Genomic DNA, 57,671 nt, shown 5'->3' with positions numbered 1-57,671 from the left:
CGGCAAGGTCGTGACTGACGAAGACAAGGGTCAGGCCCCGTTCCCTTCTGATCTCGTCTATGAGGTCAAGGACCTGGGCCTGAACCGAGACGTCCAGGGCGCTCGTGGACTCGTCGAGCACCAGGACCCCCGGGGCGGCCGCTAGGGCCCTGGCGATCGCGACCCGTTGCCTTTGCCCCCCGGACAGGGTCCGGGGTTTGGACTGGGAGTGCTTTTCAGTCAGCCCGACCCTGTCTAGGAGCGTCAGCACCCGCGCCCTGGCCTCGACACCGCGCAAAGTCGAATGAAGCCGGAGCGCGTCTTCGATTGCTGCCCCCGCAGGGATCCGGGGGTCCAGGGAAAGATAGGGGTCCTGAAAAACGATCTGCACTGCCCGGGCTCGCTTCAAACGTTCCGCCCGGCTTCGGGGACGAGTGGAACGGCTCACTCCGTCGACAAGAATGTCACCGCTGTCGGGGCGTTCAAGTCCGACCAGCATCCGCGCGAGCGTCGACTTGCCGGACCCCGATTCCCCGACAAGGGCCAGTGCTCCGCCCGGCGGGACCCGGAACGACACGTCGTCGACGGCGCGAATATCCGCTCCCCCCCGAATCGCGTAACACTTGCTGACCCCCCGGGCCTCAAGAGCAGGCTCAGCGGATCCTGCCGACGGCGCGCGGCCATGGCTGGCGGCCGCGGAGCTTCGGCGACCGGAAACGGAGGGGATGGTCGGCGTTGCCGCGACCAGGCGTTTGGTGTAATCGGCCCGGGGGCTGGTGAAGATGGATAGTGCGCTCCCGTACTCGACGATGCGACCCGAATGGATGACGTAGACCCTGTCACACAGGGCAGCGGCGAGGTTCAGGTCGTGCGTGATGAACAGCATGCCCATGCCGCGGGTCTCTTGTTGTTTCCGGAGCACGTTGATGATTTCCGCCTGGGTGGTCACATCCAGTGCGGCCGTTGGCTCGTCGCAGACGAGCAAGGCCGGTGCGGCAGTAAGGGCGCCTGCGATCATGACGCGCTGCAGCATCCCGCCGGAGAGCTCATGCGGGTATTGCGAGAGATGGGACTCCGGCCGTGGCAGGCCCACGGAACGAAGCAGCTCAAGCGCGCGCTCATCAGCGTCTGCCTTGGACCACCCCTCGCACAGCCGCAACGACTCCGTGAGGAAATCGCCGATTCGGCGGACCGGGTTCATTCCTGAGCGCGGATCCTGGAAGATCATCGAGACTGTGTCACGCCTCCGGTCAAGAGCTACCGACGGAGGACAGCGGAGCATGTCCGTTCCGTCGAGCAGCACGGACCCGCTTGTCCGGGCGCCCCCGGGCAGGAGACCGAGTACAGTCCGGGCGGTCAGTGACTTTCCGGAACCGGACTCGCCGACAATCCCCACAGTTTCCCCCGCGCCGACATTCAACGAGATCCCATCCAACAAGCGGCAGGACGGTTCCGACGGCAAGTCAAGGGTCAGGCCGGAAATTTCAAGCAGGCTCATGGCTGACGCCTTCCACCGATTCGGTCGGAGAGGTTTTCTCCGATGATGTTCATGGCAATCACGACCAGCACGACGGCGATTGCCGGGACCAGGGCCGGCAACGACTGGCCGCTCATCAATGCGCCGCGGCTGTCGTTGATCATGGCGCCCCAGTCCGCGGCCGGCGGCTGCACGCCCAGGCCAAGGAACGACAGGGAGGCGAGGTCGGCGAGGACGTATCCGAAGTTCAGTGTTGACTGGGCGCCGACAGTCGGCATCACGTTGGGCAACACCCGTTTGACGGCGATCCAGCAGCCGGCGAATCCCTGGACCCGGTAGGCCGTCACGTACGGCCTGCCGCGTTCAGAGACGACAAGCGATCGGACAAGCCTGGCAACGTAGGGAATGTAGGCGATGGTCATGGCTGCCACCGGCGCCGTGAGCCCCTTGCCGAAGATCGCGACCGCAAGAATGGCCAGCAGCAGTGCCGGGAACGCGAACAGCAGGTCGAAAACCCTGCAGAGAACAGCGTCGATCCAGCCTCCGAACCACCCGGCAAGGAGCCCGAACCCGATACCCAGTGCCGTCGAGAGGAGGACAACGAGAAGCGGTCCCAGCAGGGCGGTCCGTGCCCCGAACATCATCCGGGAAAGCGTGTCACGGCCGACGGCGTCCGTCCCCAACCAGTGCGCGGGCGAGGGTGCGGAAAGGACGTTGCCAAGATCGACGAAGTCGGGATCGTAGGGGGCGATGAGCGTGGCAGCAGCGGCGGCGATGACCATGACCATCGCGAGGATGATGGCCGCGGTGAAGAGGGGGTTGCCGCTTCTCGGACGGAAGTGGCGCGGGACGGCACGGGTGAGCGGGAAGGTGGTCATCGGGCTGCTGCACCTGCCATGCTGCGGGGGTCGATCACGGGCGCTAACAGGTCCACGACCGTGTTCATCGTCACGAAGATCACCACGATGAGGAGCACGATGGCCTGCACGACCGGGAAGTCGAGCCGGTCGACGGACTGGACGAGCAGGGAGCCGATGCCGGAGAGTCCGAAGGACTGCTCCACGATCGAGCTCGCCACGAGCAGTCCGGCGACGAGGACACCGCTGACAGTGAGAATGGGACCCAGCGCGTTCCGCAGCACGTGGCGGCGGATGACGTGTCCTCTGCCTATCCCGCGGCTCACAGCCACCTCGACGTGTTCCCGGCCGAGCTGTTCCAGCATCGAGGTCCGTGTCACCCTGGCCACGAGCGCCACGAAGGTGGCGGCGAGGGCGAGGGCCGGGAGCACGAGGTGATAAAGGGCATCCAGGAACCCGTTCCCGCTGCCGAAGGACGGGAACCAGCCAAGCTGAACGGCGAAGAACGCGATGAGCACGATGGCGCCGACGAAAGACGGAATGGCGGCTAGCCCGGTCGATGCCAAGAGTATTGCCTGGTCCGCGGCCCTCCCCTGGTTCAGGGCCGCGGTGATGCCGGCGGCCAGGCCGAGGATCCCGATGATCAGTCCGGCCAGAGCGACGAGTCCGATCGTAGCCGGTGCCCGGGAAGCGATCAGGGTGCTGACGTCTTCGCGGTATTGGAAGGACCGGCCGAAGTCCCCGTGAAGAACATTGGCAAGCCAGTCGACGTATTGCTCCGGGACGGGCTTGTCGAGCCCGTATTGGGCGGTCACGGCGGCAACAGCCTCCGCGCTCGGGCTGCGTCCGCGCAGTAAGAAGCTGACCGGGTTCCCGGGGACAAAGTACATGGAGCAGAAGACCAGGATGGACGCCGCAAACAAGGTCAGGGCAAGGGATCCCAGCTTTTTCAGGATAGGCAGGATGGTCATTTCAGGGCTTTCGCTGTCCGGTCCGGCTAATTGGCGCCGATGGCGGCAGCCCAAGGGGAGTACAGGTAGCTGATCGACGGCGACACTCCCGTGATGCGGGAGCCGAGCCACACGGTGGTCGGTACCTCGTAGAGCGGCAGCCACGGCAACTCCGTATTGGCGATGTGCTGGGCCTTTGTCGATTCACGGGCACGGTCGGTGGGATCGGAGATTCCGATCGCCTTGTTGACGGTCGCGTCGAAGTCCGGGTTCGACCATCCGCCGTAGTTGCTGGCCTCGCCGGTGCGCAGGACGGCGTACATTTCGAGGGGATCGGCTATGGAGTTGTTCCACATTGTGAAGAACAGATCGATGCCTTTGCGAGCGGCCGGGTCGGTGAACAGGGTGGTGTATTTGGCCGGCGGAATCGTGTCGATGCGCGGTTTGAGGCCGATCGAGGTCGCAGCGGCCGCAACCGCCTGGGCGACGACGTCGGCTCCGGCGTAGATCGGTGAGGTGGCGATGACGATTTCCTTGTCGGTCGCACCGGCGTCGGCGACAAGTTTTTTGGCGGCGGCGATATCGACCGGGTAACTCTCCAGACCGTTGAACGCGTTGTCCGCGACCCCGCCCTGGGCTCCGTTCCAGACGGAACGAGTGGTGAGGGCGTCAGTCACTTTCGCATAGCCTTGCTCTCCGGCCGCTACCAGGCCGCGGCGGTCGATCGCCATCATGAGGGCTTTGCGGACACGCTGATCCCCGAGAGGGCCGCTCATGTTGCTGACGACTTCGTCGGCGACGGTGGTGTTCAGACCGAAATAGAGTTTGCCGTTGGGGGATGCCTTCAGTTGGTCGATGGCATTCGACGGGATGAGCCAGCCGCCGTCGACTTCTCCTGACTTAAAGGCATTGATGCGGGTGTTCGGATCGGACAGGAACACAAATTTCACCTGTTTGGACTTGGCCAGCAGTGTCTTGTCCCAGTAGGCGTCATAGCGTTTGAGCGTGATGCTCGACCCTGAGTCCCACTTCTCGAGCGAGAACGGGCCGGTACAGTTCACGCCTGTGCCCGCGTTTCCGTAGTTGGCGCCGTCCTTGGCGAGGGTCGCGGCGGACTCCACTTCACCGGGGATGGACGCCATGGCGAGGTTGAACTGGGAATCCGGGGTGCTTGTGGTCACGGTGACTTCCATGCCGGACGTCTGTTCGATGGAGGACACGTTGGCGAAGGCGACGGCCCACGGTGAGCCGACGGCGGGGTCGACGTGGCGTTTGAGCGATGCCACGACGTCAGCCGCCGTGAGAGGCGTGCCGTCGTGGAAGGTGACTCCGGATCGGATGGTGTAAACCCAGGTTGTCGGGGTCGGGTTCTCCCACTTCGCTGCGAGTCCCGGGGAGATGCTGAGGTCGGGGTTGGTGCGCAGCAGGGACTCGCAGACGTTGCTGAGGACCTGGTCGTCCGGGAAATCGTAGGCGTGGGCGTAGTCGAGGGATGATGGTTCCGCGTAGATCGACCAAGTGAAGGAGTCCAGTTGTCCTGACGGTGCAGGGGTGGTACCGGTCAGTTCGTATGCCGCGGTTTTGCCGGTAGTGGTCACGGCCGGGGCGCAGGCGGTGAGGGCCAGTGAACCGGCGGCGAGCAGAGCCGTGATGGTAAGAGTGCGGCGGCGCGGGGGACGCCGCGTGCTGCGGGTGCCGGGGGCGTGCGGGAATATCTGTGGTGTTGTAAGCATCATGTTCTCCGGGAGGGTCAGTGGGTGCCGGGGGCGGCATAGACTTGTTCGCCGCGCACCCAGGTCGAGACGACGGCGGCGGTGTGGATGTCCGTAGGGGCGAGCTCGAACGGGTTGGGGCGGAGCACTGCGAGGTCTGCGAAATAGCCTTGGGCTATAGCTCCCGTGTTGTGGTCACGGTGGTTCGCGTAGGCGGTGCCGGCCGTATACGCGGTCAGCGCGGTTGCAAGGTCAAGCCGTTGAAGCGCATCGCCGAGCACCTCGTCCGAAGAACCCGGCGCCACACGATTGACGGCGACGTGGATGGCCCAGACAGGGTTTGCGCTTGATACCGGCCAGTCGCTGCCTGCCGCCAGGCGCGCTCCGCTGGCCAGCAGCTCACCGAAGGGATAGTGGCGCGCTTCCGCGCCGGCCGGCAGGAACGGCAAGGTGAGCTCGTCCAGGTGGGTTTCGTGGCAGGCCCACAGCGCCTGCATGTTGACGACGACATCGAGTTCAGCAAACCGGGGGGCGTCCACCTCGCTGACGAGCTGCAGATGGGCGATCTGATGCCGGTTTCCCTTGGGGCCGTTGGCCAGCCTGGCGGCCTCCACGGCGTCGAGCGCCTCGCGGACGGCACGGTCGCCGAGCGCATGGAAGTGCACTTGGAATCCGGCCGCATCGAGAGCTGTCACGTACTCCTTCAGCCGCTCCGGGTCAATGAAGGACAGCCCTGCGTTGTCCGTGCTGTGGCCGTGATTGTCCAGATAAGGAGCGGTCATGGCGGCCGTGAAGTTTTCCGCGACCCCGTCCACCATGATCTTGACCGTTCCGGCCGAGAAGAGTTCCCCCGGCAGTTCGGCGGCAACGCTGGAACGGCGTTCGATCAGACGGGGTATCTGCTCGAGACCGGGTTCACGCTCCCACCACAGCGCCCCGACGACGTGTGCTTCGAGTGTTCCCTCCGCGATGGCCCTGCGGTATGTGTCGAGCGTGTCCGGCGCGCCGAACAAGGCTCCCACGGCGGCGTCCTGCCAGCCCGTGATGCCAAGGCTGAAGAGTTCTTCCTGGGCGCGGAGCAGCCCCGCGTAGAGGAGATCGCCGTGCACCGCCGGGCGAACCTTGTCGAAGAGGTTCATTGCCCCCTCGTGCACTGTGCCGGCGGGGTAACCGTCAGGCTCCCGCTCAAGACGGCCGTCAACCGGGTCCTGTGTCAACGCGTTGATGCCGGCTAGTTCGAATGCGCGGGTGTTGGCCCAGACGCCGTGGTGGTCACGGTTGGCGAGCAGCACGGGACGGTCCGGCACGATGGCATCGAGTGCCTGCCGGGTCGGGGTGCCGCCCGGAAAATGCTCCATGGACCAGCCGCCTCCGAGGATCCATTCGGCCTCCGGGTTCTCTGCTGCGTACCCGTCGATCCTGGCGAGGGAATCGGCCGCGCTCTGGGCTTCGGTGAGGTTGCACTGCAGCAGTTCCATGCCGCCGGACACCGGGTGGACGTGAGCGTCCTGGAAACCGGGAATCAGGAGCCCGCCGTCGAGGTCCACGATCTCAGTCCCGTCCGTTGCCGTCGTGAGGACGTCGACGTCGGGTCCGACCGCGGTGATGCGTCCTTCCGACACAGCCACAGCCAGTCGCGCCGGTGCGTTCGATCGGGCGGTGAAGATCCATCCGCCTGTGAAGATTAGGTCTGGTTTTGGCGCCACTTGAGCCTCCTGGTGTTGCATGCCTTGTCGCATGGCCGGTCGTCAGATGTGACATTAGCCACAACACAACCCTCATGTCAACACTGTTGACTTTGCCGTTGACATCTAGATTGACCATGCAATACTGGTGACTAGGGACGGAACATCGTGCTTGCCCGCGCCGAGGATCCTCCGCCGCGGGCGATTGTGTGTACTGCTGTCAGTCGAAGCTAGAAGGAGTGGTCAAGTGGTGGGTTCTCTCGTGGAACAACAGGGGACGGCGAGGGCAAAACAGCGCCTGGACCCCGAGTCGATCGTCGCCGCGGGACTGCAGATCGCAGCGAAACCCGGAACGACAACGGTCACCGTCCGGGAATTGGGGACGCTGCTCGGCGTTGACCCGACGGCGATCTATCGGCATTTCCGCAACAAAGAGGACCTCATGGGGGCACTTCTCGACCGGTTGTTCTCGATGGGGCTTGACCGGGTGACGGCTCCGCGCGAACAGTGGCGGACCCGCCTGACCCAAATGGCCTCGGCCATGGTTGACCTGTTCACCGAGTTTCCGGCGATCGGCGCCGAATCGATTCTGATCAACGCCCAGGGCCCGGCAGAGCTGGACACCATCGAATTCATCCTGGACGCCCTCAACGTCGCCGGACTGGAAGGGCAAGACGCCGTACGCCACTACGCTTCCCTGTCGACTTATGTTCTGTCTGTTGGTGCCGGAATCGCCCGGGCGCAGAGTTCACGCAACGGGACCGCCAACGATGAACAACAATCCTCGTGGCTGGGCCGCTCACTTCCGGTGACGGCCGCCTCGCATCCATACATCAATGCGGTGCGCGATCAGCTGCTGGGGTTGAGCGACCGCGAGGTCTTCTTCCTTGGCGTGGACGCCCTGCTCGATGCGGCTGAAGCGTCTGCCATGCCCCGTAGCCGGTAGGGCGGCCGTTTCGCACACGATCCCGTCAACCGGGTCCTCAGGCTGGCCTTACCGGCTGGCACTATCCCCCGCCCGAAGCCAGACCGCACCGCCAGCCCGAAAGGCACCCGAATGAGCTCTCACCGCAACATCGCCGTCATCATCGGCGGCGCCCGCACCCCGTTCGGCCGCTTCCGCGGCGGCCTCGCGTCCCTTTCCGCCAGCGAGCTGGGAGCCCACGCGATCCGCGCCGCCCTGGAACGGACCGGTGTCAGCCCGGAACAGATCGACGCAGTGATCGTCGGCCAGGTCATCCAGGCAGGCACCGGCCAGGGCCCGGCCCGGCAATCCAGCCTCGGCGCAGGCATCGGCTGGGACGTTCCCACCGTGACAGTGAACAAATTATGCCTCTCGGGCCTCACGGCCGTGATCGATGCGGCACGCATGATCCGTGCCGGAGAAGCCGATTTCGTGGTCGCCGCCGGCCAGGAATCCATGACCAACGCCCCTCATCTGGTCCAAGGCCTGCGCCGCGGCCTCACCGTCGGAGACACCCCCATGGTGGACTCCCTGAACCACGACGGCCTCCAGGACCCCATCAGCGGTGAGCTCATGGGCAGCGCCACCGACGCCGGAAACACCGCCCGCGGGATCGGCCGCGAAGAACAGGACAAGGTGGCCGCCCGCTCGCACCAACGCGCGGAAGCAGCCCGGTCCGCCGGCATCCTGGCTGAGGAAATCGCCCCCGTGGAGATCCGGCAACGGAAGGGGCCCGCCCTGGTCTTCTCCGACGACGAGGGCATCCGCCCAGGCACGACGACGGAAGCACTGTCCCAGCTCAAGCCCGCGTTTGCCAAAGGCGAGAATGCGACGATCACCGCCGGGTCCTCGTCACCGCTTTCGGACGGCGCCGCCGCGCTGATCATCGCCAGCAAGGCCGCCGCCGAAGCGCTTGGCTTGGCATGGATCGCCGAGATCGGCGCCCACGGCCAAACGGCAGGGCCTGACGGATCCCTTCACTCCCAGCCATCACGGGCCATCGAATCGGCGCTCAAGCGTGAAGGGTTGACTGCCGCCGAACTGGACCTGATCGAAATCAACGAGGCGTTCGCCTCCGTCCTCATCCAATCCGCCAAAGACCTCGGCATCGACACGGACCGCATCAACGCCGAAGGCGGTGCAATCGCGCTCGGCCACCCCGTCGGCGCCTCCGGGGCTCGCTTGGTACTGCACCAGGCCCTGGCTCTCCAACGCCGGGGCGGCGGAACCGGCGTCGTCGCCCTCTGCGGCGGGGGCGGACAAGGCGATGCCTTGCTCCTCAAGGCGTAGCCCCACCCGACCGAATCTCCAGACTAAGGAATCCCCATGCAAACACCCACACCCGAAGATAGCTTCGGCACCATCTCCGTGGCGGCTATCCTTGCAGAGTCAGCCGCCCGCACTCCGGATGCCACGGCCATCGTCGTCGGAGCCGAAGAAACCACCTACCGCGCGCTCTGGGAACAAACCCGCGCCTACGCAGGCGCCTTGAGAGCCCGAGGAATCGGTCCCGGGGACCCCGTGGCCCTTCTCATTCCGAACGTGGCCGACTTCGCCCGCGCCTACTACGCGGTCCTTGCCCTTGGCGGAATCGTTGTTCCGGTCCATGCGCTGCTGAAAGCCCGCGAGATCGACTTCATGCTCCAAGACAGCGGCGCCAAGTTACTCATCTGCGCCGCCCCGCTGCTCGGTGAGGGAGCGAAAGGCGCCGCGCTGGCCCGCGTGGGGATACTGACCGTTATGGCGCCGGAGGACCCTCAAGGCCTGCCCCGACTTGAGGCGGAAGCCGCCGAATCAACGCCGATTCAGCATTTCGTTCCGCGCAAACCCGAAGACACCGCCACCATCCTCTACACCTCCGGAACCACCGGCAAACCCAAAGGCGCGCTCGGTACACACTTCGCCCTCGTGGAACAAGTCAACGTACTGCTTACCAGCACCTTCGACATCCGACCCGGCGACAGGGTCTTCGGAGGCCTGCCCCTGTTCCACACCTTCGGCCAGACCTGCGTGCTCAACACAAGCCTCCGGCGGGGTGCCACGGTAGTCATGTGTGAGAAATTCAGCGGAAACACGGCGCTGGAACTAATGCAGAAACACAAGATCAACATCTTCTTCGGTGTGCCCACCATGTACGTGGCACTTCTCGAAGCAGCCAGGACGAACCCCATCCGCCCCGACACGCTGCGCTGGGGCGCCTCCGGCGGCGCCGCCCTGCCGCTGGCCGTGATGGGCAAGTTCCGTGAGGTATTCAACGCGGACATCCACGAAGGCTACGGCCTCACCGAAACCTCCCCCGTGGCCAGCTTCAACCATGTAGGCACCACACCGCGGCCCGGCACCGTCGGAACCCCTCTCTGGGGGGTCGACATCGAAATCGCCCGGCCTGAAATCACCGACACCATCGAACTGCTGCCCCGCGGCGAACTCGGCGAACTGGTGGTGCGCGGACACAACCTGTTCAAGGGTTACCTGAACCAGCCGTCATCCACCGCCGAGTCAATGGTGGACGGCTGGTTCCGCACGGGAGACCTGGGCACCAAAGACGAAGACGGCTACCTGCGGATCCTCGACCGCAAAAAGGAAATGATCATCCGCAACGGCTACAACGTCTATCCGCGCGAAGTCGAAGAAGTCCTCAATCAACACCCGGACGTGATCAGCGCAGCTGTCTTCGGGGTCCCCCACGAGACGCACGGACAAGAAGTCGCCGCCGCCGTCGTCCTCGCTCCCGGCAGCACCATTACCACGGAACAACTGACCAAACACGCAAGCGCCCAGCTGGCGGCCTACAAGTACCCTCGGATCATCAAGATCCTGACGGAACTCCCACTGGGGCCAAGCGGAAAAATCCTCAAACGCGAGCTCGCCGCACAGTACACAGAAAACCCCGTCCGTCCCGTTCCCTCTTAGCAGGTTGGCTGACCGGGTGGCAGGGTCGAACTTCGGGAGAATGACGTCATGTTCCCGTGGTTGCGGACACAAGGTCCGTGGCGGTGTTCCCGCTGTGAACACCCGGCGGCCGAGGCCGCACCATTTTCCAAGGAGGAATCCAGTGTTGTCGTTGAATGAGATGAATGCCCGGATCCGGAGTGGACACCTTCTTGTTCGCCCGGCACAGGAGTGGGACGATCTTTCGGCGGCGCTGACGCTCGCCCGCAAGAGCAAAGACACGGATCTCGTGGAGCGCATGCAGGACGCGCTCCTGCATTCTTGGCAGAGCGTTGCAACCAAAGTCCTGGCCGATACATTCGACGCTGCCGGGATCGCTGTGACATCCGCAACCCATCCATGGGGCATCGCAACGTTCTCCGCATCAGGGAACAGTTGTGAACCTCTGCTTTGCGAGGAAGATTCCGGCGATGGGCTCTCGGCAACTACTATCCAACCGCAGTTGCTTGACTTCGAATCGGTAATGAACGGCTACGTTCGGTGTTTAAACAAACTGCAGGCAGTTTGATCTCCAGCGGCTGCGAACCTTGTTCGCAGCCGCCTTCGTTGACCTTGCAGTCAGTGCCCCGGCAGTGACGGCGTGGACGGATAGTGGGCTGGTTAGCCTTTGAAGATCTGGCCCACGGAATAGACGGAGTCGCCGGCGATCAGGCCCGCTCCGATGAGGGAGACTTCGGTTTCCCCGTTTTGCGGCCGGTATTTGGTCCAGATGAAGCGGAAGAGCAGGGCTGTGAGGACGAGCCAGCCGGCGTTGGGGGTTCCGATGAGCAGTCCTGTTGCGAGCAAGACGCCCATTTGGCGTTTGGCGCCGCCGATGATCTGGATGATGGCTCCGGGGATGGCCCAGAGGATGAGGTTGCGGATGACGTCAGGGTTTGTCAGGCCGGCTTTGATGGTGTCCGCGTAGACCATGGCGGCGGGCGGGAGGTGTCCGGCGGTGAAGTAGGTGTTCCAGAGCAAGGCGACGAGGCCGATGGCGACGGTGAAGCCGATCATGGCGGAGAGCAGTTGCTGCCGGCGACCTTCGATTTCGAAGGCCGTATACGGCCGGTTTTCTCGGCGGAGGATCCAGCCTGCTTTGAGGTCGTAGCCCATGTCGGCGAACGCCGGGCCGGTGGCGGCGCAGTATCCGACCAGGAGGGCCAGGGGCACGGCGGGGATCTGGAGCAGCAGGCCGGCGACGAGGAAGATCAGTGTCACGGCGAAGGCGGGGAACCAGCCGGCGTGCATGGCGGCGAGGCCGACGATGAGTTCGTGGATGATCGCGGCGACGGCGGCGAAGAGGATCCAGGCGATCACTGCGGGGACGGACATCTGGGTCCAGATGCCACCGAGGGTGGCTAGGATCAGGGCGCCGGCGACGTAGAGGAAGTAGCCGGAGGTGAAGGTGCGGCGCAGCTTGCCAGCGCTGACAGTGGTGACAAGGGAGGGGTCTTCCGGTGCTTCCGCTCGGGCCTGGGCCAGGATCTGGTCTTTCTGCCGGTCTTTGGCGGATTTTTTGTCCAGGAGGATCCTTACTGCCTGGACCAGGGCGACGATTCCGGCGCCGATCATTACTCCGTGCGGGACATATATGGAAGAGAGGGTGAAGTGCAGGATCGCCGGAGCGTATTGGCTCACCAGGAGCCCGGCGGCGAACATTCCCAGTGCCCAGACGTTGCCGATCAGCGCGACTCCGGCCGCGGACATGGGCAGTCCGAATAAGGATGCTCCGACGCCGATGGCGCCTCCGGCGGCCATGAGGAGCGCCCGTTTACCTCCTTTGTCGCCGGCGAGAATGGTTTCGGCGGCGGCCACTCCCGGAGGCCAGGCTGCGTCGGCGGGGAGGAATCTGGACCCGAAGCTCTTGTACAGGATCCACGCGTCAATCAGCAGGCCCATTGACGCGCCAACGAGCATGGGACCGACCAGGTCGGTACGGCCGAACGCGAAGGGGACCGCGATGGGTGTGAGCAGTGAATTTGCGGCGGCGAAGGTGGCACCGGAAATGGCACTTTGCGCGAGGTTTTGCCGGTTGATGTCGCGCATCTTGGCCAGTCCGAAAAAAGAGATCCGGCCGATGATCATGGCGATGAGCGCGCCGATGACGGAGGTGTTGGCGGAGATGCCGATGGTGGTGATCATGTGCAGGCCGATAACGGCGCCCAGGATGCTCAGGAGAACGGTGACCACCAGGGTCACGGGCTCAAAGGCTCTGGGGTGGCGTGCTGTGGTGTCGTCTTTGACATTGAGAGGTTGTGCCATGGGAGGACTGATTTCTGTGGGAGGGATCGTTGGGGGTGGGGCGGTTCCTGCTCAGGCCGGGGTTGTGGCTGCGGCGAGTGTTTGATAGAGGTGCTGGAGCCTGGACATGGACCCGTAGCGGGTGGTCAGCTGTGCGTAGTCTTCGTCGTCGAAGAACGCCAGCTTGTCGCGTCCGAAGTCTTTGGCCGTTTCGATGACGAACCTGACGGCTGATTCGACGCTGCCCAGGTCGGTCGCTCCGGTGGCTGATCCGGGAACGGCCGAGATGGTGGTGATGGCCAGCCCGACGACGGGAGCGGTGGTCGCGGTGCAAGGCTGGACAATGGAGTTCATGTGGTAGACGTCGTTGCCGTAGGGGGTGATGTCCTGCATGGTGATCGGCAGGACCACCGGCGCCATCCCGGAGGTTTGTTCGGCGATGTCGAGCAGCGGCTCGGCCACGCGCAGGATCCACCCTTCTTTGATGGTGGGGGTGATGGCGAATCCGCGGTGGTTGCAGATGCGGTTGCCCTTCGTGGTGTCCACCGAGATGATTGCGTCCATGTCCGGGGTGACTTCGTACTTGTTGTTGATCGACATGTCGATCGAGGAACCCATGAACGGGACGGGGTCGTGGGGTTGCGTCGGGGCGTCGGGGTCGATGTGAGTGCTGACGATGACGTCGCCCTCGAGCTGGTCTCCGCGGGAGGCCATTTCCAGGAGTTTGGCCGCGGCGGCCACGACTGTCAGGGCACCGTCGCCGTCGGAGACGAAACCGATCTTTTCCGGCCTGGCTCCCAGTCCCCCGAGCCGGCCGATGATGCCGAGGGTCGGCGCCGTGCCGCCAGCGCTCTTGCCTCTGGTTCCCGGGATGAGAACGCGGACGAAGTCCGTGGCTCCGGCGTGGCCGGCGACGGTTTCCACGAAGACATCATCGGCTCCGTAGTTCTGCCATAGATTCCTTACCGCCTCACCGTTGACTGCCGGGCTGTCCAGCAGGTCGAAGGATTCCAGCACGTGCTTCCAAGACATTAGTTTTTGCTCCTTTTTTATGGGTCAATGCAAGTTTCATTGCGGCGCCGGGGTCTCCGGTGCCGTTTTTTGTTCTTTGGGATGGGTTAGCCGAGCAGCTCGGCGGCGATGCGCGCGGCGACTGATCGTGCCAGCAGGACCGGCAAACCGCTGGCTTCGATAACCTCGGAGCGCATCCGCGCCGTGTAGCCGATGCAGTCCAGAACGATGATCTCCGCGCCGTCGGCTCTGAGTTGTTCCGCGGCTGCGCCCAGGGATGCCAGGTCCGTGGAATAAGGGGTGGCTGCCGCCGTTGAGAGGGCCACCGTCCGGGGCAGGAGGGCCCGGTATTTGGCCTTCGCGTCCTCCTGCTGTTCGGCCAGGGGACAGATGATGCCGACATGAGGGCTCCGCGAGGCGACGGCGGCCACCACGTGGGCCAGTACGTGGTCCGGTTCAATCAGTGGTTTGATGTGGATGAACTCCGGGAATGTCCCTGTGCAGGCCAACAGGAGCACGTCGGTTTCGCCCTGCAGGTCCAGGATGGCGGCCTGGACCCGTCTCACCAGAGCTTCCTGGCCGACGACGGCGGCCGTCCCGTCCCGCAGACGCGTCGTCATGACATGGTCTCCGGGTACCGGAGCAAGTTCGGCGATTTCCGACGCCGAGAGCCCGTCCAAGGCGCCTCGTTCGGCGATGCGCACACCAGGAAGAAGGTCCGCGAGCTCCGGGGTGAGGTCCGTCCGCGGCGTCTGCCCGATGGTGATGACGCCCAGGGTCCGTGCGGTGCGGGCCAGGGCCGCAGGTGGTGGCATGTCGTTCATCTGAATCCTTCCCGGCGTCCCGCCGCAGCTTGCTGCCGGATGTGATCTGCCCGACATTTTGGAGTGCCTCAATTAGCCCACGGGATGCTCACCACAAACAATCAATTCCCACTATTTGGGAGGTGGAATCTATTTTTGGGACGGAAATTCGGGAATTTGCGGTTTCCGACTCCGGTGGCCCCTATGCTTTTCCCATGACGTTGTCCCCGCAGCCCCTTCCAGGCGCCGATGCGCAGTCCCCGCTCCAGACTGTTGACCGCGCCCTGGGGATCCTCCTGTCCTTCAACGAGTTCCGCACGGACTGGGGAGTTCTTGAACTGGCCGAGACCTTCGGACTGACCAAGTCCTCCGCCCAGCGACTCCTGGCCTCCCTCGCGGCCCAAGGGTTTCTCCGGGCCGACCCGTGGACCCGCCGTTACAGTCTGGGACCTGCCATGTGGAGGATGGCTTCCCTGTGGGAACGCACCGGGGGCCTGGCACGGCTTGCCGACACCGTCCTCACCAGGCTTTCGCAGGAAACCACCAAGACCACGTTGTTCGCCATCCCCGACGGGGCCTACGTCCGGTGCATCGCGGCCATCGACGGCCTCCACGGACCCCTCCGGTCCCATCCCCTGATCGGAGACCTGTACCCGGCCCATGCCGGGGCTACCTCGAGGTCATATTTCGCGTTCCTCAGTCCCGCCGAGCGCCGGAACCTGCTCCAGGGCAGGCCGCATCCAAGGTACTCCGAACACACCGAAGTCGATGAGCAGCGCCTCGAGGCGCTGTTTGATCAAACAGTCACCGACGGCTACGCCTTCTCCGAAGGAGAATATGACCCCTCCACCAGGGCGCTGGCCGTTCCGGTGCTTCTGGGACATCGCCCGGTGGGTTCCTTGTCCATCTCCGAAAGCAAGGTCCAACAGGACGGCACAGACCTGATGGACTTCCTGGCCCAACTTCTGGCAGCAGCCCAGGAACTCTCCGATTTATTGTCCAACAAGACAGCCGCACCCCAACGGAACTGGCGCCACGGCAAGAGCCTGTCCAACCAAACCCGGCCACGAACGAAAGCCTGAACACATGCTCGATCTTCTGCTGTTTTCCAACTCGACCAACGCCAACAGCGGCTACCTTGACCACGCCCGCGATGAGGTCGCACAATTCCTGGACGCGGTCAACGAAGTCATCTTCGTGCCCTACGCGCTGCAGGATCACGACGCCTACACCGCGAAAGTAGCTAAAGCGCTGGCTGCCCACAGCATCATTACCCGCGGGCTGCACACATTTGGCTCGCCCCAGGATGCGTTGGCCAAGGCCGATGCTGTCTTTGTGGGAGGCGGCAACACCTTCCGGCTCGTCTCACAGCTGCACCGCCAGGGACTCATGGATCCCCTGCGCGAGGCGGCTCAGTCCGGGACCAGGTATATGGGAGCAAGCGCCGGAACGAACATCGCTTCCCCGACGCTGCGCACCACCAACGACATGCCCATCGTCGAACCCCCGAGCTTCTCGACCCTGGGCCTGGTACCGTTCCAGATCAACCCGCACTATCTGGACGCGGACCCCGGCAGCACCCATGCCGGGGAAACACGCGAAACCAGGCTGAGCGAGTTCCTCGAAGAAAACGATGTCCCTGTCCTGGGCCTCAGAGAGGGAGCGCACCTGCGGGTCACCGGCACGGCAGGAGAACCCAACCTCACAGCCATGGTCGGCGGCACCGCCGTCACCCCGGGCCTCGGCCCGGCCATCACCTTCCGCAAAGGCACGCTGCCCCGGGAAACAACCGGCGACGTGAGCGCGCTCTTCGAAGCGCCCACACTATTCGACACGCCCTAACCCGCCGGACATCGCCACTCCGGAGCGCGTTGCGCCGTTAGTGGGCCCTACGGCGTCGGGAAATGAGCAGCGCAGCCCCGGCTCCCGCGAGCAGCGTGGCTGCGCCGGCAATCCAACCGACCCCACCGGACCCGGTATAGGCCAGCCTGTTCTCAGTTGTGCCTGATGCCGGGGTTGCGGAAGCGGCCACGACCACGGCTGTTCCGGTCTCGGTTGGCAAGGTTACCGACGGTGAACTGGTCGGTGTCGGAACCACGGTGGGTGTGGGAATGGCAGTGCTCGTGGGCGTCGGTGTCGGTGTCGGTGTGGCAGTGCTCGTGGGTGTCGGCGTCGGTGTCGGTGTGGCAGTGCTCGTGGGCGTCGGTGTCGGTGTCGGTGTGGCAGTGCTCGTGGGTGTCGGCGTCGGTGTCGGTGTGGCAGTGCTCGTGGGCGTCGGTGTCGGTGTCGGGAATGTGCATTCGGCCGTGTTCGTCACCGTGACGGTGTACTGCAAGGGGCCTTGAATGTGAAGCTCGGACGGGCCGAACCACTGCAGATCGTGCAGACGTCCGTGGTGAAGGCTTCGGGTCCCATCCGTGAAGGAACTGTTCACCGTGCAGTTGGGTAGGTTGATCTGCTCTTCGATGCTCACGGGCCTGCCGTGGTGGACGTAGTAGCCCTCCCCCCACGCAGCAGGATCGGCTACCTGTGGCACCGAGTTGGGGCCGTTGTCGTGGCTGAACGTCAGTTTGAGGGCTGCATTGAAGGTGACGCCGTCGAGGACGTCACCATTTTTGATGGTCTGGCCATTGACTATCCACACTTTGTTGACCGTGAGCAAGGCACAGTTGGGCATGGTGTTGGGCTTCGCAGGATCACAGGTTGAAAAGCCCGGAGTGGTGGGATCCGTCGGTGCAGTGGACGGTGAAACGGAGCTGGACGAAGCTGCGCTTCGCTGTGCCGCCGTCGCGGGGACCCCAGGAACTGGAACGGCTGGTTTTCCGGCAGTCTCCCCAACTGCCGGTGACCCCGAAGCTGCGGCTCGTGGCGGGACCGTGGTGGGTTGGGCCGCCGTGGCGGGCGCCGCCGGCGCCGGAACCGCTGGCTTTCCAGCGGTCTCCGAAACTGCCGGAGACCTGGAAATCACGGGAGCGAGCGGTGCTTTGGCAGCACTGACGCTGTTCTGTGTCCCGGTAGCCGTGGCCGGCTTGGCCGAACCATCGGCCAACGCTGCCCCTGCCGCAGTCAACAATAGTAACGGGATGCCGGCAAACACCGCTGCCCTCGTTGCCGGTTTGGAAATCTTGATCATGACTGTCTCCTCCAAAGATGCGCGTAAGTTCACGCCAGCCAGTCGCCTAATTCGGGCGGCTTTTAATTCATCGATTCGATGTTTAAAAAACGACTTCGAAGCCCCCAAAAAAGACGCGAGACGGGGAGCCTGGAGTTGCGAAGGCCCCTCCCAGGGTCCAGGAGGCACGAAGAGCGAGGATCGGGCTATTCCGGTAAGAGTGCCGACGACCGCTCTCGTCGTGCGCGAGCCTTCACTGTTAAAGAGGAAACACCGGCGGATTCTCGCCGCCGGTTCGCAAAGAATCTTTCCAATCGCGCTCTGCTGTGACTCCCCCGCTGGCCGAAACGCGTCGGCGACATGAGAACGGAGGACTGAATGGTTTTAGCACCCGAACCAAACGGAAGCTCGCAGGGCCCGACGGATCCACAGACATCAAAGCCCAGGCGTAGCCAAGAGCTCGGTCTCCGTCGGGCGCTTATACCGGCGCGTGACCCGACTCAAAGTGTGTCCCAGGCAGTTCGGCCGTCTGGGTAACCGTCAACTGCCTGGGACACGGCCTGACTCGCATTCCGAAGTGACCTCTCGCGTCGTCCCCACAAATCCGTCGAGAAGTCCGTCTCTCACGCGCCAAGCACCCTTTAAGTGTCCCGGGGGCGCAGATCGTGCCGTAATATCGGCGGTTTAATTCCTACTATCGGCTCCTACGGGCTTCCGGAATTTGCCTTACCAGATTGGCGACATGTTTCAGGCACTCAAGACACATACATAGTGCCTGGCATGCGAGAGGAGTCCGAAACTCGCCTCTGGCCTGTTAGGGCTCCGCCACGGAGCCGTCCTCCGTGGATCGCGTGTCAGGCCGTGCCACGGCGGTGGGGGACCCCATGCTTAACCCACCACACGGGTCACGCGCAGGGATCCACGGATCCCTGCAAGGCGTGCGGTCGGATCTGAGACCCCGGCCGCACGCCTCTTTACAACATCATGTTCAACACCTTTTCCAGGGCCCGATCCGCTCTTTCCAGAGAGACTTAGCTCGAAAGACGACGAAAGGTCCTCCATGGCTCACGCCGAGAACACGGTCATCATCAAACGTCCGATCAGTGATGTCTACGCCTTCATCGCCAATCCCCTCAACGAACTCAAATGGAGGAATGGAATCCAAAGCATCGCCCTCAAGAGCGGCATCGCAGGAACCGTCGGAGCTAGTGGCGCAGCTCAAGCACCTCAAGACCGCCGTGGGCTCGCACTGGAAATCGAACTTCGATGTGGTCTCCGGAAACCGAAGCCGTGCAGCAGCCGGGCGAGGCCAGGCCGTATCGAGACCCCGGGCAGCACCATGTATATGGTGAACCCATGAACGACACCAGCCTCACGCCCACCACCGGCGTACTGTTGGCCGGCGGCGCAGGGACGCGCCTGGGCCTCGGCCCCAAGGCACTGCTCCCCTTCCGCGGCCGCACCTTGGTGGAGTTACTCGCCAAGGTGTTGCTCGACGGCGGATGCCACGAGGTAGTGGTGGTGCTCGGTGCCGGAGCGGGGGAAGTCCGCCGCACCACGGATCTAGACGGATACCTCGTGGTGGACAACCCGGAGTGGGCGTCCGGCATGGCTAGTTCATTTCGGACAGGTATTGCAACGGCTGCCCGAGGCCACAACGTCCTCGTGGCTTTGGTTGACCAGCCCGGCCTCACTCCCGGGGTCGTCGCCAGGCTGCTGGCCGCGCACCGACCCGGCCGCGTGACGGCTGCGGGGTACGCGGAAGATGCCCTCGACGGCAGTGCACCCGCAAAGCTGCGGCGTGGCCATCCCCTGATCATCGACGCCGCCCTCCGCGCCGAGGCAGCCGAGTCCGCCGCGGGCGACGCCGGAGCTCGCCGTTTCCTCAAAGCCCACCCGGGACTGGTGGACGTTGTGGACTGCAGCGACCTCGCCGATGGAACAGACGTAGATACCAAGGCACAGCTCCACCTCCTGACCGACTAGCTCAAATGCGAACCAGTTGGGTGGGGGCGGCGGCATCCTTGAGCGCCAGGTAGATCTTGTCCCGAGCGATGGGGAGCTCCGCGAACCTCGCTCCCGTAGCGTTCCGGATGGCGTTGGCCAGCGCGGGCGCCACGGGGTTGAACGGGCTCTCGCTCATGGACTTCGCACCGAGGGGCCCCATTTGATCGTTCGTTTTCGCGAAGTAGACCTCGCTGCGCGGCACGTCTGCGAAAGACGGGATGTGGTACTGCCGCAGGATGTCCGTGGTGACCCGTCCGGCGTCGTTCACGCGTACTTCCTCATACAGCGCCACACCGAGCGCCTGCGCGATTCCGCCTTCCACCTGGCCGCGGCACTGCCGCGGATTGACCACGACGCCGGCATCGGCGGCCTGCACGCTCTGCAGGATCCGCAGCTCCCCCGTTCCGGTGTTCACGGCGACTCGGAATCCGTGGACGTTGAAGGCGACCGAACGCGGTGTTCCACCCCAACGGCCCTCTGCGGCGAGTTCCACGCCCTGCTGCTGCGCGGCGTCGTACACCTCTGCGAGCGCCAGGACCCGCGGGCCGCAGCGCACCGCACCGTCCTCGAGCACGCAATCCGCCGCCGGAACAACGGCGAACGCGGCCGCTACAGACCGGATCCGGAGCGCCAGCTCTTGCGCCGCGAGCAAGGTGGCCTGCCCGGCCACCACCGTGCCCGCGGAGCCGAAAGCGCCGGTATCGTGCTCCACGAGGTCCGTGTCGGACTGACGCACGGCCACCTTCGACGCCGTGGTGGACAGGGCGGTCGCAGCCAGTTGGGCGTGGACCGTGGTGGTGCCGTTGCCGAATTCGGCGGTCCCGACGGCGGCGTCGAACGTACCGTCCGGCAAAAGCCTCAGGCGCGTGTGGGCGAAGTGACCGCGAGGCGGAACGGTGTCGATCATGGACAGCGCTGAACCGACGCCGGTGGCCCACTCCGGGCCAAGGTGGTCGAGGCCTGCGTCCCGGTAGCGTTGCGCGCCGCGCTCAAGGGCGTCCCGGACCAAAGCCACGCACTGGTCCAGGCCGTAACTGCCGTAGAAGACGTCCTCCTCCGGTTCCGGATTCGTCGAAAGCATGTCATCACCCGGCCGGACCATGTTCTTGAGCCGGAACTCCAGGGGGTCCATGCCGATTCCGACGGCGAGCTCGTCCACGGCGGATTCGATCGCGAAGATCATCTGGCTCAGCCCGTAGCCGCGGAAGGCGCCGGCCGGGACGGTGTTGGTGTAAACAGCCTGGGCATCCACCTTCTTGTTGGCGCATTTGTAGACGGCCAAGGATTCGCCGCAACCGTGGAACATCACTCCGGGCGCGTGGTTTCCGTAGGCGCCCGTGTTGGTGACCACGTCCAGCTGCAGCGCCGTCAGGTGCCCGTCCCGGGTAGTCCCGGCCTTGACCTTAATGGTGAAGGGGTGGCGTGTGGTGGTGGCGGTGAACTGCTCGTTGCGGGTGAACTCCACCTGCACGGGCCGGCGCAGCTTGAGGGCTGCCATGGCCACGAGGTCTTCAGTGAGCACTTCCTGCTTGCCGCCGAACCCACCGCCCACGCGTCCGGCCACCACGCGGATGCGGTCTTCGGGGAGATCGAACACGCGGGCCAGGGTGCGCCGGGCAAGGAACGGCACCTGGCTTGAGGAACGGACCACCAAGCGCTCCTCCCCGGGCTTCCCGGAGGGTTCCAGCCACGCGATGGAGCAATGGGTTTCCATCGCGACATGCTGCACCCGTTGGGTTTGGTATGTGTTCTCGTGGATGAAAGAGGCCGCTGCAAATCCGGCTTCCACGTTCCCCAGCTCGGAATGGACCTCTGCCACGACGTTGTTCTGCGGGCGGGAAATCCGGGCCGTTTGTGCATTCTTCTCCCCGTGGATGGCGGGGGCGCCGGGCCGCAACGCCTCCCGTGGCGAGAAGACAGCGTCGAGGAGTTGATACTCCACCTTGATGGCCCGCGCTCCGGCTTCCGCTGCGCCCACCGATTCGGCGACGACGGCGGCAACCCGCTGGCCGATGAATCGCATCACGCTGTCGAGCACCCGGGTGTCGTCGGGATCATCGGTGTAGAGCTCGTGCTGGGCGGTGGAGAACAACCGGGCCGGCGCGTCCTCGTGCGTGAACACGGCAACGACTCCAGGTACCCGGAGGGCCGCCGTCGTGTCGATCGAGACAATTCGGGCGTGCGCGTGCGGCGAGCGCAGCAGTTTGAGGTGCAGCAGCCCGGGGAGTTGTTCCGCGGGGACGTCGAGCGTGTAGCGGGCAGTGCCAGTGACGACGGCGCGACCCGCCGGGGCGGGAACGTCGTCACCGAGCTGGCCGGTGTTTTTTACTTCCGGGCCGGAACTTACTGCCGCGCCGGACTGAGCCGCCGCGCCGGCGTCGGGCGCGTGGGTGTGACTGCCGCACACAGCGTCCGCGATAGAGCGGTAACCAGTGCAGCGGCAAAGGTTTCCCTTGAGGCTGCGCGGGAGGTTGGCCTTCTGTTCGTCGTCGAAGGTAGCGGCGGTCATCATCATGCCCGCCGTGCAGAAGCCGCATTGGAAGCCCTGGTTTTCCACAAACTGCTGCTGCACAGGATGGAGCTCTCCCCCGCTGGACAGCCCCTCGATGGTGGTGACCGAGTGCCCCTCGGCGCGGACGGCCGGGTAGATGCAACTGTGCACGGGCGTACCATCCACGTGGACGGTGCAGGCGCCGCAGTCGCCGCCGTCGCACCCCTTCTTGACGCCGAAATTGCCCTGTTCGCGCAGGAATGTCCGCAGGCACTGGCCCGGGCGGGGTGCGGCCTCGGTGGCGGTTCCGTTGATCTCGATTGCCATGCTCAGGCCTCCTTCTGCTTTGCTGTGTCCCTAAACGCGGGCTGGGTGGACGGTTGTTGTGAGGTGGCATGCGGTGGCCAGAAATCGCCCGAGACCGTAAACGGCCCTCCGTGTCCAGCCGGGTCGAGCAGTTCCATGCGGATCTCCTCGGCAAGGCGAACCGTCATGTCGCGACGCCATTCCGGGAGCCCATGGATGTCGTCGTGGTACAGCTCCGGAGGGATGGAACGCTCGACGGCGGCGGCTAGCTGGCCTGCGTCGAGCACCTGGGCGGCGGCGAACCGCAGCTGCACGGGCCGTTTGGTAGCGGCGGTGACGGTGAGGACCAGGCTGCCATCGGCGTCGAGCCGTCCGATCAGCAGTACCCCCGATCGCCCGAGGTTGCTCAGCGAGAGCCGACGGAAGGCCACCCGCGCGGACAGAGCCGACGCCGGCAGCTGGATACTGCGGAGGAGCTCGCCGGGTGCCAAGGAGTTCTTCCCGTCCCCGGTGACGAACTCCGCCACTGGGACAGTACGGCTGCTGCCGTGCCGGCCAAGGATGGTGGCCGTGGCGTCGAGGCCGGCGCACAGCGAAATCATGGGCCCGGCAGGGAGCGAGGTGCAAACGTTGCCGCCCACGGTGGACATGTTCCACACCTTGAAGGAGGCCACGAAAGAATCGCAGCATGGGCGGAAAACATCAAGGCCGGGCCAGTTCCGGCCGGCCACGGCGTCCGAAACCGGGAGCGCGTACAGCTCGGCAACAGTGCAGGTGGCGGCAAGCTCTACGCCGGAGTCGCTCACGGTCACGGACTGCCAGCCTGCTTGGCCCAGGTCGAGCAAGCGCTTGAGCGGTTCTTCGCTGCCGACCGGACTGCCGTAGGAGAACAGGACAGTGCCGCCGGCAAGCCAGGCGTCGCCGTCGCGCCATTGGCCTGGATCCGTGGTGGCAACCACGGACTCGATGGTGTTCATGTCCACTGGGTCACCTTGCTGTGTTCTGGAGTGCTGTGATCGGGGGTGCGGGTTTCGGGGGTGCTGTGATGAATCGGTCCTGTGCCGTCTTTGAGCGAACCCCGGCCGGACGTGGCTTGGGGCGCGCGGGACGTGAGGATCTCGGCCGTAATGGACACCGCAACTTCAGCCGGGGTGACCGCACCAAGGTCCAGCCCAATGGGCGAATGAAGCCGTTCGAGCGCCTCGGCCTGGGTGCCGTTGGCCAGCAGTCCGTCGATCCGCTGCCGGTGGCTGCGCCTCGAACCCATGGCCCCTACGTAGGCAAGATCCAAAGCAAGGGCGGTTTCCAGCAGGGGAATATCGAACTTGGGATCGTGGGTCAGCACGCACACCACGGTGCGGGAATCGATCCGGCCGGCGGCTGACTCGGCGGCAAGGTAGCGATGCGGCCAATCCGTGACGAGGTGGTCTGCGGCGAGGAAACGGCCTTGGCTCGAAAACGCGGGACGGGCATCGCACACGGTGACGTCGTAGCCGAGGAGTTTCCCGGCAGGGAGCAGCGCGGCGCCGAAGTCGTTGGCGCCAAAGATGAGCATGCGGGCCGCGGGCAAGCGGCTTTCGACGAAGAGGGTAATGGGTTCGGGTTCCGGTACGGTCCCGCAGCCTTCAGCCGGCGCCAGCCGGACCAGCCCTGCGCGGCCACCACGTAAGAGGGGCTCGAGCTGGGCCGCGGCCGCGCGAATCACGCCGGCATCCCCGCCCAGGAGGTCCGAGAGTTCCTGCGAACCCGCGGCGGAAAAAACGGCCGGATCAGGAACGACGACGGCGCCTCCCGCAGCGTCGAGCCTGCGGATGAGTGCCATGGAGGACGGCCAGCCGCTCGCGGTGTTCATCCCTCCGCTGACCGCGTTCAACGCGGCCAAGTCCAGCCCTGCGACCCCGGTCGGCTGGATGTGGACTTCCAGTTCGCCGCCACAGGTGAGCCCGACGGCGAACGCGTCCTCGGCGCTGTAGCCGAACGACTCAAGGCGGCTGCCGCCGTCGCGCATTGCCTCAAGCGCGGCCTCCACCACGGCACCTTCCACGCACCCTCCGGAGAGGCTGCCGAGAACATCGCCGTGTTCGGAGACCAGCATGGACGTGCCGAGGGGCCGGGGCACGGAGCCTCCAGCGGCCACGATGGTGGCGACTGCGCATCGCTCGCCAGAGACCGCGGGCCGCCAGGTGCCCAGCGAAGGCATCAAATCCAGCATGGCAACACTTCCTTTACCGAGGTCCCGGACCGGAGACCCGCCCGGGGCAGCGTGCGATCTTGCCTCATATTCTCATTCCTTGCGTCTGTACAGGAGAGCTTCGGGTAAACAAGCAACCCTTTGCGTGAAGAGGACCGGGGCGGGCCTCTCATTTCCCACCCCGGTCCTTAGCGGAGCGGCCGCACCTCACCGCCGCCCGCCGTCGTCGTCCGCGCTATGCGGGTGGAGGACGATCGGCGGACGCCTATTCATTGCGGTGACTTGCGGCCGGACCGCCGTCTCAATGGCCGGCTACTACGGGCCGGCTACGCTCCCATCAGCGCGCTGATCGGCCCGCGGGCAAAGTAGATCAGGAAGCCCACGGTCACCACCCACATGAGCGGATGGACCTTCTTGCCCTTGCCTGATGCCGCATGGATCACGGCCCAGGAGATGAACCCGACGCCGATGCCGTTTGCGATGGAGTAAGTCAGCGGCATGGTGACGATGGTCAGGAAGGCGGGCAGGGCCACCGAGAACTTGGAGAACTTGATCTCGCGGATCTGCGCCATCATCATGGCTCCCACCACCACCAGTGCCGAGGCTGCGACCTCCAGCGGAACCACGCTGGTGAGCGGGGTCAGGAACATCGAGCCCAGGAACAGCAGTCCAGTAACCACCGAAGCCAGGCCGGTGCGGGCGCCTTCGCCAATCCCGGCAGCGGAGTCGATATACACGGTGTTGGACGAGCCGGACGTCGCGCCGCCGGCTACCGCGCCCAGGCCTTCGACGATGAAGGCCGACTTGAGCTTGGGGAAAGTCCCGTCCTTGTATGCCACGCCGGCACTCTTGGCGAGACCGGTCATGGTGCCCATGGCGTCGAAGAAGTTGGTGAACACCAGGGTGAACACCAACATCGTGGCCGCCAGGCCACCGATCCTCGAGAACGAGCCGAAGAGGTCGAAGTGGCCCACCAGGCTGAAGTCCGGGGCGGAAACCAGTTGGCCGGACAGTACCGGGGTGTTGAGGTGCCAGCCACCGGGATTGGCGGCGCTGCCAGGCCCGATGTGCATGACGGCCTCGACGACGGCGGCGAGGACCGTGGTGGCGACGATTCCGATCAGGAGGCCGCCCTGGATCTTGCGGGCCACGAGGATTCCCATGACCAGCAGACCGACGATGAATACAAGCGTGGGGATGGAGGTGATGGAACCATCCGTGCCGAGTTGTACCGGCGGTCCACCTTTTGTGGCGCGGACGAAACCGGAGTCGACAAAGCCGATGAAGGCGATAAAGAGGCCGATTCCCACGGTGATGGCAGCCTTGAGTTCCTTGGGGACAGCCTTGAAGATCGCGGTCCGGGCACCCGTGGCACCGAACAGGACAATCAGGATGCCGTTGATGACCACCAGGCCCATGGCTTCCGGCCAGGTGACTTCATGGATGACGGCAACTGCCAGGAACGAGTTGATTCCCAAGCCCGCAGCGAGCCCGAACGGCAGGTTCGCGATGAGGCCGAAGAGAACCGTCATGACGCCGGCGGTCAGTCCGGTGACGGCCCCCACCTGCGCTGCCGACAACCATCCGCCGGCCACGTCCGTGGGTGCGTTCTGGGCAGAGAATCCGCCCAGAATCAGGGGGTTGAGGATAACGATGTAAGCCATCGTGAAGAACGTGACTATGCCGCCGCGGAATTCGCGGGCCAGCGTGGAGCCACGCTTGGTGATCTGGAAGAAACGATCCAGGAAAGAGTTCGACGCCGGTGGCCTGGGGCTGCTGCCCCGCGCCAGTCCGGTTGCCGTGTGCTTTTCGCCTGCCACTGTCTGCCCTGCGCCCAAGGGCGCAGCCTGCTTTTCAGTCGCTGTTCGCATATCTGCGGGGTCCAGGATTGTCATTTCAGCCACCGGGCCCTAGTAGTCAATCCTGGAGTCAAGCGTGTTCCAGGTGTTGAACGGTTCCAGGATGGCCGGCGCCTGGGGGTCGCCCAGTTCCAGCTTGGTGACCGGCATGAGCTTGTCCCGGTCTTCGTTCTCGAAGTACTCGTAGAAGACGGCGTCGTCGAAGCCAACTGAGGCGGCGTCGTGCCGGTCTGCTGCGAAAACCACGTTGCCGATGCGTGCCCAGAGAGCCGAGGCCAGGCACATGGGGCATGGCTCGCAGCTCGTGTAGAGGGTGGCTCCGCTGAGATCGAAGGTGCCGAACTCGCGGCAGGCATTTCGGATGGCGGTGACCTCGGCGTGGGCCGTGGGGTCGTTGGTTGCGGTGACCCGGTTGACGCCTTCGAAGGCGCGGCCATCCGCGGTGACAATGACGGCGCCGAACGGCCCGCCGCTGTTGAGGACATTGGCTGTTGCCAGCTCAATGGAGGTGGCCAAGAAATGTTCGGCCGTGACGGTGGTACTCATGTGCGACTTCCTTAGTGCTGAGGAAGCCTGTAACCAGGGAGGCATCTGAACATGACAGACCAGTGCTGCGATTACCAGGCTTCAGCATGTGCTTTTGAAGGTTTCGCCTGGTAGATAGCTTCCCGGGGTCCGGGTGCCCGCCTTTGGCAAATTGAGATTAGCACCGGAGATGTGAGCCGCGCCATAGTTTCTGGAAAAAAAGTTTCGACATGTGAAATTCAGCTGTTGGGCCGGGCGCCGGGCCGGGTTTGGGCGCCGGTCACATTGACTCTCTTCGGCGTGGAGTCCTACGCTGGGTGCCACCGGCAGGACAGACCCGCCGGAACCTGGATCAGCAGACAGGACCCACTGAGCTGGAACGCAACCACGCCGACCAGACAAGGATTCCAATGTCTCCGAAACCCGACTTCCAGCCAGCAGCCCCGGCAACGGATCCAAACTCTTCGAGGATTTGGATCAAGAATCCCCTCGCAGTGTTCACCGCCAACGGGCTCGACGCCGGCGGGGGCATCGTCGTCAGCGACGGGAAAATCGCCGAACTCATCCCAGCGGGAAAGCAACCTACCGCACACTGCGATCGAGTCTTCGACGCCGGCAGTCACGTCCTGACGCCCGGACTCATCAACACGCACCACCACTTCTACCAAACGCTCACCCGCGCCTGGGGTCCGGTGGCCAACGCTCCCCTGTTCCCGTGGCTGCAGAACCTCTACCCCGTGTGGGCACGCCTCACCCCGGACAGCCTCGAACTTGCCGTGAAAGTAGCGCTCGCGGAACTCCTGCTGTCCGGTTGCACCACGGCAGCCGACCACCACTACCTCTTCCCCGCGGGACTTGAGGACGCGATCGATGTTGAGGTCGGCGTCGTGCGTGAACTCGGCATGCGCGCCACCCTTACCCGCGGGTCAATGACGCTAGGCGAGGACGACGGCGGCCTGCCGCCGCGATCCACCGTGCAGCGCCCGGAGGTGATCCTCGCGGACAGCGAACGGCTGATCGGGAAGTATCACGAACGGGGGGACGGCGCGGTCATCCAGATTGCCCTGGCTCCCTGTTCGCCGTTCTCGGTGACGCGGGAGATCATGACCGAAAGCGCGGCCATGGCCGAACGGCTGGATGTCCGCCTCCACACCCACCTCGCCGAAACCATCGACGAGGAAGATTTCTGCCGCGAGATGTTCGGGCTGCGCACCGTGGACTATCTGGACAGCGTCGGCTGGCTCGGAAAGCGCACCTGGCTTGGCCACGGCATCCATTTCGACGACGACGAGATCGCCCGGCTGGGTGCCGCCGGCACCGCCGTCGCACACTGCCCGACGTCGAACATGCGGCTGGCGTCCGGCACCGCACGGGTGCTGGAACTCGAGGCCGCCGGGGTTCCAGTGGGGCTGGGAGTGGACGGCTCGGCGTCGAACGACACTTCCAACATGATCCTCGAAGCGCGGCAGGCGTTGTATCTGCAGCGGCTTCGCTACGGTGCGGATGTCCCCGTGGAGCGCGCCCTCGGCTGGGCGACGCGGGGATCCGCGGCAGTGCTGGGCCGCACCGACATCGGCCAGATAGCTCCCGGGATGCAGGCAGACCTTGCCTTGTTCAAGCCCGACGGGCTGCGCTTCTCCGGCAGCCATGATCCCATCGCGGCATTGTTGCTCTGCGCGGCGGACCGCGCCGACCGCGTCATGGTGGGCGGCCAGTGGCGCGTTGTGGACGGACAGATCCCGGATCTGAACATCCCGGAACTTATTACCAAACATTCAGCCGCCGCACAGAAAATCATCAGGGGTTAGGAGTAGCCTCTCGATTAGGTCGTAGATCAGGAGGCAAATCATGACCGTCCCCCAGCACAACACGCCGACTCCTCCAGGTTGGTACCCAGACCCCTCGGGCTCCGGGCAACTACGGTGGTGGGACGGTAATGCTTGGACTGGAACTGCGTGGAACCCACCGGCTCAGCCTGCGCAAGGCCAGGCGGGAACTGGTCAGCCCGGAGGCTCGTGGCCTGCGGGCGGGCAGCCGGTCCAGCCGGCGCCAGCCGGAGCCTCGTGGCCCGCGGCGGCGCAGCCCGGTCAATACGTTGGCCCGCCACGGCCCGCTCCGCGCCCGGAAATCAGCCGTCAGACCCCGGTCTACAACCCGTTCATTTGGTTGGTCACACTGCTGCCGGTGATCACCGTGATCATCGTGCTGCTCTGGAATCCGGTCTTCCACCTACGGTATGTGGGGGCCAGGCGCGTACCAACCCTCGATCCGACCTCGATGTTCAGTGTTCCATATTTTCTGCTCATCGCTTCAGGTTGGCTCATCTACGGGGTCAGCGTTCTGCTGTCCTACCTCGACTGGCAAAAGCTGCAAAGGGACGGGGTGGTCCGCCCCTTCCACTGGGCATGGGCCTTCCTGGGCGCGGGAGTCTACGTGGTGGGCCGGTCAGTGATCGTCCACAAGGTTGCGCCGCAGCGCGGGCTTGCTCCGATTTGGGCACTGATTGGGCTGACTGCACTGAGCTTCATTGTGGTGGGGATCAAAGCGGGCATGATCTTTTCGAGCATAGCCAGCACCATACCGATGTAGGCTCCCCGAACAGACAACGTTCCCGGTTACACAAAGTGGCGGGCGGCACCACCCCCGTAGGGAGCAGTTCAGTGCCGCTCGCCTTTTGGCTCTGTTGCGCGATCGATCGCCCATGAAGCATACCGCGCATAGACAAAACTATTCCGCAAGGGGAAGTGATCTGCATATACGAAACACTTCCGCGCTCGGTAGTATTGTGCCTATGGCTTCAAACTATGTAAGCACTGCCGAAGCGGCCGACCGGCTAGGAGTGAGCCAGCGCCAGATCAGGAACATGATCGTGCACGGCCAGCTGGAAGTCCTTGCCAACGTCCACAATCATCTGATCTCCATCGACTCCCTCCTTCGCACCTGTCAGATCCCACGCCGGGCCGGCCGTGCCTGGAGTCAACGCATCGCTTGGGCTGCCCTCGTCATACTCGGGGGCGGTAACGCCGCCTGGCTCCAACCCTCCGAGCGCTACCGGCTACGTCAGTCCCTGAAGACCCGCAGCGTGGATGAGGTCATGGCCGCCGCCCGCGACCGGGCCACAGTTCGTAAATTCCGCGCCACCCCCGACGCGATCTCCAGGCTTCGAGAGTACGTGGCCGCGACCGGTGAGACGGCCTTGCAGGACGCGGATATCGCCGCCGTCTTTGGGCTTGCCCGCGGAGGCAGCATCCTCGACGGCTACGTTCCCACGGGCGTCGCCGATGAAATGGCCGAGTCCTTCCACATGGAGAAGGACCCGAACGGCAACGTCATCCTGCGAGAAGTGGATTTCGAGGATGCTCTCAGCGTCGAGGTGCCAATCGCGGCCATCGCCCTTGACCTCGCCGAGTCCCTGGCCGCCAGGGAACACTCCGCCGGGCGGTCAGTGCTTGAGAAGCTCCTGCAGGAACAGCTCCGTGGCTGACGATATGCACGAAGACGGCAGGGAAATCTGGGACGTACCCGCCCCACCGGGAGGTTGGGGCCAGCCGTGGCCCCAATGCATCGAACTTGCCATGAACCTGCCGGCGCAGCACTGGACGCTCGTCGGCGGGCTCATGGTCCAGCTGCACTCCGCCCGAGCCGCCTTGGCTGTGACGCGACCAACGGCCGACGTGGACATCGTCCTGCACTTAGACACTCCGGCCACGACGGTACCTCAGGTGCAGGGGGTCCTCGCCGGGATGGGCTACACGCTGCAGACCTCCATCGACTCCTTTGCTCCGGCGCACCGGTTTGTCCGAGGCCAGGAGCAGGTCGACGTCATGGTCGCTTGCGTCGTGGAACCACTAACCATGCGCGAACAGATGCGCGGCAGCGACCGCTCCCGGGTCAGCAGCCTGCACGAAAGCCTGAACGACGAAACGCACCGGTCATGGATGCTTCTGGAGGAAAGGGAGAGGCAGCGGGCCCGGATGAACCTAAAGATCCTTGCCGACAATCCGCAGAGCGGAGCGAAGTTCCGGAAGGTCGGTAAGAGCTAAAAAGTGGCGGGCGGCGCCACCCCCGTAGGGAGCAGTTCAATGCCGCCCGCCTTTTGGCTCTGTTGCGCAGAGTCCTTCATCCCCAGGGGCAGGAGCCCTAGGAACGCTGCCGGCCGAATACCGGAAGGGCGCGCAGCCAACGGGAGAATGTCCCTGGCATGCGGTCACAGTCGGCCGGAATGTAGAAGTCAGGATCCGTAGCGCCGAACGGCAGGTACAGCTCCTGGCCGGGCGCCGGGAATTCCACGACATTCTTCTTATCCTGCGAGTCCATCTGTCCTCCTATTTCATGCGCTCAAGTTCTCCGTGGCGATGCACTCCGGGTCCCTCGTCAGACCCTCACTCATTTCCGCATCTTGGAAAACATTTTTTGTTATATGGAAATGGTAGAGGGGATCCAGGAACCGCGTCAAGGGGTGCCCACGGGACCACGCCCCCGCCGCCACCCGCCGTCGGTCACAATCGAAAAGTAGATAACGATTCTCCGGGAGTGATGTACACCACTGGCAAACGTGGGCTACGCTTTCTTCAATTCGTGGCGCAGGTCACGTAACCTGGGAGCAGCAGGCAGGGTCGTAATGAGCTGGCATCAACGGATGCCGGCTCTTTTTTGTTGGGTCGGCTCCACCAGAAACGCGTTTGAAACACGCGCTTAATTTCATTGGTGGACCTTAGTGGTTCCACCTCGTAGAAGTTGGGATATGACCATGAGCAACAACATCGTCCTCGGCGAAAACCAGTACGGCAAGGCAGAAGTCCGCGTCGTCAAAGTCACCCGCGACACCGACCGCCACCAGATCGAAGATCTGAACGTCACCTCACAATTGCGTGGCGATTTCCAGGCTGCGCACCTCCAGGGCGACAACGCACACGTCGTCGCCACGGACACCCAGAAGAACACGATCTACGCCTTCGCCCGTGACGGGATCGGCTCCCCCGAAGCCTTCCTCCTCCGCCTCAGCGAACACTTCACTTCGGGATTCGAGTGGGTCACGGGCGGACGCTGGGAAGCCGAGGCCTACACGTGGGACCGCATCCAGGCCCACGGCTCCGAACACGACCACAGCTTTGTCCGCAAGGGGCAGGAAGTCCGCACCGCCGTCGTGGTCCGCGACGGCAACACCACGCACGTCATTTCCGGCCTCAAGGACCTGACGGTCCTCAAGACCACCCAGTCCGGCTTCGTCGGCTACCCGCGCGACCGGTACACCACGCTGCCCGAGACCACGGACCGCATCCTCGCCACCGACGTCTCGGCCCGCTGGCGCTACAGCACGGGACTCGACGTTGCCGGGACCGACTTCAACAAGAGCTACGAAGACATCAAGGCCCTGCTCCTTGAGGGCTTCACGGAGAACTACTCCCACGCCCTGCAGCAGACCCTGTTCGACATGGGCAAGAAGGTCCTCGAGGCCCACAGCGAAGTTGATGAGATCAAGTTCTCCATGCCCAACAAGCACCATTTCCTGGTGGACCTCAGCCCGTTCGGCCTCGACAACCCCAACGAGGTCTTCTTCGCCGCCGACCGCCCGTATGGCCTGATCGAAGCCACGGTCCAGCGCGACGACACCAAGCCGGCCCCGGCTGCCTGGAACGGCATCGCCGGCTTCTGCTAAGCCACCAGGTCCCCGCCCAACTGGCTCGCAGTAAGTGTCGTTTTGGAGCGTCAAAACGACATCAAATGCGAGTCAGTTGGGCACCCACCCGTACCCAAAAACCCCCACACTGTTAGCCAGACAACGTTAGCCAGACAAAGATGTCTGCCATGAACCAAGAAAGTCTGCCATGAACATCAAGAAGAAAACCCGCCCCGCAGAGTCCGGGCCAACCCGGCCCGAGGACCAGCGCCTCTCGATCGGGAGCACGTTCGCGTACGGCTTCCAGCACGTTTTGACCATGTACGGCGGCATCATCGCCCCGCCGCTCATCATCGGAGCCGCCGCAGGCATGTCCTCGCAGGACATCGGCCTCCTGATCGCGGCCTGCTTGTTCGTCGGCGGCCTCGCCACCATTCTGCAGACCATCGGCATCCCGTTCTTCGGATCGCAACTGCCGCTGGTCCAGGGGGTGTCCTTCGCTGGCGTTTCCACCATGGTGGCGATCGTCCACGGTGGCGGCGGAATCCAGGCGGTGTTTGGTTCGGTCATCGTGGCGTCCTTGATCGGCCTGGCGATCACTCCCCTCTTCTCCAAGATCATCAAATTCTTTCCGCCTGTAGTCACGGGTACCGTCATCACCACCATCGGGCTGACGCTCATGCCCGTCGCAGCCAACTGGGCCATGGGCGGCAACAGCGCCGCACCCAACTACGGCAGCATGGCGAACATCGGCCTAGCCGCGGCCACCATGGGGATCGTCCTGCTCCTCAGCAAGATCGGCAACGCGGCGATCTCCCGGCTGTCTATCCTCCTCGCCATGGCTATGGGGACCGTCGTCGCCCTGGCCACGGGAATGGCTGATTTCTCCAAGGTCGGCCAGGGTCCGATCGTTGCCTTCCCTACTCCATTCGCCTTCGGTGCCCCCACCTTCGAAATCGCCTCCATTGTTTCGATGCTGATCGTCATCCTGGTCACCCTGACTGAGACCTCGGCGGACATCATCGCCGTCGGCGAGATCGTAGGCACCAAGGTCGATTCCAAGCGCATCGGCAACGGCCTGCGTGCAGACATGCTCTCAAGCGCCATCTCGCCGCTCTTCAACTCCTTCACCCAGAGCGCTTTCGCCCAGAACGTCGGTCTCGTGGCCATCACGGGCATCAAGAGCCGCTTCGTGGTCAGCGCGGGCGGACTCATCCTGGTGGTCCTCGGCGTGCTGCCGGTCCTCGGGCGAGTGGTCGCAGCGGTTCCGACGCCCGTCCTGGGCGGCGCCGGCGTCGTACTCTTTGGAACTGTGGCCGCCAGCGGCATCCGGACGCTCTCCAAAGTCGAGTACCGCAACAACATGAACCTGATTGTCGTTGCGGCTTCCATCGGCTTCGGCATGATCCCGATCGCCGCCCCGAAGTTCTACGACCAGTTCCCGTCCTGGTTCTCCACTATCTTCCATTCGGGCATTAGCTCGGCCGCCATCATGGCCATCCTCTTGAACATGCTCTTCAACCACCTCAAGGCCGGCAACTCGGACAACCAGTCGGTGTTCGTGGCAGGCACGGGACGCGTGGTCACAGAAGCGGACATTGCGTGCCTCGCGAACGGCGACCGGTTCGAGAACGGCAAATTGATCGACGCCGAAGGCAAGGAAGTGCCCTTCAAGTCGTCCACCGCGGCCGAACACTAACGGCTTCTGCGCCGAACCGGCAGGTGTTGCCCCTCTTTCTCAGGCAAAGGGCAACGCCTGCCAGTTCGCGCATGAGTCCCGCCGGACGCTCGCTCACTTTTGGCCCCTTTTTGGCGAACGCTCCTGCAGATAGAGCGCCCCCTGGCCGAACGATCCTGCACAAGATGTGCTTGAGCGTTCGCCATTTTGGCCTTAAAGGTGAGCGAGCGTCCACCGGAAACCCGACAAAGGTGAGCGAGCGTCGGTAGAGGCTAGTTCTGGTTCAGCTCGGCCGAGATCGCGAGGGCGGCTTCGCGCAGGAGCGGCACGGCGCGGTCTGCAAAGTGCTGGTCTACGCGGGACACCGGTCCGGAAACGGAAATGGCGGTCGGCGTCGGAGCGTTGGGGACGGCCATGGCGAAGCAACGGACGCCGATCTCCTGCTCTTCCTCATCGATCGAGTAACCACGTTCGCGGATCCGGTTCAAATCGGCGAGGAGTGAATCGATGTCGCCGATGCTCTTGGCTGTGGGGGTGGGCATGCCCGTGCGGGCCACGATTCCGCGGACCACTTCGTCGTCCAACTGGGCCAGGATGGCCTTGCCCACGCCGGTGTCGTGCGTATGGGCGCGGCGGCCCACCTCGGTGAACATGCGCATGGAGTGCAGGGACGGAACCTGGGCAACGTAGATGACCATGTCGGAATCCAGGACGGCCATGTTGGACGTCTCGCCGAGCCGGTCAACGAGCGACTTCAGCTGGGGACGGGCCAAGGCGCCGAGCTGCTTGTTGGCACCTTCGCCAAGCCGGATGAGCCGGGGGCCTAGCGCGTAGCGACGATTTGGCAGTTGTCGGATGTAGCCGAGGGAAACCAAGGTGCGCAGCAGGCGGTGGATGGTGGGGAGCGGCAGGTCTGTCGACGACGACAGTTCGCTCAACGTGACGTCTCCGCCGGCGTCGGTGATGAGTTCCAGCAGTTCGAAGACGCGCTCGACGGACTGCACGCCTCCCGAGGGCTTTTCAGCCATTCCGTTGTCTCCTATGGCTCGGAATCCGACAACTCTTATCCGCATCGTGAAAAGAATTGCTTAGAACACTCAAGATACAGCACGCGACGCCGGAATGCTTGCGTACCAACTAGGGCTTGTGTTTCCACTTCGTAGATAATAATATCCATAATACGAAAATATTCGATTTGAGCGGAGGCCCGCTACGGGCCTGTACGAGGAGGAAATTCAATGGCGAACCCGAGCCCCGGAAATTCGATCACCCTGCGCGTCGCCGCGCCGTCAAGCTTCACCGCCACGAGCGAGCTGGCGGCGGCCGTCGCCGCCGCAGGCGCAGCCGTCACCGCGCTGGATGTGACTGAGTCCCACCACGACACCCTGGTTGTTGACGTCACCTGCAACACCACGGACGAAGACCACGCCAACCGCGTCAAGGACGCCCTCAACGCGCTCGACGGCGTCACTGTCCAGCACGTCTCGGACCGCACCTTCCTCATGCACCTGGGCGGCAAGCTCGAGGTGGTCCCGAAGGTGGCCCTGCGCAACCGCGACGACCTCTCGCGCGCCTACACCCCCGGCGTCGCACGCGTCTGCCTCGCCATCGCCGAGGACCCGGCCGCTGCCCGTAACCTGACCGTCAAGCGCAACACGATCGCCGTCCTCACCGACGGTTCGGCCGTCCTTGGCCTGGGCAACATCGGACCGGCCGCAGCCCTGCCTGTCATGGAAGGCAAGGCCGCCCTGTTCAAGCAGTTCGCCAACGTCGATGCCTGGCCGGTCTGCCTGGACACCCAGGACAGTGAAGAAATCATCATGATCGCCAAGGCCATGGCCCCCGTCTATGGCGGCATCAACCTTGAAGACATCGCAGCCCCGCGCTGCTTCGAAATCGAGAAGCGGCTCCGCGACGAGCTGGACATCCCCGTCTTCCACGACGACCAGCACGGAACGGCCATTGTCACGCTCGCGGCGCTCGTCAACGCGTTGCGCGTGGTGGACAAGAAGCTGTCAGAGGTCAAGATCGTGGTCTCCGGCGTCGGTGCTGCGGGATCTGCCATCATCCAGCTCCTCAAGGCCCAGGGCGCGCAGCACATCGTCGCGGCCGGCCGTTCCGGTGCCATCCACTCGGGCGAGAAGTACGACGACGAGCACCGTTCCTGGATTGCCGCGAACACCAACGAGGCCGGCTTCTCCGGCACGCTGCACGAAGCCCTCAAGGGTGCCGACGTGTTCATCGGCGTCAGCGCTCCGCACGTGATCGGCGAAGAGCAGGTCGCCTCGATGGCCGAGGATGCGATCGTTTTCGCCATGGCCAACCCGACCCCGGAAATCGACCCGGTGATTGCGTCCAAGCACGCAGCCGTGGTCGCCACCGGCCGGAGCGACTTCCCCAACCAGATCAACAACGTCCTGGCCTTCCCAGGCTTCTTCCGCGGACTGCTCGACGCCGGAGCATCGGACATCATCCCGGAAATGCTCGTCGCTGCCGCAGAGGCTATCGCCAACCGGGTTGCAGATGATGAACTGAATGCGAGCTACATTATCCCCAGCGTCTTCGACCCCCACGTTGCCGCCGACGTCGCCGCAGCCGTTGCTAACGCAGCAAACGCAGCATCTGCCAAGGCCGCTAGCGCTCTCTAGGAAAGGACCATCCCATGGCTCTCACAGTCACAGACCCCCGGCCGATCGAACGCGCCGAGGAGATCCTGACTCCCAAGGCGTTGGCCTTCGTGGAGGAATTGCACCGCCGCTTCGCCGGCACCCGCACCGAGCTCCTGGCGGCCCGCGTCGCCAAGCGCGAAGAAGTGGCCCGCACCGGCCGTCTCGACTTCCTCCCCGAAACGCAGGACATCCGCGACGGCGACTGGAAGATTGCCGAAGCACCCAAGGCCCTGCAGGACCGCCGGGTCGAGATGACCGGCCCGGCTTCCCCGGCCAAGATGGCCATCAACGCCCTGAACTCCGGCGCCAAGGTATGGCTCGCCGACCTCGAGGACGCCAGCACCCCGACGTGGGCGAACGTCATCGACGCCATCCTCAACCTCCGCGACGCCGCCCAGGGAACCCTGAGCTACACCTCTCCAGAGGGCAAGGAATACCGGCTCCGCACGGACGCGCCGCTCGCCGTCGTCGTCGCCCGCCCCCGCGGCTGGCACATGGACGAACGGCACTTGCTGCTCGACGGCGAACCCACCGTGGGCGCGTTGGTGGACTTCGGCCTGCATTTCTTCCACGTGGCCAAGCAGCTCCTTCTCAACGGCCAGGGCCCGTACTACTACCTGCCCAAGATGGAAAGCCACCTGGAGGCCCGCCTCTGGAACGACATCTTCGTTTTCGCCCAGGACTACCTCGGCATTCCGCAGGGCAGCGTCCGCGCCACCATGCTGATCGAAACCATCCCGGCCGCGTTCGAAATGGACGAGTTCCTCTACGAACTGCGTGACCACGCGTCCGGCCTGAACGCAGGCCGTTGGGACTACCTCTTCAGCATCGTGAAGTACTTCCGCGACGCTGGTGAGTCTTTCATCCTGCCGGACCGCGCGTCCGTGGTCATGACGGCCCCGTTCATGCGCGCCTACACGGAACTTCTGGTCAAGACCTGCCACAAGCGCGGCGCGTTCGCCATGGGCGGCATGGCAGCCGTCATCCCGAACCGCCGCGAACCCGAAGTCACGGCCCAGGCCTTCGAGAAGGTCCGTGCGGACAAGACCCGCGAGGCCAACGACGGTTTCGATGGTTCCTGGGTGGCCCACCCGGACCTCGTCTCCACCTGCCGCGAAGTGTTCGACTCGGTCCTGGGAGATCGGCCCAACCAACTGGACAAGCAGCGCCCCGAGATCTCCGTGACTGCCGAGCAGCTGCTGGACATCTCCTCCGCCGGTGGCCACGTGACCGAGGCGGGCCTTCGCCTCAACCTCTACGTCGCCGTCGCGTACACCGCCGTGTGGCTCTCCGGCAGCGGCGCGGTCGCCATCCACAACCTCATGGAAGACGCCGCCACCGCGGAAATCTCCCGCTCCCAGGTGTGGCAGCAGATCCGCAACAAGTCCGTCCTGGCTGACACCGGCAACACCGTCACCCGCGAACTGGTCACCCGGATCCTCGGCGAAGAGACCGATCGCCTGCGCAGCGAGGTTGACGCCGAGACCTTCGAGAAGTTCTACGAGCCGGCCAGCCGCCTGATCGCGGACATCTGTCTCTCCGAGGACTACACGGACTTCCTCACCACTCCCGCCTACGAGCTGGTGTAGGAATGGCCGCATCCTCCTTCTCGGCGGCCGATTTCGCCGCGATCGACTCCCAGCTGGCCGCCACCGACCAGCTGCTGGAGCGCAATTACCCCGGTGACGACGGCACCCGCCAGCCCGTGCACACGGTGTACGTCCCGGCGGACCGTTTCACGCCGTCGCTCTCTGCCGAATGGGGCGCCCAGGCGATCACGACGGCGGAGGCCCACGGCGGTCTCGAAAGGCTCGGTACGTTGCTGGGCCAGGAGCCCGAACTGGCTGCCGCCGTCGCCTCCCGTGTAGCTGCCAAACTGCGCAGCGAACCGATCGAGGACTTGCGCCTCGACTTCGAGGACGGCTACGGCGATCGCGGCGACGAAGCTGAAGACGTGGCAGCGGTCGCGGCGGCCCAGGCTGTCAGCGAAGCCGTTGCCGCGGGTTCCGCCTCGCCGTTCATCGGTATTCGCTTCAAGTGCTTCGAGGCCCCCACCCGGGCACGTGGATTGAAGACCCTGGACCTTTTCGTCTCCACTCTGGCTTCCGCCGGAGAACTGCCCGAGGGACTCATCCTGACCCTGCCCAAGGTCACCACGGTGGCCCAGGTGCAGGCAATGGACTTCGCCGTCTCCCGCTTGGAAGAGATCCACTCCCTTCCGGCGGGCCGGCTGCGCTTCGAAGTACAGGTGGAAACACCTCAGCTGATTCTGGGCCCGGAGGGAACCTCCCCCGTGGCCCAGCTTCCGCACGCAGTTCCTGGCCGCATCAGCGCACTGCACTACGGCACCTACGACTACTCCGCTTCGCTGCAGATCTCCGCGGAGTACCAGTCCATGGAGCACCCGGTGGCGGATTTCGCCAAGGAAGTCATGCAGTTGGCCGTTGCGGGCACAGGAATCCGGCTCTCCGACGGTTCCACCAACATCATCCCGGTGGGCGACAACGTGGAAAACGCGTGGAAGCTGCACGGCCGTTTGGTCCGCCGCTCCCTTGAACGCGGCTATTACCAGGGCTGGGACCTGCATGCTGCCCAGTTGCCGAGCCGTTTCGCCGCAACGTATGCCTTCTACCGCGAGGGCCTGCCCGCCGCCGCGGCCCGCCTCCGCAACTATGTGGAGCGCACCGAAGGCGGCGTCATGGACGAACCAGCTACCGCCCGGGCCCTCGCCGCCTTCGTCCTGCGGGGCGTCCAATGCGGAGCCGTAGGTTCCGAAGAAGTGCTGGCGCTTGCCGGCGTCGAACTCTCCCGGCTGACCGCACTGGCGCACCCCCGGCTGGCGCACACCACCTCCAAGTAAGGATCCAATGATGGGCAAGTACTACTATCCCCAAGGCGGCCTGCCGCCGCAGACCCACCTCACCACGGAACGCGCAATCGTCACGGAGGCCTACACGGTCATCCCCAAGGGCGTGCTGACCGATATTGTGACCAGCAACCTGCCTGGCTTCTCCAACACGCGTTCCTGGATCATTGCCCGCCCGATCTCCGGGTTCGCGACCACTTTCTCCCAGCTGATCGTCGAGATCGGCCCGGGTGGCGGAGCTCCCAGGGCCGAGTTTGAGTCGGGTGTTGAAGGCGTCATCTTCGTCACCAAGGGCAAGGTCAACCTGACCCTTGACGGGGAACTTCACCATCTTGAGGAGGGCGGCTACGCCTACCTCGCTGCCGGTTCCAACTGGGGCCTCGAGAACGTCTCGGATGACATCGTTTCCTTCCACTGGATCCGCAAGGCCTACGAGCGTCTTGAGGGTTATGAAGCCAAGTCGTTCGTCACGAGTGATGCGGAAGTTGAAGCGGGCGAAATGCCGGACGTCAACGGCGTCTGGGCCACCACGCGCTTCGCGGACCCCAATGACCTGGCCCACGACATGCACGTGAACATCGTGACCTTCCAGCCCGGTGGCGTGATCCCCTTCCCGGAGACCCACGTCATGGAGCATGGCTTGTACGTCCTGGAGGGCAAGGGCATGTACCTGCTCAACAATGACTGGGTAGAGGTGGAGGCCGGCGACTTCATGTGGCTGCGCGCCTTCTGCCCCCAGGCCTGCTACGCCGGCGGACCGGGTCCGTTCCGGTACCTGCTGTACAAGGACGTCAACCGTCAGATCAAGCTGACCTAGGCTTCACCCGGCCACCCCAACTGGCTCGCAGTTAATGTCGTTATGAGCGCTCATAACGACAACTACTGCGAGTCAGTTGGGTTCGGGCCGGACCTGCGTTTTCGGCGTTGACCCCCTCACCTAGGAAGAGGACGATCGAAACTACGGGGGCAAAGGCGCCCCGCCGTTGCCCTGCAGCGGAGCTTCAGGAGGCAGTCATGAAGGCTGCGCGGGGGTCCAAGGCACGAGCCACCTCCCCGATTGCAGGATTCCTGGTGGCCTCAGTCGTGGCACTGACCTTGGCTACAGGAGCCTGCACGTACCCGCCCACGTCCGATTCCGCACCCGTCGCAGCCCCTACGGGACCGTCGGCGATAGATGTGCCCGGGCTGGAATTCTTCGCCCAAGCCATGATCGGCCAAGGGGCCACCGCTGTAGTTGTCGAGGTCAACGTCCGGGGCAACAAGTGGGCCAGGGGCTACGGGGTACGGAACGTGGACACGAGGCAGCCCGCCGAAGTCACGGATCGTATACCGGCCGGAGGAATCACCAAGTCCATGGTCTCGGTTTCCCTCCTCAAACTGGTGGAGGAAGGAACAGTCAGCCTCGATGACCCCGTTTCGAAACACCTTCCGGAATTCAACACCCTCGTCCACGCAACCGACGCCGTCACGGTCCGGTCCCTGCTGAACCACACCTCAGGGTTGGCCGACCCGACGGGGCCCATGCTGAAGTCCCAGTCGTTGAAGCAGGGCATCAACACTCGCTTCAGCCCGGAGGACATCCTGCGGCTGGCAGGTACAGTGCCTTGGGTGGAACGGCTCGCTCCGCAATTCACCTATTCGGAAGCGAACTACGCTGCCCTGGCCTTGATCATCCAGAGGTACCGCAACCACTCGATCAGCGACGTCCTTGCAGCTGACATCTTCGAACCCCTGGGGCTGAGCCGCACAACCCTTGCCGGGCCGGACCGTTCGGAACCTACCCTGATCCACAGCTACTCCCTGCTGGACGGCGAGCGCCTGGACGTGACGGAACCGGAACTCGAGCTTGGGTCGGCCGGCGCCGGAGTCATCTCGAGCGTGGGGGAAGTGAACTCGTTTTACGCGGCCCTCATGCGAGGTCGCTTACTAGGACCCGCCGCCCTGACGGAGATGAAGACAATCAACGGGGCCAACTATGGCCTGGGCCTGCAGCGGTGGAACGACGACTGCACCAACGGCTTCTACTACGGCCACGGCGGATCCACGTTGGGCTTCGGCGGCATCAGCGTCAGCAGCGCGGATGGCACCCGCCAGCTGAGCCTGGGGGTCGCCTACCCGCCTGATACCGGGGCGGAGGACGACGCAATGGTCGCCGCCCTCTCCCAGCCGGTGTCCGGGCGCCTTCGGGATCTGGCCATCACTACCCTGAACGGGCTCTGTTGAGCCCCTGACCAAGGAATGTCCCTCCTGCTAGGGTCTGACCATGGATGAAAAATTGGGGAAATTCATCGAAGACTTCGGAACACTGACACGTTTGGCACAGTCTGGTTTGGACCATGCCGAGGGCGGCGAGCAGCTCCTGCAGGCGTTGACCGGGCACCTTGCCGTGCCGGCCCATGAACTTTCGGTGGTGACGGAGGAGGTCCCGCCGCATCGCTTGGTGGATGTGGACATAGTCATGGAGGGGCTGGCCGGCCGGGATCCGGACTACCGGCTGGTGGGCGTCGGGGGCGGCGATCAGCGCCACCACATGTCCTTCAGCGACATGCTGCAGCAATCCCGCAACTACCCGCGCTTTCCGCTCGCCCAGCCGGACTATTCCAACGTGGCCACCGGCCCGGACCAACAGCGCCAGGCCGTCGCGCATGGTCTCTGGCTCTTCAACTATGCCGGTTCGCCCGTTGCGGTGCTCCAGCGCGGGGCAAAGATGGACCGCGGCCGGCAATTTGCCTCGCTCGAAGTCCTGGCCACCCACCCTGACGTCGCTTCCGAACTGCTGGCCGAGGTGCGGCGGGAAATGGAGCATCACAGCGTCTTCAAGGGCCAGATCATCGCCCTCGCCGTGAGCGACTATGGGCCGAGCATCAGTGGCGTGACCTTTATCAGGCGCCCGGAGCTCACCAGCGGTGATGTGGTCCTTCCTGACGGTCTCCTCGACAAGGTGGAGGGCCACACCCTTGGCATTGCCCGGCAAGCGGACATCCTGGCGGCACACGGACAGCATCTCAAGCGCGGCCTCCTTCTCTACGGGCCACCGGGCACGGGCAAAACACACACCGTCCGGTACCTGCTGAGCCGAAGCGAGGGTACGACGGCGGTGCTCCTCTCCGGCGGGTCACTCGCCAGGATTTCGGAGGCAGCCAAGATCGCGCGGGCGTTGGCGCCGTCGATCGTGGTGTTGGAGGACTGCGATCTGATCGCCGAGGACCGCAGCTTCGGACATGGACCCAAGCCGCTGCTTTTCGAGGTGCTCGACGCAATGGACGGGCTGGACAACGACGCCGACGTCGCGTTCGTACTGACGACCAACCGGGTGGACCTGTTGGAGCGGGCCCTTGCCCAGCGGCCCGGACGCGTGGACCTGGCGGTGGAAATACCGCTTCCCTCCAAGCACGAACGGGTGGAATTGCTGAGGCTGTATTCGAACGGACTCCCGTTCTCCCCCTCGTCGATCGAAACCGCAGCAGCCCGCACTGCTGGCACCACGGCGTCGTTCGCCAAGGAACTGATCCGACGCGCGGTGGTCGCGGCAGCGCTGGCGGGCGAGGCTCCCGGCGACGCGCACCTGGGCTTCGCGGTGGAACAGCTCATGGCCGACGGCGAGGCCCTGACGCGGAGCCTGCTCGGAAGCAACGGGGGCCCTAGCGGCCCCGGCGAATTTCCCGGGCCGCCCGCTGGACCGTTCCCCGGGCCCGGAGGCCGAGGCGGATCTCCTGGCCCGGGCGGCATGTCGGCGCGTTTCGCCAGTTACGAAGCCCGCGAGTAGTAGCGCGCCCGGTTTTCGCCAGGCCGCTAGGCACGGCAAATGAATCCGTGTCGCCTCACAGCGGCGCAGGTTCAGTGCGACACAAGTTCACGGCGGCCGGTCCCGAGCCGACCGGAGCACTCAGGCCGAGGATTTCTCCTGTTCGGTTTCCTGATCCATCGGCGTCCACGTGAGTTTCACCGTGGCTCCGCCGTTGTTCTCGTCGATCCTCATGCACAGTTCCTCGCCAAAGAGGAACTCATGTTCAAAATGCCGTCCATCAATGCGAGCCGCATCCAGGAGCTTTGTCATAGCCGTTGCCATCGCCCGGCCCCAGTCATGCGGATTCTTGCTGGACGCTTGTTCAAGGGCTGAATAGCTGACCATGAATCAATTGTTCTCCGGTGCACGGCGTTCTGCCAGACCCCGGCCATCTCCAGATAGCGGAGCCCGACGGCGGCGGCCTTCCGGTTGCGGCGGGCTAGTCTTCCGTGGGTGTGGTCCGGTTCGAGTGGTAGTCCCGCCAACTGTGCTCCGGGGAGAAACCCAGGAGGCGCCTGGCTTTGTCGATGGACAGCATGGTTTCGTGTTCTTCCAGGTCCTTGGTCAAGGTGACCTGCGGGAAGACTTCGGCGGCCAGGCTGGCGCTTGAACGGCCCATGACAGAGTCCGCCGCCGCAATGATGAATGCCTCGAAACCCGCCTTGCCGTTCTCCAAAGCGCGCGCCACTGCCTGCGCGCCGTCGCGCCCGTCAATGTATGCCCAGAGGTTCCATTTACGAAGCTTGGCGTCGGCGTCAAACGACGGGAAGGCTTCGTAGTCCTCGGGGTCCATGACGTTGGAGAACCGTAAGCCCACAATGCTCAGCTCGGGATCCCAGCGTGTGAGTTCGATGGCCATTCGTTCTTCGAGGTGCTTCACCAGCGAATAGGTGCTTTCCGGCCGCGCCGGATATTCCTCGTCCACTGGGATGTAGGGAGGATCGACGTCGAACGGCAGCCCCAGCACTGTCTCGCTGGAGGCGTAGACGATCTTCTTGATCCCTGCCCTCCTGGCTGCTTGAAACACGTTGTAGGTGGAGAGCATATTGTTTTCGAACGTTGCGGCGTCCGGAAACAGTCCCGGTGCCGGGATCGCTCCGAGGTGGACGATCGCGTCGAATCCTTCGTGGCGGTCATCCAGGCCAAGAATCACGTCCAAAACCTGCCCGTAGTTGCGAAGGTCCACTGAGACTGTTCCGCGTTCCCTCCCGCCGGCCCGGTCCAGGTTCATGACCTCGTGACCGTCGGCAATCAGCCTGCGGACCACGCTCTTGCCCAGTTTTCCGCTTCCTCCGGTTACTGCAATTCTCATGAAGCACTCCTCTGGTTGGAACGTGTTTGACGAGCTTCTGTTCTTAGGCAGGTCAGCTGGCCGGGTCCGGCTGCAGGCTAAGTCCGGCTTCGGCCATATCGGCGGCCAGTACCCCGCCGAGCTTGGCATGCCCTGCGGCATTCAAGTGCACGCCATCCACCAGGTCTCCGGCGACCTGATACTTGCTGATCCAGTCGCCGACGCTGAAGAACGGAGCTCCGGCCTTGGCCGCGATGTCGCCCAGCAGCGCGTCAACCTGGGTGCGGCGACCCCCGCCGGCGCTGGAACCCCTGGCAAGGGTTCCAATCATCGCAATCTTCGCCTGTGGGTATCTCTTTTTGAGAGCTGCGAGGAGCCTGTTGGCGTTGGCCGTGATCTGCCCATCGCTAGCGTTGTGAGAGGCGTCGTTGCCTCCACCTTCGAGCACGATCAGCGGCGGCGTCCCATAAGGCAGCACCCAATCTCCGCGTTGGAGCGCGTCGATGTAGTTGCCACTGGCATTCGTGGCGGCCACGTATCCGGTACCACCGCGGGCCACGGAATACACCTTGTAGCCAAGGGAGCCCAAGGCCACCCGCGGCCATGAGTCCATCGGCTCAGACTGGGAATCACCAATGAGGACAGCGGTGTGCCGGATATCCGCGAGGATGATTTCGTTCCGGTCATTACTTGGATTCTTGTACAGGGACCCCATGGGAAGCTTTGACGGATCTTGTGGGGAATCGGGTTTCCTGGGACTTTCGGCCGCTGCCGCCGGACTCCCGGAGGGCGCGATGGGCGCCGCTGCCTGTTTCCCGCTGGCCGACGGGGTCGACTCGGCCGGCGCCTGCGCACAGCCGGTCAAGACCACGCCAGCGGCCATTACGGATGCAGCGAAGCGGATTATGCGAGATTTGTGCATCGTCCTTGTCCCGAGCTTGCTTTCTGTTGGTTTTGAACTCTGCTGGCCTAAGCGTGGAAACCACTGTCCGACTTATTTGTAGGGAACGGAATCAATCCGACGGCCTGCCTACGTGGGAGTCTATTGGATCGGGAAGGGGAAGGTCACGGCGAAGTGGGACCTATCCTCGTAGGACTGCTGGTGTGGAAGAATTTCATTTCGCCCCCAATCCTTCTGGTGCGTTGAAAGGAACCCCGTGCACGAGCCGGGAACCGAGCCCTTCCCTGACGTCCCAGCGCGGCCATCGTGGGCTGGAAGACTGCGCTCCGCACGGCTCACCTTGGCTTTTGTCATCGTTTTCTGGGGATTGGGCGCGTTGACGTCGAGCCTTGCCACCGGACCGAATGCGCAATTACGGCTCCAGGTCGCAGCGACGCCGCACTCTGTTCCAGATCACTGGTGGGCCGTCTTGGCTTCCGCCTTTTGGGCGAGGGACCTGACGGAGTATGTGCTTGGAACCGTCCTGGTGCTCCTGCTCGGGGTGCCTTTGGAGCGGCGAATGGGATGGCGGGCATACGCAACCGCGGCGGTCTCCAGCCAGATCCTGGGAGTTGGAGTTTCCCTTGGATTCCTAGGCCTTGCCCAAGGTTTGCTGGGAAGCTGGACGGCGGAGATGGGCAGCCACCTCTTCATGGGTCCGAGTGCTTTCCTCACCGGCACGGCCATGGCGGCCACTGCGTCCATGGCAACCCTTTGGAGGCGCCGCATCCGGCTGGCCGTCTTTGCCTTGTTGCTGCTCCTGGCCCTGTACAGCGGAGGGTTCGCGGATCTCGTGAGGCTCGGCGCCGCAGGGGTAGGCACGGTTCTTGGCCCACTGTTGCTGGGACGGCGGCCGCGATTCGGACGCCCGGTCAGCACCCGCCACGAGGGCCGTGTGCTGCTTTCGCTGCTCATTGCCGCCTCGGCGATCGGACCGGTGGTAGCCGGCCTCGTCCCGCATGCCGTGGGGCCGTTGTCCATCCTGCGCTTTCTGTTCACCAACATCCAGCCGGTGGACTCCCAAGCGCTCCAAGCCCTCTGCGCGAATCCCGCGCAGGCGAAGGACTGTGCCGTCGCACAGCTGCAGTTGCGCGCCGGCGCCGGCGGGATCTTCATGGCCATCCTCCCGTCGTTCCTCCTCCTGTTGCTCGCAGACGGCCTCCGTCGCGGACGGCGATTTGCATGGGTGGGGACCCTGCTGATCCAGGTGGGCCTGTCCGTCCTGGCTGGAATTGCCATCGCGGGAGTCCTGCAGCCAACTACCTCGGACACCGGGGCAAGCGAGGGGATCGCCGCGATCGAAGGGTCGGGCTCCTCGCAGCCGCTCACGTTGGCCCTGCCGCTGCTCCTACCCCTGGCGCTGACCATCGTCCTGCTCGCCACCCGGCGGCTGTTCCACGTCACGGCGCCGGTTGGAACCTACAAGCGCCTTGCTGTCCAAGTTCTTGTCATGGCGGCTGTGCTGAGTGTGGTCTACGTGGGTGCGGGGCTCCTCCTCGCCCAGGATTTCTCCCCTGTTCCTGGATTGCCGGATCTACTGGCGGATATCCCCGACCGTTTCCTTCCGCTGGGCTTCGTGCTGGACGTACCTCCGGCCTTCTTCCCCCAAGGCACAGCCGCCGTTCTCGTCTACGAGGGCGTCGGAGTCGTCTTTTGGGCCATTGCGTGTGTCCTGATATTCAAGACTTTCCTTCACCAGACCCACACCCGGCACGACGCCAGTACCGAGCGTGCGCGGAAGATCATCAAGACGTGGGAAGGCAGTTCCCTGTCCTGGATGACTACCTGGCCCGGAAACATGTACTGGTTCTCCGCTACAGGACAGTCCTTTGTCGCGTACCGGGTCAGCACGGGAGTTGCGCTCACGCTTGGTGGCCCCGTGGGACCCAAATCCGAGATGGGCGCCGCCTTTGCGGAATTCGCCCGCCACTGCAGGGGCAATGGGTGGACGCCGTGTTTCTACTCGGTGCCCCAGGAACTGCGCGATCATGCGGATTCTTCCGGTTGGAGCTCCGCCCAGGTAGCCCAGGAAACGGTCCTGCCGTTGCATTCGATTTCCTTCAAGGGAAAGAAGTTCCAGGACATCCGCACAGCCCTGAACAGCGCAGCGAAGGAGGGCGTCCACTACGAGTGGACGAGCTACGCCTCTGCTCCTTTCTCCGTCCAGGTCCAGATCGAGGAAATCTCCGAAGAATGGGTAGCGGACAGGAACATGCCCGAAATGGGCTTTACCCTGGGCAGCCTGGACGAGCTCGACGACCCGGACGTACGCTGTTTGCTCGCGATTGACCAGCGCCACACCGTTCACGCCGTCACGTCTTGGTTGCCTGTGTACCGCAACGGACACATCGTGGGCTGGACCTTGGATTTCATGCGGCGCCGCAGCAACGGCTTCCGTGCCAGCATCGAATTCCTCATCGCTTCCGCGGCACTCAGCCTCAAGGATGAAGGATGCGAATTCCTCAGCCTCTCCGGAGCACCCTTGGCACGGATCGCCGAGGATTCTTCCGAAATTCCACGCCCCAGGCCACGATCCCGGCCTCCCGGCAGCCTTGACCGGTTGCTCGATTGGTTGGGCGCGACTTTGGAACCGGTGTACGGGTTCAGGTCCCTCTTGGCCTTCAAGGCAAAGTTCCAGCCTAGGTACGAACCCCTTTACATGCTCTACCCCGACGCCGCTTCCTTGCCGGCCGTTGGAACCGCAGTCGCACGGGCTTACCTGCCCATGATCAACCTCGGAGCGGGGCTGGCCTTGGCCGGCCGGATCTTCCGCTGGCCTAAACGCTCCAGAACGTCAGCTCGACGCCGTCCCTAGGGCCGCCGTCGACGTCCCCGAAACCGCCGACGGCGCCTCTGGGGACGGCGCTTCCAAAGACACTGCAGAGGATCCCGACGGCGGTTCCCCGCCTATCGGGGCATTGCTGCGGTGCGCTTTGCCGTGGTGCAGTTGCAAGGCGCTAAGCACCAAGCCGAAATGGCTGAAAGCCTGGGGCATATTGCCCAGTTGTCGGCCGGCATGTGCGTCCCATTCCTCGCTCAGCAGCCCCACATCGTTGCGCAACGCCAGGAGCCGTTCAAAGAGCTCCGTGGCTTCCGCGCGGCGCCCGGCGCCCAAAAGTGCGTCCACCATCCAGAAGGAGCAGGCGAGGAAGACTCCCTCGCCACCCGGCAATCCGTCGTCGCTGTCTTGCGGACGGTAGCGCAGCACAAAGCCGTCTTCCGTCAGCTCGCGCTGGATGGCGTCAATGGTGCCGATCACGCGCGGATCGTCGTGGGGAAGGAAGCCCACTTTGGGGATCAGGAGAAGGCTGGCATCCAGCTCCTTGCTCCCGTAGGACTGCACGAAGGTGTTGCGTTCGGCGTCGAATCCGTGGGTCATGACTTCGTCATGAATGGTGTCCCGCAAAGCCTCCCAGCGATCCAACGGGCCCGGCATCCCGGAGTCGCGGATTCCCCGGACCATGCGGTCAGCTGCGACCCAGGCCATCACTTTGGAGTGCACGAAGTGGCGCCGCGGGCCGCGTACTTCCCAGAGTCCGTTGTCCGGCTGGTCCCAGATGCTCTCAAGATGGCGCATCAAGGCAGTCTGGATAGCCCAGGACTCATCGCCGATGGTCATCAGCGATGCCCGGGTCAGGGACAGGCAGTCCAGGACCTCTCCCCACACGTCCAACTGAAGCTGCTCCGCTGCCGCATTCCCGATTCGCACCGGCTTCGACCCCTGGTATCCCGCAAGCCACGTCAGCTCCGTCTCGGGCAATCGCCGGCGACCGTGCAAGCTGTACATGATCTGGAGGTCGGCCGGATCGCCGGCCACTGCGCGGAGTAGCCAGTCCCGCCACGCGCTGGCCTCCTCGGTATAGCCCGCGGCCAGGAACGCTTGAAGGGTCAACGTGGCATCACGCAGCCAGCAATAGCGGTAGTCCCAGTTCCGTGGTCCGCCGATCTGTTCGGGGAGCGAGGTGGTGGCGGCGGCAACAATGCCCCCGGTAGGCGCATACGTGAGGGCCTTCAGCGTGATCAAGGATCGCTGAACGGCTTTCCGGTAAGGCCCACGGACGGTGCAACGCTTGGACCAATCCGTCCAGAATCCTGCAGTGTCCTCAAGCGCGATGTCTGCCTCGACAGAGCGTGGCCGCCGTTCGTGGCTGGGCGCCCAGGTCAGGACGAAGGGGACGTGGTCACCGGCGTTCACCGTGAACTCGCTGACCGTGGTGAAGTCCTTGCCTATCAACGGCGCCGGGGTCTTGAGGTAGACGGAGTCCGGACCGGCAACCGCGCGGAGGCCGTGCCTGTCACGGCGCACCCAGGGCACTACGTGTCCGTAGTCGAACCGTAGGATCAGCTCGCCGCGCATCTTGACCGAGCCGCGAATACCTTCAACTATCCGGACGATGTCCGCAACGGAGTCGCGCGGGGGCATGAAGTCGATGACCCGCACGTGCCCTTCCTCGGTTTCCCAGTCCGTCTCCAGAATGAGCGTGCCGTCCCTGTACTGGCGTCGCGTGCACGTGCCCCCGGATTCGGGAGCCAGGAGCCAACGCCCTGCCTTGGAAGAATCCAGGAGCGCGGCGAAACACGCAGGTGAATCGAAACGTGGAAGGCACAACCAGTCGATCGAGCCTGCCCTGCTGACCAGGGCTGCCGTGTGCAGGTCCCCGATCATCGCATAGTCTTCGATCCTTTGGCCGGTATTCGGTTGACCGTTCACAGGTCCTTCCCTAGCACTGATTGAATGGCGGCAATGGCTTTGGCCGTGATCTCTTCCCGCTGGCCGGAACCATCCACGGCGAGCACAATTCCGCGCTCGGAGTACCGGGCAACCACGGCCTGTGTCTCGTCCCGGTAGAGCTCCAGACGACGGCGGATCACCGGCGTCGTGTCATCGCGGCGGCCCTGCTCTTGCGCCCTGCGAAGCATTCGCTCCACCAGTTCGTCGTCGTCGACTGTCAGCTCGACGACCGCATCAAGCTGCTGCTGGTTACCGGCCAGAATGCCATCGAGTGCCTCTATTTGCGCCGTGGTGCGGGGGTAGCCATCCAGGAGGAATCCTGACTGGACATCGGTATTGCCAAGCCTCTGCTGGACCATGGCATTGGTCACGTGATCCGGAACGAATTCGCCGCTGTCCATGTACTTGCTGGCTTCCGCCCCAAGTTCGGTCTTGCCTCCCACATGGGCGCGGAAAATATCTCCGGTGGAAATCGCAGGGATACCGAAATGCCTGGCGATGTATTCAGCCTGGGTACCCTTGCCCGAGCCAGGAGGGCCCATGATGATCAATCGCGTCATGTCACTGTCCGTTCGTGAAGCGGTTTGCGTGCCCCGGCATTTGGGCTAGAGCTTAGCAACTTCGGAGCGCTCGCGGCAGGGCCGGGCAGGGCCGGGCCGGGGCAGGGCCGGGGCAGGCCGCTTCAGACCGTGGCGGGGTCGGTGTTGGCACCGCAAAGGATCACAGCAACGCGTTCCCCTTCTGCGGGAACGTAAGCTCCCGAGTTCAGGGCAGCGAAAGCGGCGGCCGCGCCGTGTTCCACGACGATCCTGTACTGCTCCCAGAGGAGCGAGCGCGCGGCGGCGATGTCGTCGTCGGACACCAGGACCGTCCGGACGCCCGTGCGGACGGCCACCTCGAAGCCGATCCGGCCGATCTGCCGGGCCCCGAGTGAATCCGCGGCGATCCCGGAAACGGCGACGTCAACCGGCGTCCCCGCGGCCAGGGCCGAATGGAGGGTAGGCGCGTTGTCCGGTTCGACGCCAACAACCCGGGCGTGTCCTTCGACGGCGGCCGCGATTCCGGCCATGAGCCCGCCGCCTCCAACGGCCACCACAATGGTGTCTACTTCGCCCAGCTGTTCCAGGAGCTCCGAACCCACGGTGCCTGCCCCAGCGGCGATTTCGGCTTGGTCGTACGCGTGGCAGTAGACCGCGCCGGTTTCCTCGGCATAGGCCAATGCGGCTTCAAACGCTTCGGCGTACTCGGTCCCGCGCTGGACCACCGTGGCGCCGCTGGCCTTGAGCTTCTTGACCTTCACGGCTGGTGCGGTCTCGGGGACAAAAACCGTTGCGGGCACACCAAGCTGGGCTGCGGCATAGGCATTCGCCAGCCCGGCGTTGCCTCCTGAAGCGACGACGATTCCCACCTCGTCCTTCAGCTCGCCGCGCTCCCGGCTGGCCAGGACGCGGTTGAAGGCGCCCCTCGCCTTGAACGTGCCCGTGTGCTGCATGAACTCGCATTTGAACCACAGATGCCCGGGTACGGTCCCCTCGTCAGCTTCGAAAACGGGCGTGCGGCGGATCCTCCCGGCAATCCGGGCAGCCGCTTCATCGACGTCGACGCGTGTGATCATGGGGAAGTCCTCGTTCCGTTCGGGCAGATGCTGGGCAGGTTTCAGGCAGGGCCTAGCCTCAGGCTATCGCCTGGGCCCACGCCGCCAGGGTTCCCTGGCCGTGGGGCCCCGCCGGCGAGGGTCCCTGCCTGGGGGCCCACGCCGGCGAGGGACCCGGCCTGAGCTTGCGAAGGCTGGGAGCCGGTGGGGACTTGCGAAGGCTGGGAGCCGGTGGGGACTTGCGAAGGCTGGGAGCCGGTGGGGACTTGCGAGGCGAGGGTGGCGGTGGGGATTTTAGAAGGACTCGACGTCGGCCGTTCCGGGCTGCTGCTGGCGCGCCTGGCGGTTCCGCCACCAGCGGCGGGAAAGGTCCACTGCGGCCCAAATTCCGGCGAGGGGAGAAAGCACCACCACACCGTAGATGAAGAACATCCACGTCAGGATGGCCAGAGGCGGCTGCCCTCCGCTCAACCAGGACAATCCGCCAAGCAACCCGATCGTCCAGAACAAAACCACGCCCACGAGCACCGCTCCCGCCGGAAAATACTCGCTCCTCACAACAGCCGTCAAAGTCTCCACCGGCCGCCCACCTGCCTTCCATCACGCACCCGAACATCATCAGTATGCATCCGGCAAAACGCCGATTCCCGCCAGCACGCGGGCGAAGTGACGAACATAACCGTGTTGCCGTGCCGCCACGGATTTTTGGGCCTGTTTGAAGCGTGTAATGGCGGCGTACTCTGGATACACGCACGGTTGATAGCTGGAAAAATGGCGTCAAAGAGCAACCCAAAAAAGGGTGTGGCCGCGACCCTCTGGAGGGTCATCGGATTCTTCGTCGTGAGCGCCGTTTGTGGAGTATTGGCTGCCGGTCTGGTGATTCCCGGTGTGGCGTCGGCCGGCATGGCCGTCAGCGGCTCGATCCAATACTTCGACAACCTTCCGGGTGATCTGGTAGTCAACGCGCCGTCGCAGTCCACCAAAGTTCTCAGTTCCGACGGAAAGACCATCGCTACCTTCTATGCGGAGAACCGGGTGAGGGTCGGCCTCGACCAGATGTCCCCCTACATCAAGGACGCGATTGTCGCCGTCGAGGATAGCCGCTTCTACGAGCACGGCGGAATAGACCCCCAAGGGATTCTCCGGGCCGTCGCGGCCGACCTGACCAAGGGCGCCAAGGAGGGCGCGTCGACACTGACCCAGCAGTACGTGACCAACGTGCTCAACGAGTCCCGCTTGGCGGCAGGCAAGACCCAGGAGGTTGTGCTCAGCGGTCAGAAAACCCTCGGTGACAAGCTGCGCGAGATGAAGCTCGCCGTTGAACTGGAGAAGAAGTTCAGCAAGGACCAGATCCTTGAGGGCTACCTGAATATTGTGTTCTTCAATCGGGATGCGTACGGCATTGAAGCCGCAGCGCGGCATTTCTTCAGCGTCTCTGCCAAGGACCTCAGCCTTCCACAAGCGGCCCTGCTCGCCGGCCTGGTCAACAGCCCCAGCTACTACGACCCCTCCGTCCATCCGGACAACTCCATCAAGCGACGCAACCTAGTGCTGGCCGACATGCTCGCGCAGGGCAAGATCCAACAGGCAGCGTATGCGGCGGCCGTCGCTACCCCCATCAAACTCACCATCACCGCTGGGAAGCAGGGCTGCGCCGCCGCGGACATGGCGCCCTACTTCTGCGACTACATCTCCCATCTGATCCTCAACAACCCCGCGTACGGTGCCAACGTCGCGGACCGGGAACAGCTGCTCTACCGCGGCGGCCTGACCATCACCACCACACTGGACAGCCGCTTGCAGGCAGCGGCTCAAGCCCAGGTCGATGCCACGGCAGGGGCCAACGCGGACAAATGGGGCGCCTCCTTGGTCTCAGTGCAGCCAGGCACGGGCAAGATCCTGGCCATGGCACAGAACACGGTATTTCTGCCCCAGCCTGGGAAGTTCGATACGCAACTGAACTTCAACGTTGACTCCAAGGACGCGAACGGCAATGACCTCAACGGAGCCGGAGGGTTCCAGCCAGGTTCCGCCATGAAGCCCTTCACTTTCACGGAATGGCTCAACGAGGGCAAATCCATGACGACGGTGGTGGACGCGTCGCGGAGGGAGTATCCGCTCGGATTCCCTTGGAAAGACAGCTGCGGGAAGGTGCTGGGCGGCTACAGCACGGCCCAGAAAATTGCCGGCCTTGGCACAGCGGACGACCTCCGCAACAACGATGAGGGATACTACCGGTCGATGCCCGTCAACTACGGGCTCTACAACTCCATCAACACCGCCACTTTTGCCGAGGCATCGCAACTGGACTTTTGCGGCATCCAAAGAGTGGTGGATGCTGTGGGTCTCCACAACGGCGTGGACAACGCCCCCGTGAACATGCACCAGCTGGGCAACCTCCTCGGCGGCACCGAAGTAGCGCCCCTTGTGCTGGCCAACGCCTTTGCCACCTTCGCCAACGACGGCAAGTACTGCTCGCCGATCGCCATTGTGAGTGTGGTGGATCCTGGCGGTGCAAGGCTGCCCGCCCAGGCCAGTTCCTGCCGGGACGCCGTCAAACCCGAGGTTGCCCGCGGGGTCAACTCAGTGCTCCAAGACGTCCTCAAACGTGGCTCCGGCATTTACATCCAACCCAAAGTCCAGGACCACTTCCCCACCGCCGCGAAAACGGGAACGAACAATAGCAACGGGTCCACCTGGGTAGTCGGGTTCACCACAGGGCTCGCCACGGCGTCCTTCTTCGGCGACACTATGGCGGGACAGAGCCGAGCGGGCCAGAACGTGACAATCAACGGCAAGTTCTACACCGCCGTCGACGGCTACATGCTGGCCGGGCCGCAATGGGCCAACTACATGACACAAGTGGCCGGGCTCTACCCGGCGGCCGCCTTCCCGGCGCCGCCCGCGTCGATGGTGGGGACGCCGACGCCGCGTCCTTCCCCGTGAGCTTCAGAACTCCTGTCCCGTGGCCCGGATCATCACTTCGGACACGTCGACGCCGGGTGGCTGGGAGAGTGCCCAGAGCATAGTTCCTGCCACGGACTCCGGCGCGATGGCGGCGTCGGGAGCTTTCTTCCACAAGGGAGTGTCCACGTGGCCGGGCGCGATATGCAGCACCCGGACACCCGTTCCCACGAGCTGCTGACGGAGGGATTCGGCGTAACCGGTCACGGCCCATTTGGTGGCCGTGTAGAGGTTCCCGGGATATACCTTGCGCCCCGCTGTGCTGCCCATGAGCACCATGTGCCCGCGGTGGGCGGTGAGCTGCGGCAGGGTGGCCTTGGCCAGTATCGCGGGACCGTAGACGTTGGTGAGCACCATGTCCCGCCAATGTTCCGGGTCGCCGTCGGTAAGGTCCCCTGGGGCGGAAAAACCGGCGTTGGCCACCGCGACGTCGATTCCGCCCAGGAAGTCCCCTGCCGCAGCGACGGCGTCACGGGTCTGTTCCCAGTCCCCGGCGTCCGCCACAACGCCACCCACGCGCCCCAGCCCGGAGCACGACTCCAGGAACGCCGCGAGCCGGCCGGCATCGCGTCCAGTGGTGAAAACGGAGTGGCCGGCGCGGAGCGATTCCCGGACCAGGGCGGCACCGATCCCGCTGGTGCCGCCCGTCACGATGATCCGCACTACGCTCGCGTTCCCATCAGGACGGATCCGCGATTCCGATGTAGCGGGTTTCCAGGTACTCCTCGATCCCTTCGGTGCCGCCTTCCCGGCCCAGGCCGGACTGCTTGACGCCACCGAACGGGGCCGCGGGGTTGGACACGATGCCGGTGTTCAGCCCGAACATGCCCACGTCCACCCGCTCGGAAAGCCGGATGCCGCGGTTCAGGTCCCGGGTGTAGGCGTAGGCCACCAACCCGAATTCGGTGTGGTTGGCCAGGGCGATCGCTTCGGCCTCGGTGCGGAAGCTGACCACGGGCGCCACCGGTCCGAAGACTTCCTCCTGCAGAATCCGCGCGGTAGACGGCACGTTCGTCAGCACGGTGGGCGGGTAGAAATAGCCCTCACCGCCCGACGGCGCGCCCCCAGAAAGTGCGGTGGCTCCCCCGGCAATGGCGTCCTGTACCAATTCATCGACTTTGGCGCGGCTCTTGGCATCGATGAGCGGCCCAATGTTGGTGCCATCCGCTGAGCCGCGGCCAAGCCTGAGGGAACCCATTCGGTCCGCGAGGCCTTGGCTGAACTGTAGGGCGAGTGATTCGTGCACAATGAAGCGGTTGGCCGCTGTGCAGGCCTCGCCCATGTTCCGCAGCTTGGCCAGCATGGCCCCGTCCAAGGCCGCGTCCAGGTCCGCGTCCTCGAAGACCAGGAACGGCGCGTTGCCGCCCAGTTCCATGGAGGTGCGCAGCACCTGGTGGGCGGAGTCGGCGATGAGCTGCCTGCCCACTCCGGTGGAACCGGTGAAGGACAATTTCCGCAGCCGGCTGTCACGGATCAACGGTCCTGTCACCTCGCCCGGGCGCGTGGTGGGGATAACGTTCAAGACGCCCGCAGGCAGGCCCGCTTCCTGGAACACCTCGGTGAGCAGCAGGGCCGTCAGTGGGGTCAGATTGGCCGGCTTGAGCACCATGGTGCAGCCTGCGGCCACGGCCGGCGCGATCTTGCGGGTGGCCATGGCCAGCGGGAAGTTCCACGGCGTGATGAACAGGCACGGACCCACGGGCCTCTTGGTCACCAGAAGCCGGGACTTACCATCCGGCGCAATGGAATAGCGGCCCGAGATACGCACGGCTTCCTCGGAAAACCAGCGCAGAAACTCGGCGCCGTAGGCCACCTCTCCCCGCGATTCTGCCAATGGTTTTCCCATTTCCAGGGTCATGGCCAGGGCGAAATCCTCGGCACGCGCGGTGACCAGCTCGAAGGCGCGGCGCAGGATTTCGCCGCGTTCGCGCGGCGGTGTCGCCGCCCAGCTGTCCTGGACCCGGGCCGCGGCGGCGAGCGCGCGCTCCCCGTCGGACGGTGAAGCATCCGCGATCCAAGCCAACGTGGCACCCGTGGAGGGGTCCTCGACCGGTGAGGTGGCGCCGTCGGACGCGCCGGTCCATTCGCCGTCGATGAACAGCTGTTTCGGCAGCGTTGCGATGAACTCACGTTCCGGGTCCGTCGCTGTGGCTGCGGTCGCGGTGGGGGCAAGGGTGTTTTCCACTTACAGTGCTTTCTCGAGGATCGTGCGGATTTCGACGGCGGTGGGCGGCACGGGGGTGTTGTTGATGACGGCGTCGGCCAGCGTGTCTTCCACGAGCGAATCCAAGTCCGCTGCGGTGACGCCGAAATCAGTTAGTCGAGCCGTCATGCCGACTTCCCGGGCCAGGGCGGCGACGGCGGTGATCGCGGCTTCTGCGTTTGCCTCGACCGTGGCTGCGGTATCCCCCACGCCCAGGGCGAAA

General features: G+C 64.4%; 48 protein-coding genes (2 of these 48 only partly in view). 22 read left to right on the top strand and 26 right to left on the bottom strand.

Translation table 11 applies throughout. The annotated features are described in order from the left end of the window. The 5 genes in view from OOZ51_RS08550 to OOZ51_RS08530 are tightly spaced (at most 26 nt apart) and all read right to left on the bottom strand, a layout consistent with a single transcriptional unit that may run on beyond the window. Positions 1–1,477: the 5' portion of a dipeptide ABC transporter ATP-binding protein gene (locus OOZ51_RS08550; RefSeq protein ID WP_265978913.1), read on the bottom strand. It extends 164 nt beyond the left edge of the window; 1,477 of the gene's 1,641 nt are visible here — the first part of the coding sequence; it begins with the start codon at positions 1,475–1,477; its stop codon lies off the left edge, out of view. Next, positions 1,474–2,334, bottom strand: a complete 861-nt coding sequence (locus OOZ51_RS08545; protein WP_265978912.1) for an ABC transporter permease — start codon at positions 2,332–2,334, stop codon at positions 1,474–1,476. Before OOZ51_RS08545 ends, OOZ51_RS08550 begins: the two co-directional genes overlap by 4 nt. Next, positions 2,331–3,284, bottom strand: coding sequence for an ABC transporter permease (locus OOZ51_RS08540; RefSeq protein ID WP_265978911.1), 954 nt, complete (start codon positions 3,282–3,284; stop codon positions 2,331–2,333). The genes OOZ51_RS08545 and OOZ51_RS08540 overlap by 4 nt, the downstream gene beginning before the upstream one ends. A 26-nt stretch (positions 3,285–3,310) precedes the next feature. Then, entirely contained in the window at positions 3,311–4,996 is a 1,686-nt protein-coding gene (locus OOZ51_RS08535; RefSeq protein WP_265978910.1) for an ABC transporter substrate-binding protein, read from the bottom strand. A gap of 17 nt (positions 4,997–5,013) precedes the next feature. After that, positions 5,014–6,681, bottom strand: a complete 1,668-nt coding sequence (locus tag OOZ51_RS08530; protein ID WP_265978909.1) for an amidohydrolase — start codon at positions 6,679–6,681, stop codon at positions 5,014–5,016. A gap of 226 nt (positions 6,682–6,907) precedes the next feature. On the opposite strand from OOZ51_RS08530, the gene OOZ51_RS08525 reads away from it, so the two are divergent. The 4 genes from OOZ51_RS08525 (at position 6,908) to OOZ51_RS08510 (ending at position 11,084) form a co-directional block, all read left to right on the top strand. Beyond that, positions 6,908–7,606 (top strand): TetR/AcrR family transcriptional regulator, encoded by a 699-nt coding sequence (locus OOZ51_RS08525; RefSeq protein WP_265978908.1) that lies wholly within the window; start codon positions 6,908–6,910, stop codon positions 7,604–7,606. A 111-nt stretch (positions 7,607–7,717) separates the two neighbouring features. Beyond that, entirely contained in the window at positions 7,718–8,914 is a 1,197-nt protein-coding gene (locus OOZ51_RS08520) for an acetyl-CoA C-acetyltransferase (protein WP_265978907.1), read from the top strand. 36 nt (positions 8,915–8,950) lie between these two features. Then, the gene (locus OOZ51_RS08515) at positions 8,951–10,537 is read left to right on the top strand and encodes a long-chain-fatty-acid--CoA ligase (RefSeq protein WP_265978906.1); all 1,587 of its coding nucleotides are present in this window, start codon (positions 8,951–8,953) and stop codon (positions 10,535–10,537) included. Between the two features lie 142 nt (positions 10,538–10,679). Beyond that, positions 10,680–11,084 (top strand): hypothetical protein, encoded by a 405-nt coding sequence (locus OOZ51_RS08510; RefSeq protein WP_265978905.1) that lies wholly within the window; start codon positions 10,680–10,682, stop codon positions 11,082–11,084. 92 nt (positions 11,085–11,176) lie between these two features. On the opposite strand, the gene OOZ51_RS08505 is transcribed toward OOZ51_RS08510, so the two are convergent. The 3 genes from OOZ51_RS08505 to OOZ51_RS08495 form a co-directional block, all read right to left on the bottom strand. Beyond that, the gene (locus OOZ51_RS08505) at positions 11,177–12,820 is read right to left on the bottom strand and encodes an OPT/YSL family transporter (protein WP_265978904.1); all 1,644 of its coding nucleotides are present in this window, start codon (positions 12,818–12,820) and stop codon (positions 11,177–11,179) included. 51 nt (positions 12,821–12,871) lie between these two features. Next, positions 12,872–13,831, bottom strand: coding sequence for a DUF1177 domain-containing protein (locus OOZ51_RS08500; RefSeq protein ID WP_265978902.1), 960 nt, complete (start codon positions 13,829–13,831; stop codon positions 12,872–12,874). 86 nt (positions 13,832–13,917) lie between these two features. Continuing rightward, the gene (locus OOZ51_RS08495; RefSeq protein WP_265978901.1) at positions 13,918–14,634 is read right to left on the bottom strand and encodes an AroM family protein; all 717 of its coding nucleotides are present in this window, start codon (positions 14,632–14,634) and stop codon (positions 13,918–13,920) included. Positions 14,635–14,828: 194 nt separating this feature from the next. On the opposite strand from OOZ51_RS08495, the gene OOZ51_RS08490 reads away from it, so the two are divergent. After that, entirely contained in the window at positions 14,829–15,695 is an 867-nt protein-coding gene (locus OOZ51_RS08490; protein WP_265978900.1) for an IclR family transcriptional regulator, read from the top strand. Positions 15,696–15,699: 4 nt separating this feature from the next. Then, entirely contained in the window at positions 15,700–16,455 is a 756-nt protein-coding gene (gene pepE / locus OOZ51_RS08485) for a dipeptidase PepE (protein ID WP_265978899.1), read from the top strand. Positions 16,456–16,492: 37 nt separating this feature from the next. On the opposite strand, the gene OOZ51_RS08480 is transcribed toward pepE, so the two are convergent. Beyond that, positions 16,493–17,746, bottom strand: a complete 1,254-nt coding sequence (locus tag OOZ51_RS08480; RefSeq protein ID WP_265978897.1) for a hypothetical protein — start codon at positions 17,744–17,746, stop codon at positions 16,493–16,495. Positions 17,747–18,785: 1,039 nt separating this feature from the next. On the opposite strand from OOZ51_RS08480, the gene OOZ51_RS08475 reads away from it, so the two are divergent. Together OOZ51_RS08475 and nboR are read left to right on the top strand one after the other, a co-directional pair. Beyond that, positions 18,786–19,085 (top strand): SRPBCC family protein, encoded by a 300-nt coding sequence (locus OOZ51_RS08475; RefSeq protein ID WP_265978896.1) that lies wholly within the window; start codon positions 18,786–18,788, stop codon positions 19,083–19,085. After that, complete coding sequence (nboR, locus tag OOZ51_RS08470; RefSeq protein ID WP_265978895.1) at positions 19,082–19,711, top strand: nicotine blue oxidoreductase; 630 nt, start codon at positions 19,082–19,084, stop codon at positions 19,709–19,711. Before OOZ51_RS08475 ends, nboR begins: the two co-directional genes overlap by 4 nt. Before the next feature lies 1 nt (position 19,712). Here the strand turns inward: nboR and OOZ51_RS08465 are convergent, their stop codons facing one another. From OOZ51_RS08465 to OOZ51_RS08445, 5 genes are all read right to left on the bottom strand, one after another. Then, on the bottom strand, positions 19,713–22,550 hold the full coding sequence (locus OOZ51_RS08465) for a molybdopterin-dependent oxidoreductase (RefSeq protein WP_265978894.1): 2,838 nt from the start codon (positions 22,548–22,550) through the stop codon (positions 19,713–19,715). Positions 22,551–22,552: 2 nt separating this feature from the next. Continuing rightward, the gene (locus tag OOZ51_RS08460) at positions 22,553–23,512 is read right to left on the bottom strand and encodes an FAD binding domain-containing protein (protein ID WP_265978892.1); all 960 of its coding nucleotides are present in this window, start codon (positions 23,510–23,512) and stop codon (positions 22,553–22,555) included. Next, positions 23,503–24,741 (bottom strand): XdhC family protein, encoded by a 1,239-nt coding sequence (locus OOZ51_RS08455; RefSeq protein WP_265978891.1) that lies wholly within the window; start codon positions 24,739–24,741, stop codon positions 23,503–23,505. The genes OOZ51_RS08460 and OOZ51_RS08455 overlap by 10 nt, the downstream gene beginning before the upstream one ends. A gap of 305 nt (positions 24,742–25,046) precedes the next feature. Continuing rightward, positions 25,047–26,615: an NCS2 family permease gene (locus OOZ51_RS08450; protein WP_416346364.1), complete on the bottom strand. Its 1,569-nt coding sequence runs from the start codon at positions 26,613–26,615 to the stop codon at positions 25,047–25,049. 15 nt (positions 26,616–26,630) lie between these two features. Further along, complete coding sequence (locus OOZ51_RS08445) at positions 26,631–27,125, bottom strand: nucleoside deaminase (protein ID WP_265978889.1); 495 nt, start codon at positions 27,123–27,125, stop codon at positions 26,631–26,633. 389 nt (positions 27,126–27,514) lie between these two features. Here OOZ51_RS08445 and OOZ51_RS08440 point away from each other — a divergent pair, with 389 nt between their 5' ends. The 4 genes from OOZ51_RS08440 to OOZ51_RS08425 all read left to right on the top strand — a co-directional run bounded on the left by OOZ51_RS08440 (position 27,515) and on the right by OOZ51_RS08425 (position 31,147). Beyond that, entirely contained in the window at positions 27,515–28,912 is a 1,398-nt protein-coding gene (locus tag OOZ51_RS08440; RefSeq protein ID WP_265978888.1) for an 8-oxoguanine deaminase, read from the top strand. A 40-nt stretch (positions 28,913–28,952) separates the two neighbouring features. Next, on the top strand, positions 28,953–29,693 hold the full coding sequence (locus OOZ51_RS08435) for a DUF2510 domain-containing protein (protein WP_265978887.1): 741 nt from the start codon (positions 28,953–28,955) through the stop codon (positions 29,691–29,693). Between the two features lie 202 nt (positions 29,694–29,895). Beyond that, positions 29,896–30,588, top strand: a complete 693-nt coding sequence (locus tag OOZ51_RS08430; RefSeq protein ID WP_265978886.1) for a DNA-binding protein — start codon at positions 29,896–29,898, stop codon at positions 30,586–30,588. Beyond that, a complete protein-coding gene (locus OOZ51_RS08425; RefSeq protein WP_265978885.1) occupies positions 30,581–31,147 on the top strand; it encodes a hypothetical protein in 567 nt (188 codons plus the stop codon). The genes OOZ51_RS08430 and OOZ51_RS08425 overlap by 8 nt, the downstream gene beginning before the upstream one ends. 97 nt (positions 31,148–31,244) lie before the next feature. On the opposite strand, the gene OOZ51_RS08420 is transcribed toward OOZ51_RS08425, so the two are convergent. Then, complete coding sequence (locus tag OOZ51_RS08420; RefSeq protein ID WP_265978884.1) at positions 31,245–31,421, bottom strand: hypothetical protein; 177 nt, start codon at positions 31,419–31,421, stop codon at positions 31,245–31,247. Between the two features lie 427 nt (positions 31,422–31,848). Between OOZ51_RS08420 and pucL the strand changes: the two genes are divergently transcribed. Continuing rightward, positions 31,849–32,763, top strand: coding sequence for a factor-independent urate hydroxylase (gene pucL / locus OOZ51_RS08415; protein WP_265978883.1), 915 nt, complete (start codon positions 31,849–31,851; stop codon positions 32,761–32,763). A 169-nt stretch (positions 32,764–32,932) separates the two neighbouring features. Further along, the gene (locus OOZ51_RS08410; protein WP_265978882.1) at positions 32,933–34,423 is read left to right on the top strand and encodes a nucleobase:cation symporter-2 family protein; all 1,491 of its coding nucleotides are present in this window, start codon (positions 32,933–32,935) and stop codon (positions 34,421–34,423) included. A 251-nt stretch (positions 34,424–34,674) separates the two neighbouring features. Here the strand turns inward: OOZ51_RS08410 and OOZ51_RS08405 are convergent, their stop codons facing one another. Further along, positions 34,675–35,430, bottom strand: coding sequence for an IclR family transcriptional regulator (locus tag OOZ51_RS08405; protein ID WP_059389461.1), 756 nt, complete (start codon positions 35,428–35,430; stop codon positions 34,675–34,677). 210 nt (positions 35,431–35,640) lie between these two features. Here OOZ51_RS08405 and OOZ51_RS08400 point away from each other — a divergent pair, with 210 nt between their 5' ends. The 6 genes from OOZ51_RS08400 (at position 35,641) to OOZ51_RS08375 (ending at position 43,703) form a co-directional block, all read left to right on the top strand. Further along, entirely contained in the window at positions 35,641–37,050 is a 1,410-nt protein-coding gene (locus OOZ51_RS08400) for an NAD-dependent malic enzyme (protein ID WP_265978881.1), read from the top strand. A 14-nt stretch (positions 37,051–37,064) separates the two neighbouring features. Beyond that, positions 37,065–38,660, top strand: coding sequence for a malate synthase A (aceB, locus tag OOZ51_RS08395; RefSeq protein ID WP_265978880.1), 1,596 nt, complete (start codon positions 37,065–37,067; stop codon positions 38,658–38,660). 2 nt (positions 38,661–38,662) lie between these two features. Continuing rightward, the gene (locus tag OOZ51_RS08390) at positions 38,663–39,931 is read left to right on the top strand and encodes a DUF6986 family protein (RefSeq protein WP_265978878.1); all 1,269 of its coding nucleotides are present in this window, start codon (positions 38,663–38,665) and stop codon (positions 39,929–39,931) included. A 10-nt stretch (positions 39,932–39,941) separates the two neighbouring features. After that, positions 39,942–40,754 (top strand): bifunctional allantoicase/(S)-ureidoglycine aminohydrolase, encoded by an 813-nt coding sequence (locus OOZ51_RS08385; RefSeq protein ID WP_265978877.1) that lies wholly within the window; start codon positions 39,942–39,944, stop codon positions 40,752–40,754. 197 nt (positions 40,755–40,951) lie between these two features. Next, a complete protein-coding gene (locus tag OOZ51_RS08380; protein ID WP_265978875.1) occupies positions 40,952–42,160 on the top strand; it encodes a serine hydrolase domain-containing protein in 1,209 nt (402 codons plus the stop codon). A gap of 40 nt (positions 42,161–42,200) precedes the next feature. Further along, positions 42,201–43,703, top strand: a complete 1,503-nt coding sequence (locus OOZ51_RS08375; RefSeq protein WP_265978874.1) for an AAA family ATPase — start codon at positions 42,201–42,203, stop codon at positions 43,701–43,703. Positions 43,704–43,823: 120 nt separating this feature from the next. On the opposite strand, the gene OOZ51_RS08370 is transcribed toward OOZ51_RS08375, so the two are convergent. The 3 genes from OOZ51_RS08370 to OOZ51_RS08360 all read right to left on the bottom strand — a co-directional run bounded on the left by OOZ51_RS08370 (position 43,824) and on the right by OOZ51_RS08360 (position 45,730). Beyond that, positions 43,824–44,069, bottom strand: a complete 246-nt coding sequence (locus OOZ51_RS08370) for a hypothetical protein (RefSeq protein WP_265978873.1) — start codon at positions 44,067–44,069, stop codon at positions 43,824–43,826. A gap of 94 nt (positions 44,070–44,163) precedes the next feature. Beyond that, on the bottom strand, positions 44,164–45,036 hold the full coding sequence (locus OOZ51_RS08365; protein WP_265978872.1) for an NAD-dependent epimerase/dehydratase family protein: 873 nt from the start codon (positions 45,034–45,036) through the stop codon (positions 44,164–44,166). Between the two features lie 52 nt (positions 45,037–45,088). Continuing rightward, positions 45,089–45,730, bottom strand: coding sequence for an SGNH/GDSL hydrolase family protein (locus tag OOZ51_RS08360; RefSeq protein WP_265978871.1), 642 nt, complete (start codon positions 45,728–45,730; stop codon positions 45,089–45,091). A 442-nt stretch (positions 45,731–46,172) separates the two neighbouring features. Here OOZ51_RS08360 and OOZ51_RS08355 point away from each other — a divergent pair, with 442 nt between their 5' ends. Beyond that, positions 46,173–48,770, top strand: a complete 2,598-nt coding sequence (locus tag OOZ51_RS08355; RefSeq protein WP_265978870.1) for a bifunctional lysylphosphatidylglycerol flippase/synthetase MprF — start codon at positions 46,173–46,175, stop codon at positions 48,768–48,770. On the opposite strand, the gene OOZ51_RS08350 is transcribed toward OOZ51_RS08355, so the two are convergent. The 4 genes from OOZ51_RS08350 to OOZ51_RS08335 all read right to left on the bottom strand — a co-directional run bounded on the left by OOZ51_RS08350 (position 48,750) and on the right by OOZ51_RS08335 (position 52,860). Next, positions 48,750–50,621 (bottom strand): glycoside hydrolase family 15 protein, encoded by a 1,872-nt coding sequence (locus OOZ51_RS08350; protein WP_416346363.1) that lies wholly within the window; start codon positions 50,619–50,621, stop codon positions 48,750–48,752. The genes OOZ51_RS08355 and OOZ51_RS08350 overlap by 21 nt on opposite strands. Before the next feature lie 41 nt (positions 50,622–50,662). Further along, positions 50,663–51,247, bottom strand: coding sequence for an adenylate kinase (locus OOZ51_RS08345; RefSeq protein WP_265978868.1), 585 nt, complete (start codon positions 51,245–51,247; stop codon positions 50,663–50,665). A 122-nt stretch (positions 51,248–51,369) separates the two neighbouring features. Continuing rightward, positions 51,370–52,302: a threonine/serine dehydratase gene (locus tag OOZ51_RS08340; protein ID WP_265978867.1), complete on the bottom strand. Its 933-nt coding sequence runs from the start codon at positions 52,300–52,302 to the stop codon at positions 51,370–51,372. A gap of 273 nt (positions 52,303–52,575) precedes the next feature. Beyond that, the gene (locus OOZ51_RS08335) at positions 52,576–52,860 is read right to left on the bottom strand and encodes a hypothetical protein (protein ID WP_265978866.1); all 285 of its coding nucleotides are present in this window, start codon (positions 52,858–52,860) and stop codon (positions 52,576–52,578) included. Between the two features lie 192 nt (positions 52,861–53,052). Between OOZ51_RS08335 and OOZ51_RS08330 the strand changes: the two genes are divergently transcribed. Continuing rightward, a complete protein-coding gene (locus OOZ51_RS08330) occupies positions 53,053–55,227 on the top strand; it encodes a transglycosylase domain-containing protein (RefSeq protein WP_265978865.1) in 2,175 nt (724 codons plus the stop codon). Between the two features lie 3 nt (positions 55,228–55,230). Here OOZ51_RS08330 and OOZ51_RS08325 read toward each other — a convergent pair whose 3' ends face one another. The 3 genes in view from OOZ51_RS08325 to OOZ51_RS08315 are tightly spaced (at most 16 nt apart) and all read right to left on the bottom strand, a layout consistent with a single transcriptional unit that may run on beyond the window. Then, entirely contained in the window at positions 55,231–55,908 is a 678-nt protein-coding gene (locus OOZ51_RS08325) for an SDR family oxidoreductase (protein WP_265978864.1), read from the bottom strand. A gap of 16 nt (positions 55,909–55,924) precedes the next feature. Further along, positions 55,925–57,430, bottom strand: a complete 1,506-nt coding sequence (locus OOZ51_RS08320) for an NAD-dependent succinate-semialdehyde dehydrogenase (protein WP_416346362.1) — start codon at positions 57,428–57,430, stop codon at positions 55,925–55,927. Next, positions 57,431–57,671 carry the end of an iron-containing alcohol dehydrogenase family protein gene (locus tag OOZ51_RS08315; RefSeq protein ID WP_265978863.1) on the bottom strand. The gene runs 947 nt beyond the window's last position, so the window shows 241 of its 1,188 coding nt (coding positions 948–1,188); its start codon lies beyond the right edge, outside the window; it ends in the stop codon at positions 57,431–57,433.

Origin of the sequence: Arthrobacter rhizophilus (genome assembly GCF_026241105.1) — a bacterium.
Classification (GTDB): Bacteria; Actinomycetota; Actinomycetes; order Actinomycetales; family Micrococcaceae; genus Arthrobacter.
This window is presented reverse-complemented; position numbering and strand designations above follow the sequence as displayed.

What these genes read in the sequence shown, in the direction of transcription:
- OOZ51_RS08545 (WP_265978912.1), bottom strand. Translation starts at nt 2,334, where the DNA reads ATGACCACCTTCCCGCTCACCCGTGCCGTCCCGCGCCACTTCCGTCCG.
- OOZ51_RS08540 (WP_265978911.1), bottom strand. Translation starts at nt 3,284, where the DNA reads ATGACCATCCTGCCTATCCTGAAAAAGCTGGGATCCCTTGCCCTGACC.
- OOZ51_RS08535 (WP_265978910.1), bottom strand. Translation starts at nt 4,996, where the DNA reads ATGCTTACAACACCACAGATATTCCCGCACGCCCCCGGCACCCGCAGC.
- OOZ51_RS08520 (WP_265978907.1), top strand. Translation starts at nt 7,718, where the DNA reads ATGAGCTCTCACCGCAACATCGCCGTCATCATCGGCGGCGCCCGCACC.
- OOZ51_RS08515 (WP_265978906.1), top strand. Translation starts at nt 8,951, where the DNA reads ATGCAAACACCCACACCCGAAGATAGCTTCGGCACCATCTCCGTGGCG.
- OOZ51_RS08505 (WP_265978904.1), bottom strand. Translation starts at nt 12,820, where the DNA reads ATGGCACAACCTCTCAATGTCAAAGACGACACCACAGCACGCCACCCC.
- OOZ51_RS08500 (WP_265978902.1), bottom strand. Translation starts at nt 13,831, where the DNA reads ATGTCTTGGAAGCACGTGCTGGAATCCTTCGACCTGCTGGACAGCCCG.
- OOZ51_RS08495 (WP_265978901.1), bottom strand. Translation starts at nt 14,634, where the DNA reads ATGAACGACATGCCACCACCTGCGGCCCTGGCCCGCACCGCACGGACC.
- OOZ51_RS08490 (WP_265978900.1), top strand. Translation starts at nt 14,829, where the DNA reads ATGACGTTGTCCCCGCAGCCCCTTCCAGGCGCCGATGCGCAGTCCCCG.
- pepE (WP_265978899.1), top strand. Translation starts at nt 15,700, where the DNA reads ATGCTCGATCTTCTGCTGTTTTCCAACTCGACCAACGCCAACAGCGGC.
- OOZ51_RS08480 (WP_265978897.1), bottom strand. Translation starts at nt 17,746, where the DNA reads ATGATCAAGATTTCCAAACCGGCAACGAGGGCAGCGGTGTTTGCCGGC.
- OOZ51_RS08475 (WP_265978896.1), top strand. Translation starts at nt 18,786, where the DNA reads ATGGCTCACGCCGAGAACACGGTCATCATCAAACGTCCGATCAGTGAT.
- nboR (WP_265978895.1), top strand. Translation starts at nt 19,082, where the DNA reads ATGAACGACACCAGCCTCACGCCCACCACCGGCGTACTGTTGGCCGGC.
- OOZ51_RS08465 (WP_265978894.1), bottom strand. Translation starts at nt 22,550, where the DNA reads ATGGCAATCGAGATCAACGGAACCGCCACCGAGGCCGCACCCCGCCCG.
- OOZ51_RS08455 (WP_265978891.1), bottom strand. Translation starts at nt 24,741, where the DNA reads ATGCTGGATTTGATGCCTTCGCTGGGCACCTGGCGGCCCGCGGTCTCT.
- OOZ51_RS08450 (WP_416346364.1), bottom strand. Translation starts at nt 26,615, where the DNA reads ATGACAATCCTGGACCCCGCAGATATGCGAACAGCGACTGAAAAGCAG.
- OOZ51_RS08445 (WP_265978889.1), bottom strand. Translation starts at nt 27,125, where the DNA reads ATGAGTACCACCGTCACGGCCGAACATTTCTTGGCCACCTCCATTGAG.
- OOZ51_RS08440 (WP_265978888.1), top strand. Translation starts at nt 27,515, where the DNA reads ATGTCTCCGAAACCCGACTTCCAGCCAGCAGCCCCGGCAACGGATCCA.
- OOZ51_RS08435 (WP_265978887.1), top strand. Translation starts at nt 28,953, where the DNA reads ATGACCGTCCCCCAGCACAACACGCCGACTCCTCCAGGTTGGTACCCA.
- OOZ51_RS08430 (WP_265978886.1), top strand. Translation starts at nt 29,896, where the DNA reads ATGGCTTCAAACTATGTAAGCACTGCCGAAGCGGCCGACCGGCTAGGA.
- OOZ51_RS08420 (WP_265978884.1), bottom strand. Translation starts at nt 31,421, where the DNA reads ATGGACTCGCAGGATAAGAAGAATGTCGTGGAATTCCCGGCGCCCGGC.
- pucL (WP_265978883.1), top strand. Translation starts at nt 31,849, where the DNA reads ATGACCATGAGCAACAACATCGTCCTCGGCGAAAACCAGTACGGCAAG.
- OOZ51_RS08410 (WP_265978882.1), top strand. Translation starts at nt 32,933, where the DNA reads ATGAACATCAAGAAGAAAACCCGCCCCGCAGAGTCCGGGCCAACCCGG.
- OOZ51_RS08405 (WP_059389461.1), bottom strand. Translation starts at nt 35,430, where the DNA reads ATGGCTGAAAAGCCCTCGGGAGGCGTGCAGTCCGTCGAGCGCGTCTTC.
- OOZ51_RS08400 (WP_265978881.1), top strand. Translation starts at nt 35,641, where the DNA reads ATGGCGAACCCGAGCCCCGGAAATTCGATCACCCTGCGCGTCGCCGCG.
- aceB (WP_265978880.1), top strand. Translation starts at nt 37,065, where the DNA reads ATGGCTCTCACAGTCACAGACCCCCGGCCGATCGAACGCGCCGAGGAG.
- OOZ51_RS08390 (WP_265978878.1), top strand. Translation starts at nt 38,663, where the DNA reads ATGGCCGCATCCTCCTTCTCGGCGGCCGATTTCGCCGCGATCGACTCC.
- OOZ51_RS08385 (WP_265978877.1), top strand. Translation starts at nt 39,942, where the DNA reads ATGGGCAAGTACTACTATCCCCAAGGCGGCCTGCCGCCGCAGACCCAC.
- OOZ51_RS08380 (WP_265978875.1), top strand. Translation starts at nt 40,952, where the DNA reads ATGAAGGCTGCGCGGGGGTCCAAGGCACGAGCCACCTCCCCGATTGCA.
- OOZ51_RS08375 (WP_265978874.1), top strand. Translation starts at nt 42,201, where the DNA reads ATGGATGAAAAATTGGGGAAATTCATCGAAGACTTCGGAACACTGACA.
- OOZ51_RS08370 (WP_265978873.1), bottom strand. Translation starts at nt 44,069, where the DNA reads ATGGTCAGCTATTCAGCCCTTGAACAAGCGTCCAGCAAGAATCCGCAT.
- OOZ51_RS08365 (WP_265978872.1), bottom strand. Translation starts at nt 45,036, where the DNA reads ATGAGAATTGCAGTAACCGGAGGAAGCGGAAAACTGGGCAAGAGCGTG.
- OOZ51_RS08360 (WP_265978871.1), bottom strand. Translation starts at nt 45,730, where the DNA reads ATGGGGTCCCTGTACAAGAATCCAAGTAATGACCGGAACGAAATCATC.
- OOZ51_RS08350 (WP_416346363.1), bottom strand. Translation starts at nt 50,621, where the DNA reads ATGATCGGGGACCTGCACACGGCAGCCCTGGTCAGCAGGGCAGGCTCG.
- OOZ51_RS08345 (WP_265978868.1), bottom strand. Translation starts at nt 51,247, where the DNA reads ATGACGCGATTGATCATCATGGGCCCTCCTGGCTCGGGCAAGGGTACC.
- OOZ51_RS08340 (WP_265978867.1), bottom strand. Translation starts at nt 52,302, where the DNA reads ATGATCACACGCGTCGACGTCGATGAAGCGGCTGCCCGGATTGCCGGG.
- OOZ51_RS08330 (WP_265978865.1), top strand. Translation starts at nt 53,053, where the DNA reads ATGGCGTCAAAGAGCAACCCAAAAAAGGGTGTGGCCGCGACCCTCTGG.